Annotated in this window: 53 protein-coding genes (1 of these 53 running past the window's edge); 24 read left to right on the top strand and 29 right to left on the bottom strand. The window is 62.9% G+C overall.

The features are described 5' to 3' along the window. The 5 genes from ribD to gshB all read right to left on the bottom strand — a co-directional run. Positions 1 to 976, bottom strand: the 5' portion of a protein-coding gene (ribD, locus tag J1C48_RS11630; RefSeq protein ID WP_207258023.1) for a bifunctional diaminohydroxyphosphoribosylaminopyrimidine deaminase/5-amino-6-(5-phosphoribosylamino)uracil reductase RibD. The gene continues 167 nt to the left of window position 1, outside the view; the window shows 976 of its 1,143 coding nt (coding positions 1-976); the start codon lies at positions 974 to 976; the stop codon falls past the left edge of the window. Next, positions 969 to 1,487, bottom strand: coding sequence for a transcriptional regulator NrdR (gene nrdR, locus J1C48_RS11625; RefSeq protein ID WP_207258022.1), 519 nt, complete (start codon positions 1,485 to 1,487; stop codon positions 969 to 971). The genes ribD and nrdR overlap by 8 nt, the downstream gene beginning before the upstream one ends. A gap of 95 nt (positions 1,488 to 1,582) precedes the next feature. Continuing rightward, entirely contained in the window at positions 1,583 to 2,899 is a 1,317-nt protein-coding gene (gene glyA, locus J1C48_RS11620) for a serine hydroxymethyltransferase (protein ID WP_207258021.1), read from the bottom strand. Positions 2,900 to 3,113: 214 nt separating this feature from the next. Further along, a complete protein-coding gene (locus J1C48_RS11615) occupies positions 3,114 to 3,746 on the bottom strand; it encodes an SH3 domain-containing protein (protein WP_207258020.1) in 633 nt (210 codons plus the stop codon). A gap of 158 nt (positions 3,747 to 3,904) precedes the next feature. After that, complete coding sequence (gshB, locus tag J1C48_RS11610; RefSeq protein ID WP_207258019.1) at positions 3,905 to 4,843, bottom strand: glutathione synthase; 939 nt, start codon at positions 4,841 to 4,843, stop codon at positions 3,905 to 3,907. 257 nt (positions 4,844 to 5,100) lie between these two features. On the opposite strand from gshB, the gene sthA reads away from it, so the two are divergent. The 7 genes from sthA (at position 5,101) to arsH (ending at position 9,930) form a co-directional block, all read left to right on the top strand. Beyond that, entirely contained in the window at positions 5,101 to 6,525 is a 1,425-nt protein-coding gene (gene sthA / locus J1C48_RS11605) for a Si-specific NAD(P)(+) transhydrogenase (RefSeq protein WP_207258018.1), read from the top strand. 124 nt (positions 6,526 to 6,649) lie between these two features. Then, positions 6,650 to 7,060: a hypothetical protein gene (locus J1C48_RS11600; protein WP_207258017.1), complete on the top strand. Its 411-nt coding sequence runs from the start codon at positions 6,650 to 6,652 to the stop codon at positions 7,058 to 7,060. 22 nt (positions 7,061 to 7,082) lie between these two features. Next, a complete protein-coding gene (locus J1C48_RS11595) occupies positions 7,083 to 7,532 on the top strand; it encodes an ImmA/IrrE family metallo-endopeptidase (RefSeq protein WP_207258016.1) in 450 nt (149 codons plus the stop codon). A gap of 148 nt (positions 7,533 to 7,680) precedes the next feature. Continuing rightward, the gene (locus J1C48_RS11590) at positions 7,681 to 8,046 is read left to right on the top strand and encodes an ArsR/SmtB family transcription factor (protein WP_231081737.1); all 366 of its coding nucleotides are present in this window, start codon (positions 7,681 to 7,683) and stop codon (positions 8,044 to 8,046) included. Next, entirely contained in the window at positions 8,043 to 8,756 is a 714-nt protein-coding gene (locus tag J1C48_RS11585; protein ID WP_207258015.1) for an aquaporin, read from the top strand. The genes J1C48_RS11590 and J1C48_RS11585 overlap by 4 nt, the downstream gene beginning before the upstream one ends. Positions 8,757 to 8,785: 29 nt before the next feature. After that, positions 8,786 to 9,199: an arsenate reductase (glutaredoxin) gene (arsC, locus tag J1C48_RS11580; RefSeq protein ID WP_207258014.1), complete on the top strand. Its 414-nt coding sequence runs from the start codon at positions 8,786 to 8,788 to the stop codon at positions 9,197 to 9,199. Beyond that, on the top strand, positions 9,196 to 9,930 hold the full coding sequence (gene arsH, locus J1C48_RS11575; RefSeq protein WP_207258013.1) for an arsenical resistance protein ArsH: 735 nt from the start codon (positions 9,196 to 9,198) through the stop codon (positions 9,928 to 9,930). Before arsC ends, arsH begins: the two co-directional genes overlap by 4 nt. Before the next feature lie 83 nt (positions 9,931 to 10,013). Here the strand turns inward: arsH and panB are convergent, their stop codons facing one another. The 10 genes from panB to rpoZ all read right to left on the bottom strand — a co-directional run bounded on the left by panB (position 10,014) and on the right by rpoZ (position 19,464). Further along, positions 10,014 to 10,832, bottom strand: a complete 819-nt coding sequence (panB, locus tag J1C48_RS11570) for a 3-methyl-2-oxobutanoate hydroxymethyltransferase (protein WP_207258012.1) — start codon at positions 10,830 to 10,832, stop codon at positions 10,014 to 10,016. Beyond that, a complete protein-coding gene (gene panC / locus J1C48_RS11565; protein ID WP_231081736.1) occupies positions 10,829 to 11,698 on the bottom strand; it encodes a pantoate--beta-alanine ligase in 870 nt (289 codons plus the stop codon). The genes panB and panC overlap by 4 nt, the downstream gene beginning before the upstream one ends. 125 nt (positions 11,699 to 11,823) lie before the next feature. After that, a complete protein-coding gene (gene recO, locus J1C48_RS11560) occupies positions 11,824 to 12,579 on the bottom strand; it encodes a DNA repair protein RecO (RefSeq protein WP_207258010.1) in 756 nt (251 codons plus the stop codon). 90 nt (positions 12,580 to 12,669) lie between these two features. After that, a complete protein-coding gene (gene era, locus J1C48_RS11555) occupies positions 12,670 to 13,542 on the bottom strand; it encodes a GTPase Era (protein WP_231081748.1) in 873 nt (290 codons plus the stop codon). Positions 13,543 to 13,628: 86 nt separating this feature from the next. Next, complete coding sequence (gene rnc, locus J1C48_RS11550; RefSeq protein ID WP_207258008.1) at positions 13,629 to 14,336, bottom strand: ribonuclease III; 708 nt, start codon at positions 14,334 to 14,336, stop codon at positions 13,629 to 13,631. Next, on the bottom strand, positions 14,324 to 15,058 hold the full coding sequence (gene lepB, locus J1C48_RS11545; protein WP_207258007.1) for a signal peptidase I: 735 nt from the start codon (positions 15,056 to 15,058) through the stop codon (positions 14,324 to 14,326). Before lepB ends, rnc begins: the two co-directional genes overlap by 13 nt. 141 nt (positions 15,059 to 15,199) lie before the next feature. Further along, positions 15,200 to 15,805, bottom strand: coding sequence for a DUF2062 domain-containing protein (locus tag J1C48_RS11540; protein WP_207258006.1), 606 nt, complete (start codon positions 15,803 to 15,805; stop codon positions 15,200 to 15,202). 227 nt (positions 15,806 to 16,032) lie between these two features. Next, the gene (pyrE, locus tag J1C48_RS11535; protein ID WP_207258005.1) at positions 16,033 to 16,611 is read right to left on the bottom strand and encodes an orotate phosphoribosyltransferase; all 579 of its coding nucleotides are present in this window, start codon (positions 16,609 to 16,611) and stop codon (positions 16,033 to 16,035) included. An 87-nt stretch (positions 16,612 to 16,698) separates the two neighbouring features. Beyond that, on the bottom strand, positions 16,699 to 18,912 hold the full coding sequence (locus J1C48_RS11530) for a RelA/SpoT family protein (RefSeq protein WP_207258004.1): 2,214 nt from the start codon (positions 18,910 to 18,912) through the stop codon (positions 16,699 to 16,701). 120 nt (positions 18,913 to 19,032) lie between these two features. Beyond that, a complete protein-coding gene (gene rpoZ, locus J1C48_RS11525; RefSeq protein ID WP_207258003.1) occupies positions 19,033 to 19,464 on the bottom strand; it encodes a DNA-directed RNA polymerase subunit omega in 432 nt (143 codons plus the stop codon). Between the two features lie 385 nt (positions 19,465 to 19,849). Between rpoZ and J1C48_RS11520 the strand changes: the two genes are divergently transcribed. Both J1C48_RS11520 and J1C48_RS11515 read left to right on the top strand, forming a co-directional pair. Next, a complete protein-coding gene (locus J1C48_RS11520; protein WP_207258002.1) occupies positions 19,850 to 20,431 on the top strand; it encodes a LabA-like NYN domain-containing protein in 582 nt (193 codons plus the stop codon). Between the two features lie 12 nt (positions 20,432 to 20,443). Continuing rightward, positions 20,444 to 21,148: a uracil-DNA glycosylase gene (locus J1C48_RS11515; RefSeq protein WP_207258001.1), complete on the top strand. Its 705-nt coding sequence runs from the start codon at positions 20,444 to 20,446 to the stop codon at positions 21,146 to 21,148. Between the two features lie 2 nt (positions 21,149 to 21,150). Here J1C48_RS11515 and smpB read toward each other — a convergent pair whose 3' ends face one another. After that, a complete protein-coding gene (smpB, locus tag J1C48_RS11510; protein ID WP_207258000.1) occupies positions 21,151 to 21,621 on the bottom strand; it encodes an SsrA-binding protein SmpB in 471 nt (156 codons plus the stop codon). 112 nt (positions 21,622 to 21,733) lie between these two features. Beyond that, positions 21,734 to 22,615: a 4-hydroxy-tetrahydrodipicolinate synthase gene (gene dapA / locus J1C48_RS11505; RefSeq protein ID WP_207257999.1), complete on the bottom strand. Its 882-nt coding sequence runs from the start codon at positions 22,613 to 22,615 to the stop codon at positions 21,734 to 21,736. 312 nt (positions 22,616 to 22,927) lie between these two features. On the opposite strand from dapA, the gene J1C48_RS11500 reads away from it, so the two are divergent. Together J1C48_RS11500 and J1C48_RS11495 are read left to right on the top strand one after the other, a co-directional pair. Further along, positions 22,928 to 25,120, top strand: a complete 2,193-nt coding sequence (locus tag J1C48_RS11500; RefSeq protein WP_231081735.1) for a lytic transglycosylase domain-containing protein — start codon at positions 22,928 to 22,930, stop codon at positions 25,118 to 25,120. 103 nt (positions 25,121 to 25,223) lie between these two features. Then, on the top strand, positions 25,224 to 26,135 hold the full coding sequence (locus J1C48_RS11495) for an alpha/beta fold hydrolase (protein ID WP_207257998.1): 912 nt from the start codon (positions 25,224 to 25,226) through the stop codon (positions 26,133 to 26,135). Here J1C48_RS11495 and J1C48_RS11490 read toward each other — a convergent pair whose 3' ends face one another. Together J1C48_RS11490 and J1C48_RS11485 are read right to left on the bottom strand one after the other, a co-directional pair. Continuing rightward, a complete protein-coding gene (locus J1C48_RS11490) occupies positions 26,136 to 27,101 on the bottom strand; it encodes a prephenate dehydratase (protein WP_207257997.1) in 966 nt (321 codons plus the stop codon). Positions 27,102 to 27,105: 4 nt separating this feature from the next. After that, on the bottom strand, positions 27,106 to 27,834 hold the full coding sequence (locus tag J1C48_RS11485) for a 3-deoxy-manno-octulosonate cytidylyltransferase (protein WP_207257996.1): 729 nt from the start codon (positions 27,832 to 27,834) through the stop codon (positions 27,106 to 27,108). A 194-nt stretch (positions 27,835 to 28,028) separates the two neighbouring features. Here J1C48_RS11485 and J1C48_RS19170 point away from each other — a divergent pair, with 194 nt between their 5' ends. The 8 genes from J1C48_RS19170 (at position 28,029) to J1C48_RS11445 (ending at position 39,640) form a co-directional block, all read left to right on the top strand. Next, a complete protein-coding gene (locus J1C48_RS19170) occupies positions 28,029 to 29,657 on the top strand; it encodes a c-type cytochrome (RefSeq protein ID WP_207257995.1) in 1,629 nt (542 codons plus the stop codon). Between the two features lie 488 nt (positions 29,658 to 30,145). Continuing rightward, positions 30,146 to 31,921 carry an extracellular solute-binding protein gene (locus J1C48_RS11475; protein ID WP_246753868.1) on the top strand — a complete coding sequence of 592 codons (1,776 nt, stop codon included), beginning with the start codon at positions 30,146 to 30,148 and terminating at the stop codon, positions 31,919 to 31,921. Continuing rightward, positions 31,918 to 33,795 (top strand): extracellular solute-binding protein, encoded by a 1,878-nt coding sequence (locus J1C48_RS11470; protein ID WP_207257993.1) that lies wholly within the window; start codon positions 31,918 to 31,920, stop codon positions 33,793 to 33,795. Before J1C48_RS11475 ends, J1C48_RS11470 begins: the two co-directional genes overlap by 4 nt. Before the next feature lie 154 nt (positions 33,796 to 33,949). Beyond that, positions 33,950 to 35,074 (top strand): microcin C ABC transporter permease YejB, encoded by a 1,125-nt coding sequence (locus J1C48_RS11465; protein WP_207257992.1) that lies wholly within the window; start codon positions 33,950 to 33,952, stop codon positions 35,072 to 35,074. Between the two features lie 118 nt (positions 35,075 to 35,192). Then, on the top strand, positions 35,193 to 36,329 hold the full coding sequence (locus tag J1C48_RS11460) for an ABC transporter permease (RefSeq protein ID WP_231081746.1): 1,137 nt from the start codon (positions 35,193 to 35,195) through the stop codon (positions 36,327 to 36,329). A 52-nt stretch (positions 36,330 to 36,381) separates the two neighbouring features. After that, the gene (locus J1C48_RS11455) at positions 36,382 to 38,043 is read left to right on the top strand and encodes an ABC transporter ATP-binding protein (protein ID WP_231081733.1); all 1,662 of its coding nucleotides are present in this window, start codon (positions 36,382 to 36,384) and stop codon (positions 38,041 to 38,043) included. Beyond that, entirely contained in the window at positions 38,040 to 38,702 is a 663-nt protein-coding gene (locus tag J1C48_RS11450) for an NUDIX domain-containing protein (RefSeq protein ID WP_207257990.1), read from the top strand. The genes J1C48_RS11455 and J1C48_RS11450 overlap by 4 nt, the downstream gene beginning before the upstream one ends. Next, on the top strand, positions 38,699 to 39,640 hold the full coding sequence (locus tag J1C48_RS11445) for a 2-hydroxyacid dehydrogenase (protein ID WP_207257989.1): 942 nt from the start codon (positions 38,699 to 38,701) through the stop codon (positions 39,638 to 39,640). Before J1C48_RS11450 ends, J1C48_RS11445 begins: the two co-directional genes overlap by 4 nt. A gap of 173 nt (positions 39,641 to 39,813) precedes the next feature. Here the strand turns inward: J1C48_RS11445 and J1C48_RS11440 are convergent, their stop codons facing one another. Together J1C48_RS11440 and typA are read right to left on the bottom strand one after the other, a co-directional pair. After that, entirely contained in the window at positions 39,814 to 40,296 is a 483-nt protein-coding gene (locus tag J1C48_RS11440; RefSeq protein ID WP_207257988.1) for a MarR family winged helix-turn-helix transcriptional regulator, read from the bottom strand. A gap of 581 nt (positions 40,297 to 40,877) precedes the next feature. Continuing rightward, on the bottom strand, positions 40,878 to 42,704 hold the full coding sequence (gene typA / locus J1C48_RS11435; RefSeq protein WP_207257987.1) for a translational GTPase TypA: 1,827 nt from the start codon (positions 42,702 to 42,704) through the stop codon (positions 40,878 to 40,880). Positions 42,705 to 43,407: 703 nt separating this feature from the next. On the opposite strand from typA, the gene J1C48_RS11430 reads away from it, so the two are divergent. Both J1C48_RS11430 and J1C48_RS11425 read left to right on the top strand, forming a co-directional pair. Next, a complete protein-coding gene (locus J1C48_RS11430; RefSeq protein ID WP_207257986.1) occupies positions 43,408 to 44,982 on the top strand; it encodes an FAD-binding protein in 1,575 nt (524 codons plus the stop codon). A gap of 322 nt (positions 44,983 to 45,304) precedes the next feature. Next, a complete protein-coding gene (locus J1C48_RS11425) occupies positions 45,305 to 46,216 on the top strand; it encodes an alpha/beta fold hydrolase (RefSeq protein WP_207257985.1) in 912 nt (303 codons plus the stop codon). Between the two features lie 554 nt (positions 46,217 to 46,770). On the opposite strand, the gene J1C48_RS11420 is transcribed toward J1C48_RS11425, so the two are convergent. The 7 genes from J1C48_RS11420 to J1C48_RS11390 are packed head-to-tail and all read right to left on the bottom strand — an operon-like array spanning position 46,771 to position 52,342. Further along, positions 46,771 to 47,244, bottom strand: a complete 474-nt coding sequence (locus tag J1C48_RS11420) for a DUF3830 family protein (protein ID WP_207257984.1) — start codon at positions 47,242 to 47,244, stop codon at positions 46,771 to 46,773. Then, positions 47,241 to 47,543, bottom strand: coding sequence for a DUF4286 family protein (locus J1C48_RS11415; protein WP_207257983.1), 303 nt, complete (start codon positions 47,541 to 47,543; stop codon positions 47,241 to 47,243). The genes J1C48_RS11420 and J1C48_RS11415 overlap by 4 nt, the downstream gene beginning before the upstream one ends. A gap of 23 nt (positions 47,544 to 47,566) precedes the next feature. Continuing rightward, on the bottom strand, positions 47,567 to 47,833 hold the full coding sequence (locus J1C48_RS11410; protein ID WP_207257982.1) for a hypothetical protein: 267 nt from the start codon (positions 47,831 to 47,833) through the stop codon (positions 47,567 to 47,569). 55 nt (positions 47,834 to 47,888) lie between these two features. Continuing rightward, on the bottom strand, positions 47,889 to 48,566 hold the full coding sequence (locus J1C48_RS11405) for a DUF4286 family protein (RefSeq protein ID WP_207257981.1): 678 nt from the start codon (positions 48,564 to 48,566) through the stop codon (positions 47,889 to 47,891). A 10-nt stretch (positions 48,567 to 48,576) separates the two neighbouring features. After that, the gene (locus tag J1C48_RS11400) at positions 48,577 to 49,605 is read right to left on the bottom strand and encodes an ABC transporter permease (protein WP_207257980.1); all 1,029 of its coding nucleotides are present in this window, start codon (positions 49,603 to 49,605) and stop codon (positions 48,577 to 48,579) included. Positions 49,606 to 49,607: 2 nt separating this feature from the next. Further along, complete coding sequence (locus J1C48_RS11395; protein WP_207257979.1) at positions 49,608 to 51,152, bottom strand: sugar ABC transporter ATP-binding protein; 1,545 nt, start codon at positions 51,150 to 51,152, stop codon at positions 49,608 to 49,610. Beyond that, positions 51,152 to 52,342, bottom strand: a complete 1,191-nt coding sequence (locus J1C48_RS11390; protein WP_207257978.1) for a sugar ABC transporter substrate-binding protein — start codon at positions 52,340 to 52,342, stop codon at positions 51,152 to 51,154. Before J1C48_RS11390 ends, J1C48_RS11395 begins: the two co-directional genes overlap by 1 nt. 370 nt (positions 52,343 to 52,712) lie before the next feature. On the opposite strand from J1C48_RS11390, the gene J1C48_RS19165 reads away from it, so the two are divergent. The 3 genes from J1C48_RS19165 to J1C48_RS11375 all read left to right on the top strand — a co-directional run bounded on the left by J1C48_RS19165 (position 52,713) and on the right by J1C48_RS11375 (position 56,504). After that, positions 52,713 to 53,477 carry an IclR family transcriptional regulator gene (locus J1C48_RS19165; RefSeq protein WP_343217696.1) on the top strand — a complete coding sequence of 255 codons (765 nt, stop codon included), beginning with the start codon at positions 52,713 to 52,715 and terminating at the stop codon, positions 53,475 to 53,477. A gap of 46 nt (positions 53,478 to 53,523) precedes the next feature. Next, positions 53,524 to 54,894 (top strand): amidase family protein, encoded by a 1,371-nt coding sequence (locus J1C48_RS11380; protein WP_207257977.1) that lies wholly within the window; start codon positions 53,524 to 53,526, stop codon positions 54,892 to 54,894. A gap of 332 nt (positions 54,895 to 55,226) precedes the next feature. Beyond that, positions 55,227 to 56,504: a tyrosine-type recombinase/integrase gene (locus J1C48_RS11375; RefSeq protein ID WP_207257976.1), complete on the top strand. Its 1,278-nt coding sequence runs from the start codon at positions 55,227 to 55,229 to the stop codon at positions 56,502 to 56,504. A gap of 114 nt (positions 56,505 to 56,618) precedes the next feature. Here the strand turns inward: J1C48_RS11375 and J1C48_RS11370 are convergent. Continuing rightward, positions 56,619 to 57,263, bottom strand: a 645-nt coding sequence (locus tag J1C48_RS11370) for an IS3 family transposase (RefSeq protein ID WP_207257975.1), incomplete at its 5' end; no start/stop codon positions are given.

The following is a 57,263-nucleotide window of genomic DNA, read 5'->3' as shown; positions in this document are numbered from 1 at the left end:
CCGACAGGAAGCTCGCGGCAATCTCCGCGCCGCCTTCGACGAGAAGACTGGTGAACCCGGTGGCTGCCAGATCTTCCAGGAGTTCCGGCAGCGCCACACGGCCGCTGTCGGGATCGGCGACGCAAGCGACGAAGGCCACACCCGCGGCCGCGAGTTCGGCCCGCCGCGCCGGGTCGGCATCCTCAAAGGCAGCGACCATGGTGGGCACGGCTCGCGCGGTCTGCGCGACCGTCATCTGCGGCGAGATCCGTAAGTTCGGATCGAGGATGATGCGGGCCGGCGAGCGGTCGGCCATACCGGGCAACCGGCAATCGAGCCGCGGATCGTCTTCCAGCACGGTTCCCGCGCCAACGACAATCGCGCCATGCCGGGCGCGTACCAAATGCGTCTGGGCATTCGAGACCGGTCCGGTGATTTTCACCTGTCCGCCGCCTCTCACGCCGATTTTTCCATCCCGCGACAGCGCCATCTTCATAGTGATGCCGGGCCGGCCGCGCCGATGGCGGGTGAGATAGCCGTCGATGGTCCGCGCGGCCTCCGCTGCCAAAACCCCCGGCGTCACCGCAACGCCGCCCTCGATCAGCATGCGGTGTCCTTTGCCATCGACGCGGGGGTCGGGATCGGCGGCCGCAGAGACCACCCGCGCCACGCCGGCCCGCACCAGCGCTTCCGAGCATGGCGGCGTGCGTCCATGATGGGCACAAGGCTCGAGCGTCACATAGGCGGTCGCGCCACGCGCCAGTTCGCCTGCCTCGGCAAGCGCCACCGTCTCGGCATGCGGCCGGCCACCGAGCGCCGTGACACCGCGTCCGACGATGCGCGGCCACCGGCCATCGCCGTCGTCTCGCACGATCAGCGTCGCGACGGACGGATTGGTTCCGGTGCGCCCGACATGGCGCATGGCGTAGCGGATCGCGGCCTGCATGAAACGGCGATCCTGCGGTTCTTCGAGCGCAAAGACCAATGCATCAGGCATCGTCGCTCTCTCCACGCTGCTCCCGTGTGGCTGCGGCCATTTCGATCGTCGTGTCGTTGTGCGAGCGTGCAAGCTCGCCGATCACAGATTCGAAATCGCTCGCCTCGGCAAAATCGCGATAGACCGACGCAAAGCGCACATAAGCGACGTCGTCGAGCCCCTTCAGGGCTTCCATCACCATGGCGCCGATCGCCCCCGAGGACACGTCCGGTTCGCCGAGCTGCTCGAGCCGCCGGACGATGCCGGAGATCAAGCGCTCGACCCGTTGCGGATCGACCGGACGCTTGCGCAGGGCAATTTCGATCGAGCGCGCCAGCTTGTCGCGATCGAAGAGCACGCGCTTGCCGGATTTCTTCAGAACCTGGAGTTCGCGCAGCTGCACCCGTTCGAAGGTGGTGAAGCGGCCACTGCAATCAGGGCAGATGCGACGCCGCCGGATGGCCGTGCCATCTTCGGCCGGGCGCGAATCCTTCACCTGGCTGTCCTGGGAACCGCAATAGGGACAGCGCATTGCAACCGATCTCCAGACATCGACAACAAAAAGGCCGCGCCATCGCGGCCTTTTCCAAATAGCGACGGAATGAGCGGGCGAAAAGCCGCCGCCCGTCAGATCGCCTGGTAGATCGGAAAACGATCGGTCAGCGCGACGACCTTCTCCTTCACCGCCGCTTCGACGGCGGCGTTGCCGTCTTCGGAATTGGTCTTGCGCAGGCCGTCGAGCACTTCGATGATCAGCTTGCCGACCTCGCGGAATTCCGCAGTGCCGAAGCCCCGGCTGGTCGCCGCGGGCGTGCCGAGACGGATGCCCGAGGTGATCATCGGCTTTTGCGGATCGTTCGGCACACCGTTCTTGTTGCAGGTGATGTTGGCTCGGCCGAGCGCCTTTTCCGAATCTTTGCCGGTGAGGTTCATCGGCCGCAGATCCACCAGCATCAAATGGGTGTCGGTGCCGCCGGACACGATATCAAGGCCGCCCTCGCGAAGGGTTTCCGCCAAAACCTTGGCGTTCTCGCAGACCGCGCCGATATAGGACTTATAGGCCGGCTGCAGCGCCTCGCCGAAGGCCACCGCCTTACCGGCGATGACATGCATCAGCGGGCCGCCCTGCAGCCCCGGGAAGATCGCCGAATTGATCTTCTTGGCGATCTCCTCGTCATTGGTCAGCACGATGCCGCCGCGCGGACCGCGCAGGGTCTTGTGCGTCGTCGAGGTGGCGACATGGGCATGCGGGAACGGGCTCGGATGGTGCCCCGTCGCGACGAGACCGGCAAAGTGGGCCATGTCGACCCAGAGATAAGCACCGACCTTGTCGGCGATTTCACGGAAGCGCTTAAAGTCGATCTGGCGCGAATAGGCCGACCCCCCGGCGACGATCACCTCGGGTTTGTGGTCCATCGCGAGACTCTCGACCTGATCGTAGTCGATCAGGCCGGTGGCCGTGTCGAGACCGTATTGCACCGCGTTGAACCAGCGGCCGGAAAGATTCGGCCTGGCGCCGTGGGTCAGGTGACCGCCGGCGTCGAGGCTCATGCCAAGCAGCGTCGCGCCCGGCTTCGACAGCGCCAGAAGAACCGCCTGATTGGCCTGGCTGCCGGAATTGGCCTGAACATTGGCAAAGCTGCAGCTAAACAGCGACTTCACCCGCTCGATCGCCAGTTCCTCGACGATGTCGACATATTGGCAACCGCCGTAATAGCGCCGACCCGGATAACCCTCGGCGTATTTGTTGGTCAGGACCGAGCCCTGGGCCTCCATCACCGCGCGCGACACGATGTTTTCCGAGGCAATCAGCTCAATCTCGTGGCGCTGGCGGCCGAGCTCATGTTGCATCGCGCCGAAGACTTCCGGGTCGCGCTCGCGGACCGACGTCGTGAAGAAGCCTTCAAATTTGTTCTTTGAATCGGTGGCGGAGATCTGGCTCATGATGTCTCTCTCCCTGGGGCAAAGGCCGCTCGGCGGCAATGACCATGGCCGGATCGTTCGAAGACTTCGTTTGCCTAGCCATTTGCCGGCGGCTTAGCACAGGGCCTGAAGCGCGCCAAGCGGCGGGATGGCCGGAAGAAGCACGACGTGCATTCGCCGGCCAAGCCCAATGGGCCCAACCGGCGAAAACAAGGCGCTCAAATCATGGCTTCGCTCAATCGACCCGGTAGAGCGGCACCGGAGTCGTCACCTGCGGCTCCGGACGGGTCTCCTCGCGGATCCGCTCGCGACGCTCGCGGCGCACGTCACGCTCCAGACGGTCGATGCGATCGTCGACGCGGTCGGCCTGCTCACGGTCACGCTCACGCTCGAGGCGGGCCCGCTCCCAGTCATGCCGCTCCCGGTCACGACGGTCGAAGTCCCGATCGCGGGGGCCGCGATCCTCGCGGAAGTCGCCCCGGAACCGATCGCGATCGCGATACCAACTGCGCTGACGGTAGTGATCGCCCCAATAGCTGTCGACGGAGAAGGTGATTACCGGCGCACTATAGGGATCGAACTCGCGGCGGGCGCGATAGCTTTGGCTCGCGACGGCGATGTAGTTCGCCGACATCCAACCCCGCTGGCCGCGATAGCGCACATCGCACCAGGACCGCGTCTGCAGGCATCCAAACACCCGCAAGCCTTCGCCGGCCTCGACCATGTCGACCGCCGGATAGCTGGTCGACGGGCCGGCCCGCAGATTGACGTTGGTCGTGGCGATCGCCTTTTGCGAGGCAAAGGCCTGACCGGCGGGAATCGCGACGGTGGCGGTCAGCGCAGCGGCGGCGAGAATGGGAAGCTTCATCAGTGTCCTCCTGGCAAATGTCTCATGGTCGATCTCTCGACCGCTGACCCCAAGAAAACACGAGCCGACCAAACGGTTCCGGAACGCGGCTTTTATGTTCGGTTCATGTTGAACCGCAGATCGGCGGCTTCCGGCACGCCGCCGACGCCTTCGTCGCCTTACAAACGGGCTTCGATCGCATCCCAGATCATCGCCGCAATGTCGTTGCCGCCGAAGCGCGCGACCTCGCGGATCCCCGTCGGCGAGGTGACGTTGATTTCGGTCAAAAGGCCCCCGATCACATCGATGCCGACGAAGAGAAGATCGCGCTCCTTCAGCGCCGGGCCGATCCGCTCGCAAATCTCGTGCTCGCGCACCGTCAGCTCAGTGGCGGTGGCGACGCCGCCGACATGCATGTTGGAGCGCGCATCGGTCTCGGCCGGAACCCGGTTGATCGCGCCGGCGACCTTGCCGTCGACGAGGATGATCCGCTTGTCGCCCTGACGAACGTCCTTGAGATAGCGCTGGACGATGAACGGCTCGCGATAAAGCAGCCCGAAGGTTTCCATGAAGGAGGTGATGTTGCGGTCGTCCTTGGTGATGTGGAAGACGCCCGCGCCGCCATTGCCATAGAGCGGCTTCATGACGATCTCGCCGAACTCCTTGCGAAACGCGGCCACCTCGGCCGGATCCTTGGTGATCAACGTCTCCGGCATCAGATCGGGAAAGTCGGTGACAAAGATCTTTTCCGGCGCATTGCGCACCGAGGCCGGGTCGTTGACCACCAGCGTCTTCGGCTGGACCCGCTCCAGAATGTGGGTCGATGTGATATAGGCCATGTCGAAGGGCGGATCCTGGCGTAACAGCACGACGTCGGCAGAGGACAGATCGCGCTTTTCGCTCGCCCCGAGGGTGAAATGGTTGCCCTCTTCCTCACGCAGCTCCATCGCCTCGCCGCGCACCGTGACGACACCGTCGCGCAAAGACAGCCGGTCCGGCGTGTAGTGGAACAGGCTGTGGCCCCGGCGCTGGGCTTCGAGACAGATGGCGAAGGTCGAATCACCCTTGATCGAAATCGATGAGACATGGTCCATCTGAACGGCGACATCGAGAGCCATGGCGGCATCTCCGCTTGGAGTTGTTCGTTGGAAGAGGTGGTAGCGCCCCCCCTTAGCGCTGGCAATGGCCGCGGCGTTGCCCGGACTGCATCACCCGGCACGGCACGATCCGTGACCACCCCTGAACCTCACGCACCGACAACTGGTCTCAAGGTCCAAACAAGCGTAGGGACGTTTCGTGCTGCATCGCCGAATGCGGCATGCGTCCGACGCACGAATCAAAGCGTCATCGACAATAGCCATTTCGGAGTCCGCTCGTGGAACACTTCGACTTCATCGTCATCGGCAGCGGCCCCTCAGGGCGTCGCGCCGCCATCCAGGCCGCCAAGCTCGGGCGCAAAGTCCTGGTGGTCGAGCGCGGCCGCAAGGTCGGCGGCGTCTCGGTCCATACCGGCACGATCCCGTCGAAGACGCTGCGCGAGACGGTGCTCAACCTCTCCGGCTGGCGCGAACGTGGCTTCTACGGCCGCTCATACCGTGTGAAGCAAGACATCACCGCCGACGATCTGCGCAACCGACTGCATCTCACCCTCGGCCATGAGGTCGAGGTGCTGGAGCATCAATTCGCCCGCAATCGGGTCAACACGCTGCGGGGCGAAGCGCGGTTCGTCGATTCCCATGCGATCGAAGTGCACGGAGACGAGGGCGAGGTCCACCATCTGTCGGCCAACAGTTTTCTGATCGCCGTCGGCACCCATCCGTTCCGGCCAAACTATATTCCCTTCGACGGCAAGACCGTGCTCGACAGCGACGAGATCGTCGAGATCGAGACCCTGCCGCGCTCCCTTGCGGTGATCGGCGCCGGCGTCATCGGCGTCGAATATGCGACGATCTTCAACGCCCTCGATGTGCGGGTCACGCTGATCGAGCCACGCGATTCGATGCTCGACTTCATCGACAAGGAGATCCGCGAGGACTTCACCTATCAGCTGCGCGACAGCGCCATGGTGCTGCGCTTCGGCAACAAGGTCGAGAAGGTGGAAAAGCAGGCCGACGGCTTCTGCGACATCCATCTCGAAGGCGGCCGCAAGGTGCGGGCCCAGATGGTGTTGTTCGCCGCCGGCCGCATGGGCTCGACCCGGGCGCTCAACCTCGAAGCCTGCGGCCTCAGCACCGATCATCGCGGGCGGCTGAAAGTGGATCCCAAGACGCTGCAGACAGATGTGCCTCACATCTACGCCGCCGGCGATGTCATCGGCTTTCCAAGCCTCGCCTCGACCTCGATGGAACAGGGCCGCGTTGCCGCCTGCCACGCCCTCGGCGTCGCAGCGATCGAGCCGCCGGAATATTTCCCCTATGGGATCTACTCGGTGCCGGAAATCTCCACCGTCGGCATGACCGAAGCCGAGGTCGCTGAGCGCGGCATTCCCTACGAAGTCGGCCTCGCCCGCTTTCGCGAGACCTCGCGCGGCCACATCATGGGCCTCGACAGGGGCATGCTGAAGATGATCTTCAGCCTCAAGACCCGCCGGCTGCTCGGCTGCCATATCGTCGGCGAAGGCGCAACCGAGTTGATCCATATCGGCCAGGCGGTGCTGAACCTCAAAGGCACGCTCGACTACTTCGTCGAAAACACCTTCAACTACCCCACCCTTGCCGAAGCTTATAAGGTCGCCGCCCTCGACGCCTTCAACCGCATGGGCGGTGTCCAGATCGCCCCGCACATCACCGGCGAAGACTAAGCGAAGCGGGGAGCAAGAGCCGCAGCGCGCAGAGCATCAAAGCAAAGTCGCAGAAATTGTATCTTCTCAAATTACGCCGTTTCAGTATCGTGTCTCGCGATCGAGCTGAAACGGATTCCTCGACGTGGATGCAAGCGAAGACTTCGCCGAAATTGCAAAGCGCTTGAAACAGCTCGGTCGTAAACACGGCAACGTCGCCCTACATTGTCTTTGGGCGTTCCTGATTGGGTTGATGTGGAATCGAACTGGTAAATCCGATTCCTCGGCGATCGCGGTATCGATCACAGTTTTGCAGACATTTCTGGTCGTCGCCGCATTCGGCGGATTTTGGCTCCTAAGAAGTGAAGCCTTGGCGCGGGCGGCTCAGGAGATCCAGAAAATTGCACCGGCGATGGTTCGCGGGGAACTTTATCCTCGGGTCTTGAGGGAATTATACGAGTCCGAGGGCCTCTTCGATGGCGTCCAAGAGACCAATGACGACCAGATCAAGGAGCTGATGGATCAAATCGGACGAGATGATGATGCGAGAGACTGAGATCGAAATCGTCAGACGGCATATGAGCGAGCCGCCGGTGGATCCGGAACGGATCCTGAGCGAGCTCGGCGTGCGCTATATGACCGCCGATCTTCCGGAATCCGAGTCAGGTCAAATTCGACGAGCGAAAGACGGCAAATACGAAGTTCTCGTCAACGCCAACGAAGGCCCGCAGCGGCGCCGCTTCACAGCGGCCCACGAACTGGCGCATTTTCTGCTGCACCGTGATCTTATCGACGAGCACGGACATCTGGATCGCTTGTTCGGCGGCGCGAAGAACCCTTCGGAGCCGTTCAGCGAGGCCCATGAGGTGCAAGCCAATAAATTGGCCGCGCAGATCCTCATGCCGAAGTCTCGGATCACCGCTCTTTGGCAGAAGGACCCAGATCCCGAAGTGATGGCCCGGCAATTCTCGGTTTCGCCGGCGGCGATGAAGATCAGGCTCAAAACGCTCCGCCTTTTCGACAGCTAGAACGGCATCATCGATCACCGATCCGACGTTCGACCGTGTCGAATGTCTCGTACACGGGGCCAGACCATCGGCAAACGCGGCGGCAAGACCTCGAAGTGAGGCAAATCGGTCGATTGCATTATCCAATAATCCTTGTATAATTGCAATTATGGATGATCGGATCGCCGTTGCTGCCCTGTCTGCCCTTGCCCATGCCGACCGCCTCCGGGCGTTTCGGCTGTTGATGAAGGCTGGACCGAGCGGCCTGCCCTCCGGCGCCATCGCCGAGGCACTGTCGGTCATGCCGACGCGGATGAGCTTTCATCTCGCGGGCCTCGACCGTGGCGGCCTGACCCATTCCTGGCGCGAGGGCCGACAGGTGCGATACGCGGTGCGGTTCGAGGCGATGCGGGCGTTGCTCGCCTTCCTGGCCGAGGATTGCTGCGGCGGCCATCCAGAGATCTGCGGCGTTGGCGCAAGCGGCTGCTGCTCCATCGCCGATCCCGCTCATCGTCCAGCAAAGACACCGTCATGACCGACGTCCCCTCTTTCGATCTGCCCCGCCGCCTGACCGCCGAAGCGCTCGGCACCGGGCTTCTCGTCGCCACCGTGGTCGGCTCAGGCATCATGGCCGAGCGGCTGACGGGCGACACCGCCCTCGCCCTCCTCGGCAACACGTTGCCGACGGGCGCGATCCTCGTCGTCCTTATCACCATTCTCGGACCGATCTCGGGCGCCCATTTCAACCCGGCCGTGACCCTTGCCATGTGGCTGCGCGGCGCCATCGGCTCCGGCGAATCGTGGCGCTACGGGATGGCCCAGATCCTCGGTGGCATCGCCGGCACGATTGCTGCGCACCTGATGTTCGATTTGGCCCCGCTCGCCCTCTCCGCCCATGCCCGCACCGGCCCGGCGCAATGGTTTGCGGAGATCGTCGCGACCTTCGGCCTCGTCGGCGTCATCCTCGGCGGCCTGCGCTTCGACAACCGCGCGATTCCCTGGCTCGTCGGCCTCTACATCACCGCCGCCTATTGGTTTACCGCCTCGACGAGCTTCGCCAATCCGGCCGTGGCACTGGCGCGTGCCTTCACCGACAGCTTTTCCGGCATTCGGCCGATCGACGTTCCGGCCTTCGCGCTGGCCGAGTGCTTGGGCGCCGTCATCGCCGTCGCATTGTTCGGCTGGCTGCTCAATCCGGGCACACGGCTGACGATCCGTTCAGCCATGCGACAAGCGGCCGACTAAGCCCATTCATCGTTGAAGAGACCAACATCATGCCCGTCACCATCTATCACAATCCGCAATGCGGCACCTCGCGCAACACTTTGGCGATGATCCGCCAATCCGGCGAAGAGCCAAAAATCATCGAATATCTGAAGACGCCGCCGAGCCGCGAAACGCTGATCGAGCTGCTCGACATGATGGGCCTGAAACCCCGCGACATCATGCGCGAAAAGGGCACGCCCTATCACGAGCTCGGCCTCGACGACGACAAGCTGTCGGATGAGGAGCTGCTCCAGGCGATGATGGAACATCCGATCCTGATCAACCGGCCGATCGTCATCACCGAGAAAGGCGTCCGGCTTTGCCGGCCATCGGAAAAGGTGCTGGAAATCCTGCCCAATCCGGAGATCGGAGCCTTTGCCAAGGAAGACGGCGAGATCGTTCCGCCAAAGACACCACAATGACCGATACCCTCCCCCAAGTCCTCGCCGATTTGCCCAATATCAACGCCGAGGCCTTTCGTTTGATCGACCCGGCAGCCTTTGCGGCGCCAGACGACCCCGGTCACCCGCCGCGCATTCTGGCGCTCCATGGCTCGCTGCGCGAACGCTCCTATTCGCGTCTCGTCGCCGAAGAGGCCGGCCGGCTGCTCACCGCCTATGGCTGCGAGGTCAAGAGCTTCGATCCACGCGATCTGCCGCTGCCCGATGCGGCCGGGCCCGACCATCCGAAGGTGCGTGAGCTGCGCGATCTGGCGGCGTGGTGCGAGGGGATGGTCTGGGTCAGCCCGGAGCGCCATGGCGCGATGACCGGCATCATGAAGGCACAGATCGACTGGATTCCGTTGTCTTCCGGCGCGGTCCGGCCGACCCAGGGCAAGACGCTGGCGGTAATGCAGGTCTCCGGCGGTTCCCAAAGCTTCAACGCCGTCAACCAGCTGCGGGTGCTTGGCCGCTGGATGCGGATGGTGACGATCCCCAACCAGTCCTCGGTGCCGAAAGCCTTCACCGAATTTGATGATGCCGGTCGGATGAAACCCTCGGCCTTCTACGACCGCATCGTCGATGTCTGCGAAGAGCTGGTGAAATTCACCTATCTGACCCGCAGCCGCTCTCCGGTCCTCACCGATCGCTATTCGGAACGGGTGGAGACAGCCGAAGAGCTGTCGCGGCGGGTGAACCAGCGGTCGATTTGAGATTGACGGCGGTGCGTTTGCGGTGAACCGCCAATGCATCGCGTGCCCGCGTCGCGACCGCCAGCCGAGCCGATCGCCGCCCCTCAGCCACGCGGCTTATAGGTATGCTCTTGCCCCGGAAAACGCCGCGCCCGAACGTCGTCGGCATAGGCCGAGACCGCGTCGGTCACCGCCTGGCCGACATTGCCGAACCGCTTGACGAAGCGCGGCACGCGGTCGGTGAGGCCGAGCATGTCGTTGATCACCAGAACCTGACCGTCGCAGCCCGCTGAGGCGCCGATGCCGATGGTCGGGATCGCGATTTTGGCGGTGATCTCGTCGCCAAGCGGCGCAACGACGCCTTCGACGACGACGGCAAAGGCCCCCGCCTCGGCCACGGCGATCGCATCGCCGAGGATCTTGTCGCGGGCCACGGCGTCGTGGCCCTGGCTCTTGAACCCGCCGAGTGCGTTCACCGCCTGAGGCGTCAGGCCGATATGGGCCATCACCGGAATGCCGCGCGCGGCCAGAAAGGCGATGGTCTCGGCCATCGGGGCGCCGCCCTCCAGCTTGACGGCGCCGCAGCCGGTCTCGGCCATCAGGCGCGCGGCGGCGCGAAACGCCTCTTCCTTCGAGGCTTCGTACGAGCCGAAAGGCATGTCGACGACGATCAGCGCCTGCGACGTCGAGCGCACCACCGCCTTGCCGTGGGCGATCATCAGATCGAGGCTCACCCCGAGTGTCGAGTCCATGCCGTGCTCGACCATGGCGAGGCTGTCGCCGACGAGAATGAAGTCGACCAACGGATCGACGAAGGGCGCGAAAGCAGCGTTGTAGCAGGTGAGAGAGACGATCGGCTCGCCCCCCTTGCGGGCGAGGATGTCCGGCGCCGTCCGCCGCCTGCCGGTGTTTTGCGCGCTCATCGGCTTTCCTCCCTGCCGGCCTTCGGCCATGCTTCTTGCTGGTCGATCAACAGAACCGGGCCAACCATTGCCGTCACCAGCAACACGACCGGCCGATCGATGGTCGCGATCGCGGCCAGATCCGCTGCATCGCCAATGTCGAGCGAGCGCAGCAAGACGCCGGGTTCGGCGGCGATCATCTCCTCCAGCACCGCCAGCACCCGCTGCGGATCGCGCTCCCCCGCCGCGATCATCGCCGCGCCCTCGCGCAAAGCCGCCGACAGCACCCGCGCCGCCACACGGTCTTGCGGCGACAGACGGACATTGCGCGAGGACATGGCCAGACCATCGGCCTCTCGCACCGTCGGCACGCCGACGATCTCGACCGGGATATCGAGATCCGCCACCATCCGCCGGATGACGGCGAGCTGCTGAAAATCCTTTTCGCCGAAATAGGCTCGGGTCGGCTGGGTGATGTTGAACAGCTTGGCGACCACCGTCGCGACCCCAGTGAAATGACCGGGCCGAACCGTGCCGATCAGCATGTCGCCAAGCGGCTTCAGAGCGATCGCGGTCTGCAGCGGCGCCGGATACATCTCGGCGACAGACGGCGTAAAGACGGCGTCGACCCCTGCTTGCCGCAGAAGCGCCAGATCGCGCTCCATGTTGCGGGGATAATTGGCGAAGTCATCGTTCTCGCCGAATTGCGTCGGATTGACGAAGATTGTCACGACGACGACATCGGTCTCGGCGCGGGCGCGGCGGACAAGCTCCAGATGGCCGGCATGCAGATAGCCCATGGTCGGCACCACACCAATACTGTGCTCCGCCCGCCGAGCCGGCGCGAGCGATGCTCGAAGATCGGCAATCGTTTCGTATCGTTCCACGCGTTTCGTCCGCATTTTCGTCGTTCGGCCTTCTATCCGCTCGCAAGCGCGAGCGGAAGGGCAGACACGTCCATCAGCGGAATGCGGCCGGCCGGGCAACGTCCTGCCGACCGTGAACCACCGGTTTACTGCCGATCCGCGTCCGAAGCGCGGGGCGTCGCCGGCCCCTTGGCGAGCGCTGCGAGCAGGCCGAGACGCGACTCGGGCTCCTTGATGCCGCGCGGGTCGAAGACGTTGCGGGCGAGAAAATAGCCGGTCATTTGAAAGGCGGCCGCGATCTCGGCAGCGCTTTCCTCACCCTCGGCCTCGACCAGAAACGCCGGCAGCTTCAAAAGCTTGTCGTGCCAGGGCGCTCCCGCCTCGCGGCTGACCGCGCGGCCGGTCTTCGGCGAGACATAGACGAGATCGTGGCTCTGGCCGGTGGCCGCGCATTGGCTGAGATCCAGACCGAAGCCGAGTTCCTCCAACAGCGCGATCTCGAAACGCAGCATCAAGGCGGCGGCGGTCTGCGGCGCGGCGAGATGTTCGATGATGACGGCAAGCCCGTCGAAGAGGCGGGGATGCGGATCGCGCTCCGGCAACAGCCGCAAATGAGCCGCGGCGAGCTGGATCGCGTTCAAGGCGGCGGCGCTCTCGATCAAGGTCGCGGCCCGCAGCGTCACCGGCTCCAGGACGAAAGTACCCATATGCTCGTGCAGCCTGGCCCGCCAATGGGCGGCGACGGTATTGCCGGGCTGCAGAACCGGCTGCTGATGGCGCGAGCGCCCGCCCCGCACGATGCCGAGATGGCGGCCTCGGGCGCGGGTCATCACCTCGGCGATGACGCTCGATTCGCCATGACGCCGGACGCCGAGAACGATCGCCTCCTCACGCCACTCCATCCACCGCTCTTTCGCCGTCGCTCCCAGGCACCTTGTGCCGGAAGCAGGCTTTCATCCTTTGATTCAATGCACCAGCCTCGAGCCTGGTGCTCAGCTCGAAAAATCGAGCCCCATCTCACGATAGCGCTCGGGGTCGTCGCCCCAATTCTCGCGCACCTTCACGAACAAGAAGAGATGAACCTTCTGATCCGCGGCTTCCATGATGTCCTTGCGCGCCGCCTGGCCGATCGCCTTGATGGTCTCGCCCTTGTGGCCGAGCACGATGCGCTTCTGGCTCTCCCGCTCGACATAGATCGTCTGCTCGATCCGAGCCGAACCGTCGGGGCGGGTTTCCCATAATTCCGTTTCGACATGGGACGCATAAGGCAGCTCCTGATGGAGCCTGAGATAGAGTTTTTCGCGGGTGATCTCCGCCGAGAGCTGGCGCAGCGGCAGGTCGGAAACCTGATCCTCGGGATAATACCAGGGCCCCTCGGGCAGCGTCTCGGCCAGCCAGTCCATCAGGTCGGCGCAGCCGGACCCGTTCAGCGCGGAGATCATGAACACCTTATCGAACGCGACTTTCTCGGTGATCTCCTGGGTGAGGCCAAGCAGCTTGTCGCGCTTGATCTGGTCCACCTTGTTGAAAAGCAGCACCTTGGTGGCGCGGGCTTCCTTCAGCCGCTCGAGAACCCGCTCGACATCCTCGTTGACGCCGCGCTCGGAGTCGACGATCGCCATGACGATGTCGGCGTCCTTGGCGCCCGACCAGGCGGTGCGCACCATCGCCCGATCGAGCCGGCGCTTCGGCTTGAAGACGCCCGGCGTGTCGACGAAGACGATCTGGGCGTTGCGATGGATGGCAATTCCGCGCACCAGGGCCCGGGTCGTCTGCACCTTGTGGGTGACAATCGAAACCTTGGTGCCGACGAGCTGATTGACGAGGGTCGACTTGCCGGCGTTCGGCGCGCCGATCAGGGCCACGAAGCCGGAATGGCGCCCGTCATTGGTAACGGGACTGGTATGGTCGCCGTTCTCGGCCGCAGCCGAACCGTGATCGTCGTTATCGCTCAATCCTCGTCCTTCCAGACACCTTCCCGCCGCAACACCGCGGCGGCTGCTTCCTGTTCTGCAATTCGTTTCGAGCGCCCGTGCCCCTCGCCGGGCGCCAGACCCTCGACGGTCACGCGAATGGTGAACTGCGGCTCATGGTCCGGGCCCGAGCGGCCGATCATCTCATAGCGCGGCGGCGTCGGGCCATTGCGATGAGCCCATTCCTGCAGCGCCGTCTTCGGATCGCGCCTCGCCGTCACGTCGGCATCCAGCCGGTCGCCCCACTGGCGGATGACGAAGTCGCGCGCCGTTTCCAGCCCTTCGACCAGATAAATGGCGGCGATCAGGGATTCGACGAGATCAGCGCGAATGCTCTTGGTGCGCTCGGACTTCAGCTTCTTCAGGTCGCTGCCCTGACGAACGTAATCAAAGAGCCCGATCGCGTCGGCGATCGCCGCACAGGCCTCGGCACTGACCAGCGCATTCAGCCGCAGCGACAGCTCGCCCTCATCGGCATCGGGAAACTGCGTGAACAAGCGCTCGGCGATGATCAGGCCGAGCACGCGATCGCCGAGAAACTCCAGCCGTTCATAGCTTTTCGTCGCGCCCTCGCCCTGCAGACTGGCATGGGTCAGCGCCCGTTCGAAGCGCTCCTTGTCGCGGATCGGAACACCGATCGTCTTTTCGAGCGCATCGAGTGACTTTTCTCGCTTTACCCGAGCCATGTGAAGAAGCGGCTCGGCCGCAGGTCGCTCGGCCAATTCCAGATCTCGAGCGGCGAGACGTCGTCCTTGATCGAGAAGAAGATGATCCGCGCCTTGCCGACGAGATTTTCGAACGGCACGTACCCGACGTCGAAGCGGCTATCGAGCGAGTTGTCGCGATTGTCGCCCATCATGAAATAGTGGCCCGGCGGCACGACGAATTCGCGGGTGTTGTCGCCGGCCGAATCCGGCGTCAGATCGAGGGTGATGTAGGAGACGCCATTCGGCAGCGTTTCGCGATACTGCTTGGCCTTGGTGCCGTCCTCGAAGGTGAATTCGCCCGCCGGCTGGCGCGGCACCGGCTTGCCGTTCAGATAGAAGATGTCGTTGCGCACCTGGATGTGGTCGCCGGGCAGTCCGACCAAGCGCTTGATATAGTCGACATCGACCTCGTTCGGCTTGCGGAACACAACGACATCGCCGCGATGGGGCTGCGAGGAGAGGATGCGCCCCTCGAACAGATCCGGCGAGAACGGGAACGAATATTTCGAAAAGCCGTAGCTCCATTTCGAGACGAACAGATAGTCGCCGACGAGAAGCGTCGGCATCATCGATCCGGAAGGAATAGAGAAGGGCTGAAAGAGAAAGGTTCGAATGACGAGGGCGAGGATGAGAGCCTGAATGATGACCTTGACGGTCTCGCCGAAGCCGCCCTGATCCCGTCGTTCGGCCTGATCGACCATCGCAATCTCTTTTTCGCCTGTTCGCCTGTCGATGCGGCAGCGCCGCAAAGCGCCTTCTAACCACTCGCCGGCTTCGCCGCAACGCCGAGACGCCTAAACTTTCACAGAGGTGACGCGAGGCGTGACGATTGCGTGAGACGCCTATGGCTTACCGGGGCCGGCGAGCTTGCCGACAATGGTTTCACCGGCTTGGTCCGGCGCTCTGCGGCCGGCCAGGATCCGCCGCCGGCGATGCGCCTGAAAACTCGTCACCGCCGCGCGCACGATACCGTAGGAAATCCCCCCGGCGACGAGGCCAAGCGGGATCGAGCCGATCAGCATGGGTTTGACCACCGGTTCCCAGATGGCGAAGAGGTTCCAGGGCGACAGCGAGGATTCGAGCGCCATCGGCTGCGGCAGGCGACCGGGGCTCTTTTCGGTCAGATAGCGGCCGAGTTCATAGGTCGCGCCCCAGATAAAAGGAAAGGTGGCCGGATTGCCGACCGCAGTGCCGAGCGCGGCCGCCGCCATGTTGCCGGCGAGAATGAAGGCGATCGCAAACGCCATGATGAAATGAAAGCCGACAAACGGCGTGAAAGACGCGATGACGCCGGCGGCAAAGCCTGCCGCGACCGCGTGCGGTTCGGCATCGAGACGGATCACCCGTTTGAGGAAATAGCGATAGGAGCGCCGGAACGACCGGCGCGGCCAGAGGAAAGTAAGAAATCGCGCCCACCGGCTTTCCGGTTCGCGACGCCGAAACAACATGGCCGTCGAAGTCTCCCGAGACAGAACGAGCGGATTGAAGCCTCGTCCGGTCGAAATGCTTGCCGCAGCGAAATTGCTACGGATCTCCGGGCCATTGCCGGCGTCCGTTACGGCTGCGTCATAGATAGGACGATGCGGGCGGTGATTCGACCACGGCGCCGCATTCGGTGCGATTTTCGCGCAAGGGATGGCCGATCCGAGGCCGAAGCGCGCTCGGCCAATTCGCGCTACAGCGAACGACTGCCGGGCTTGACCGCCGGGATCGCGGCCAGTTCGGGCGGCAGAGCATCGGCCGGATAGGCCGGCACCTCGTATTCCGCCAGCGCAATCAGCGGCACGCCGACATCAGCCTTGCCGGCCGAACGATCGATAATGCACGCGGCCGCCACGACCTCGGCTCCGAGCTCTTGCAGACAGGTGACCGTCTCGCGGATCGAAAGGCCGGTGGTCACGATGTCCTCGACGATCACCACCCGCGCGCCCGGTTCGATCTCAAACCGCCGCAGCCGGAAGACGCCGTTCTCCCGCTCCACCCAGATCGCCGGCGCGCCAAGATGGCGGGACGTTTCATAGGCGGGGATCAGGCCGCCGACCGCCGGGCCGACCACGAAGTCGATCGCGCCCTCGGTCTCGGCCCGGATGCGCTCGGCCAGCGCCTGACAAAGATTTTCGGTCAGATGCGGATGCATGAACACCCGCGCCTTCTGCAGGAAGATCGGGCTGCGCAGGCCCGATGTCAGGATGAAATGGCCTTCGAGATAGGCGCCCGCCTGCCGAAAAATGTCGAGGACGTCTTCGTTCGTCATGATCTTCGCGCCGCTCCGCCCGGTTCGTCTCGCCCCTTCGGTAGAGGCAAGACGCGCGCGCTTCAAGCCGCCCCGCCGGCCTTGCCCTCAGCCATTCACCCGCCACACCTCCGAAACGCACGGCTTGGCGCGCAGCTGCCGCAATGTTTCGGTCAGATGCTGCAGGTCCCAGACCTCCAGTTCGATGACCATCTTGGTGAAGTCGTGGGCCGTCGAGACCATCGAAAGGGTGTGGATATTGGCGTCGTTGATGGCGATCGTCTCGGCGATTTCGGCGAGCGAGCCCGGCTCGTTACGCGCCGACAGCATGATGCGGGCCGGAAAACGCTCGCTCATCGCCTCGTCGATGTCCCAGCGCACGTCGATCCAGCGATCCGGCTCATCGTCATAGGCGGTGAGCGCCGGCGACTGGATCGGATAGATGATGATGCCCTTGCCGGGCTCGATGATGCCGACGATGCGATCGCCCGGGACGGCCCCATCCGGTCCGAAATGCACCGGCATATCGTCGCCGGCGCCGCGGATCGGGATCGGATTGCCATTCTTGCGCGGCTTCGCCTTGGTGCGCCCCGGCATACGAAAAATCATGCCGGCGGCGGTGCGCAGGTTGAACCAGCCCTCGTCCTCGCCCTTTTCCGGTGCCCGTGCCGCGCGGCTTTCCTGATAATCTGGGAAGGCCGCCCGCAACACGTCCGCCGGTTTCAACTCACCTCGCCCGACGGCGGCGAGCGCGTCGTCGACCTCGCGGTGTCCGAGCTTGCCGACCAGCGGCTTCAAGGCGTCGCGCGAAAAGGTCTTGCCGGCGCGGGTGAAGGTGCGATCGAGGATCTGCTGGCCGACGCCGGAATATTGCTTGCGAATCGAGGTTCGCGAGGCCCGGCGGATCGCCGCCCGCGCCTTGCCGGTCACCGCGATGTTCTCCCAGGCCTGCGGCGGCGTCTGGCCCTTGGCGGTGATGATCTCGACCTCGTCGCCATTGGCGAGTTCGGTCACCACCGGCATGATGCGGCCGTCGATCTTGCAGCCGACGCAATTGTCGCCGACCTCGCTGTGGACGGCATAGGCAAAGTCGATCGGCGTCGCGCCGCGCGGCAAGGCGATCAGCCGTCCCTTCGGCGTGAAGCAGAAGACCTGATCCTGGAAGAGTTCGAGCTTGGTGTGCTCGAGAAACTCTTCGGCACTGTCGCCAGCGGCCAGAAGCTCGATCGTGCGCCGCAGCCAACCGTAAGCGTTGGAGTCTTTCGACAGAGGCACCGGACCGCCCAGCGCGCCATCCTTGTAAAGCGTGTGGGCGGCGACACCATATTCGGCGATCTCGTGCATCTCCTGGGTGCGGATCTGCAGCTCGACGCGCTGGCGCGACGGCCCGACGATGGTGGTGTGCAGCGAGCGGTAGTCGTTCTGCTTAGGGATCGAAATGTAGTCCTTGAACCGCCCCGGCACCATCGGCCAGCTGCGGTGGACGATCCCGAGCGTCTGGTAGCAGGCCTCCTCGTCGTCGACGATCACCCGAAAGCCGAAAATGTCCGACAACTGTTCCAGCGACAGCGCCTTGCGCTGCATCTTGGAAAACACCGAATGAGCGGTCTTCTGCCGGCCGTAGACGGTGGCGTGGATGCCGTTTTCCTTGAGCTTGGCGGTCAGATCGCGTTCGATCGCCGCAATCGTTTCGGCATGGCGCTGGCGCAGTTCGGCGAGGCGCGCGGTGATGGTCTCGAAAGCATCGAGATTGATGTGCCGAAAGGCCAGCGACTCCAGCTCGTCGCGCAGATCCTGCATGCCCATGCGCCCGGCCAAAGGCGCATAGATGTCCATCGTCTCCTGGGCGATGCGAGCCCGCTTTTCCGGCGCCATCGGCCCGAGGGTGCGCATATTGTGCAGGCGATCGGCGAGCTTGACCAAAAGAACCCGGATGTCGTCGGCGATCGCAAGCAGCAACTTGCGCAGATTTTCCGCCTGCGCCGCCCTCTTGGAGACGAGGTCCAGCTTCTTCAGCTTGGTCAGACCCTCCACCAGTTGGCCGATCTTCGGACCGAACAGCTGGTCGATCTCCTTGCGCGTCGCGTCGGTGTCCTCGATCGTGTCGTGCAAAAGCGCGACGGCGATCGTCGCCTCGTCGAGATGCAGCTCGGTCAGGATTGCCGCGACTTCCAGCGGATGAGAGAAATAGGGATCGCCGCTCGCACGCTTCTGCGTGCCATGCTTCTGCATGGCGTAGACATAGGCTCGGTTGAGAAGCGCTTCGTCGAGATTGGGCTTGTAGGCCGCGACCTTCTCGACGAGTTCATATTGCCGCATCATGGGCGTCTGGCGAAAATCTCTGTCGGATGAAAGATAAAAGGGCGCCGTCTCATACGAGACGACGCCCTCCTAATATAATCTCAACGGCGCAGAATGGTGTAGTGCACGCACCCTGCCCGATCAATAATCGTCGGTTTTTTCCGGCGGAACCAAGCCTTCGATGCCCGCCAGGAGCTCGTCTTCCGACATCCGGTCGAAGGACATCGGCTCGGCATCCTCGGCGGCCGGCTCGGTGGCGGCCGGAACCTCGGCATTGGCCGCGGCGACGAGGCGCTGATTCTCGTCGCGCTGGGCTTGGTCGGGACGCGGCTCCGGCTCGTCCACCTCGACGTGCTTCTGCAGCGAATGGATGAGGTCTTCCTTGAGATCGCCCGGCGAAAGGGTCTCGTCGGCGATCTCGCGCAGCGCGACGACAGGATTCTTGTCGTTGTCGCGCTCGACGGTTATGCTTTGCCCCTGAGAGATCTGACGCGCCCTGTGGCTGGCAAGGAGAACCAGTTCGAAACGGTTCTCAACTTTGTCGACGCAATCCTCTACGGTGACGCGGGCCATGCCTGTCTCCTGAAACTGGCGAATTCTGTGGCGAAGTCCCGCACATAGACCTTTCGCAGCTGCATCACAAGGGCTTTGCGAGCGACGTCATATTTTCGGGCAATTTGATCGGCGAGACAGACAAGACGTTTCGGCGCCCCGATCGTGATGACGGGATGCGGCACATCGGTTGGCCGCATCCGCAATCAACGCAATTTGGATAGATCTTTCGTCAAATTTCGCAAGCCACAGATCGGAAATATTTATTGTCGCTTAAGTTCGGAGGCTTGCCGCCCTCCCCTCAAACCTGCTACGGCGCGCGATCAAGGCTCCATTTCAAAGAAAGCCGAAAAGATGGCGTCACAGTATACGCCATTTCTCATTCTCTCATGGAAGTTGTATCAAGATGTTTGATCAGCGTGAAAAAATTGCCCTTTTTATTGATGGCGCCAACCTCTACGCCACGTCGAAAAACCTCGGCTTCGACATCGATTATAAGAAAATGTTGAGCTGGTTTCAACGTCAGGCCTATGTTCTCAGAGCTTATTATTACACGGCATTGATTGAAGATAATGAATATTCGTCGATCCGGCCGCTGATCGATTGGCTCGATTACAACGGCTACCGAGTCGTCACCAAGCCGGCGAAAGAATTCACCGACCAGACCGGTCGCCGCAAGATCAAGGGCAACATGGATATCGAACTCGCGATCGATGCCATGGAACTGGTCGACACCGTCGATCACTTCGTGCTGTTTTCCGGCGACGGCGACTTCCGCTCGCTGGTCGAGGCGCTGCAACGCAAAGGCCGCAAGGTGTCCGTGGTCTCGACCCTCACCTCGTCGCCGCCGATGATCTCCGACGATCTGCGGCGCCAGGCCGACCACTTCATCGACATCGTGACCCTGCGCAACGATGTCGGCCGCAATCCAGCCGAACGCGAAGCCCGGGCCGGCCGCCGCACCGACAATGACGACGAGGATTATTGAGCAACGCCGTCGATGACCGCCTCGGAACGTTTGCCTGACAGCTCAGGCGGCTTTCGTCCGGCCTTTGCCGGAACGCCCGCCGAGCCGTCTCGCGATTGCCCGCTCTGCCCGCGCCTTGCGGCCTTTCGGCAGGAATGGCGCGAGCGCGAGCCCGATTGGCACAATGCGCCAGTGCCGAGCTTTCTGCCGCAAGACGGCGAAAACACGGTCCGGCTGCTGATCGTCGGCCTTGCACCGGGTGTGCGCGGCGCCAATCGAACCGGCCGGCCGTTCACCGGCGATTATGCTGGCGATCTGCTTTATACGACCCTTGCGAAGTACGGATTGGCCAACGACCGCTTCGAGGCGCGCCCTGACGACGGGCTCGCACTGCGGGGCGTGGCGATCACCAATGCGGTGCGCTGCGTGCCGCCGGAGAACAAGCCGGTCGGAGCCGAAGTCAACGCCTGCCGCGATTTCTTCAAGGCGACGGTCGCGCGGCTGCCGGGGCTCTGTGCGGTGGTGACGCTCGGCAAGATCGCCCATGATTCGACTGTACGGGCACTGGGCGGCCGCGTCGCCGCCCATCCGTTCCGCCATGGCGGAACGAGCGATCTCGCCGGCCTGCGGCTGTTTTCGAGCTATCACTGCTCACGCTACAACACCAATACCGGCCGGCTGACGACGGACATGTTCGAGGCGGTGTTCGCCAGGGCCGCGGCCTTCATCGAACGCTGATCTCAGCTTTCTTTCAACAGACGCTGCTTCTGCCGATTCCAGTCACGCTCCTTGATGGTCTCGCGCTTGTCCGGGGCATTCTTGCCCTTGGCCAAGGCAAGCTCCAGCTTGGCGACGCCGCGATCGTTGAAATAGATCTTCAGCGGAACCAGCGTCATACCGTCGCGCTGCACCGCCCCGGCGAGCTTATTGAGCTGCGTGCGGTGGACCAGGAGTTTGCGGCGGCGCTTCGGATTATGATTGAAGCGATTGGCCTGCAGATATTCCGGCAGGTTGGAATTGATCAGCCAGAGTTCGCCCTCTTCCTCGGTCGCATAGGCTTCGGCGATCGATGCCTTGCCGCCGCGCAGCGACTTCACCTCGGTGCCGGTGAGCGCAAGTCCGGCCTCGAGCGTGTCGACGATCTCGTAATTATATCGCGCCTTGCGGTTTTCAGCCGCGATGTTCGACGCGGCCTGCTTCTTCTTGGCCATGGTTCGACTGGGTGCGCGTTGCGCGCACATCCTCTCTGTCTGGCACCGGCGACAGTAACTGTCAGCTCGGGCGCTTCGAACGGTTGCGAGCCTTTCGGCCAGCCCCGTCGTGTCAGTTGATAAGACCGGCGTGGCGCAGCGCGCGATCGATGATCTCGGCGGTCCCTGCCTCAACCGAAACCAGCGGCAGCCGCACTGAATTGGTGACCTTGCCGAGCTTGTCGAGGGCATATTTCACGCCTGTCGGGCTCGGTTCGATGAACAGCGCCTTATGCAGCGGCATCAGCCGATCCTGAATTTCAACCGATGCGGCATAATCGCCCTTGGCGCAGGCCGCCTGCATATCAGCACACAAGCGTGGCGCGACATTCGCCGTAACCGAGATGCAGCCAACGCCACCATGGGCGTTGAAGCCGAGAGCCGTCGAGTCCTCGCCCGATAGCTGGATGAAGTCCGTGCCGCAGGTCGCGCGCTGCTCCGACACCCGATCGACTTTCGCCGTCGCATCCTTCACGCCGACGATGTTCTTGAAATCGGCGGCGAGCCGGCCCATCGTTTCCGGTGTCATGTCGATTAGCGAGCGGCCCGGTATGTTGTAGATCAGGATCGGCAGTGACACCGCCTTGGCGATCGCGGCGTAATGCGCATAGAGGCCGCGCTGGTTCGGCTTGTTGTAATAGGGCGTGACAACGAGAAGGGCGTCGGCGCCGGCGCTTTCGGCAAACCGGGCCAGATCGATCGCCTCGTCGGTGTTGTTCGAGCCCGCCCCGGCGATCACCGGCACGCGGCCGGCCGCGACCTTGATGCAGGCCTCGACCACCTGCTTGTGCTCGTCATGGCTGAGCGTCGGGCTTTCGCCCGTGGTGCCGACCGGCACCAGACCGCTGGAGCCTTCCGCGATCTGCCACTCGACGAATTCGGCAAAGACGTCGTCGGCAAATCCGCCATCCTCGCCGAAGGGCGTCACCAGCGCCGGAATCGAGCCCTTGAACATCTTGCACTCCCACTCAATCCGGACACCGTTCCGAATTATCGTCATTGTTCGAGCCAGTCGCCTGGCGTCTGCGCCCGCCAAAGCTTCGGCCCCGATGAGCGGCGGGCAGTAGCGAAGGGCGACAGACTGGCGCTGGAGGCGCGAACATATTGAAGCTGGAAAGCGGAAACAAGCCGGGCCCGCAAGTTGAAAGGCCGCCGAAACACCCCACGGTAACACGGCTTTAAGGGCAATCGTGAGAGATTTGAAAACCATGCCGGAACGACCGACCCGGCGCCACCTTCAAAATTTCGACACCCCATGAGGATGTCCATGCCGAGACTGCCACGCGCTTCCATGCTCCTGACAATGACGCTGTCCCTATCGGTCTCGGCCGGACCGTCCCTTGCCGAGATGCCTGCGTTGCCGACGCTCGGCCCGGTCCCGACGGCGCGTCCGGGCGGCATGGCGGCTGGCATGTCGCTCGACACCGCCCGGTTCGGGGCGCGCGTCCCGATGCCGACGCCGATGCCGATCGAGGTTCCGGTTCCTCGTCAGCCCCCCGAACAGGTCCCGGCCAGCACCACCGCCTTCACGGCGTCGATCGCGGGGATGCGCCCGAGTTTCGATCCGGTGCAGCCGGTTCAAGGCGAACTGAAAGACGGTCTGCAGGCGCTGTCCGACCGCAACGCCGTCAAGGCCCGCGCGATTCGCGAGGGCATGACGCCGGGGTCGCTCGATCGGGACATTCTGACCTGGGCGATCGCGCTCACCGGCGGCGACGATGTCCCCGCCATCGAGATTGCCAATGCCGCTCGCTCGCTCCGCGGCTGGCCGGGCATGAAAGAGCTGCGGATCAATTCCGAAAAGGCGATCTGGCGCGAGAACCGCCCGGCGCGCGAGGTGCTTGCGGCTTTTGCCAACAGCGAGCCGGAAAGCCCCGAGGGCGCGATGGCGCTCGCCCGCGCCGATCTGCAGGTCGGCGATGCCGGCCGGGCCAAACGCCTGATCGCCAAGGAGTGGCGCACCGAGGTCATGGACGACAAGACCGAGAACGCCATGCTCTCGACCTTCGGCGCCCTGCTCGGCCCCAGCGATCACAAGCGGCGGATGGACATGCTGCTCTATCGCGACCGGGTCAGCGACGCCAAGGACGTCGCCAAGCTCGCCCATGCGAGCGCGCTCTATTCCGCGCGCGCCGCCGCGATCCGAGGCCAGGACAATACCTATAAGCTGCTCGGGCTGGTGCCGCGCGCCGAACGCTCCGATCCGGGCTACCTGTTCGCGCTGGTCGAATATTACCGCAAGAACGACAAGCCGGAGAAGGCGGCCGAACTTCTCCTTCAGGCCCGCCGCGACCCGAATACGCTCGTCGATCCGGACGCCTGGTGGAACGAGCGCCGGATCATCGCCCGCGACCTCCTCGACCGCAACCAGCCGAAGCTCGCCTATCGTATCGCGGCCGAACACTCGGCGCTCAATTCAGCCGAAGCGGTGGAAGCGGAGTTCCACGCCGGCTGGATCGCGCTGCGCTTTCTTTCCGATCCGCGCACCGCGCACCGCCATTTCGCCCGCATCGTCGAGATGTCGAACAAGCCGCTGTCGCTGTCGCGCGGCTATTACTGGCTCGGCCGCTCCGCCGAGGCCGGCGGCGGCGGTAACGCCCGGTCCTATTACGAGCGCGCGGCGCATTACGCGGCGACGTTCTACGGCCAGCTCGCGGCGGCGCGCCTGGGCCGGCAGCCCCATGCGATCGAGTTTCCGAGCCCGAACCAAGCCGAGCGCCAGCATTTCGCCGCCCGCGAGGCGGTGCGCGCCATTCAGCGGCTCCAAGAGATCGGCTCGGACTGGCGCGCCGACGTGCTCTATCAGGGCCTTGCCCACGAATTACAGAGCCCGGGCGAACTTGCTCTTTTGTCGGTCATGGCAGAACGACGCGGCGATCACCACCTCGTCCTGCAGATCGGCAAGATCGCCTATTGGCGGGGCATCGACGCGCCGGCACTCGCCTTCCCGATCGGCGTGATCCCGGCGGACGCCCACATCTCGGCCGCCGGCAAGGCTCTCGCCTATGCGATCGCTCGGCAGGAAAGCGGCTTCAACCCGCAAGCCCGCTCCTCGGCAGGCGCCCTTGGCCTTCTCCAGCTGATGCCCGGCACCGCCAAGAGCATGGCGCGCAAGATCGGCGTCTCCTATTCGCCGACGCGGCTGACCAGCGACCCGGGCTATAACGCCACGCTCGGCGCGCAATTCCTCGGCGAGCAGATCGAGAATTTCGACGGCTCCTACGTTCTCACCTTTGCCGCCTACAATGCCGGCCCGCGCCGCGCCCGCGAATGGATCCAGCGCTTCGGCGACCCGCGCGGCATGTCGCTCGATCAGGTGATCGACTGGGTCGAGCGCATTCCCTACACCGAGACCCGCAACTACGTGCAGCGGATCATGGAAAACTACGAGGTCTACAAGATCCGGCTCGGTGCGCCCTTCTCGATCGAGAGCGACCTCGTCAACGGCCGCAAGGGCTGATAGCGTCTGATCCCAAGACAGAACTCAATCCCACCGCAACCTGTCTTGGGCGCCGTTTGCGCCTTACCGAAGATTGAGGCGGTCACGCACCAACGAGGCGGTCATGGCGGGCGAGAGCGGCGCAGTCTTCACCTTCCTCCATGACGGGCTGACCCTTGCCGGTCGGCTCTGGGGAGATCCCGAGACAGCCAGGCGCTCCCATCTGCTGCCGATCATCTGCCTGCCGGGGCTGACCCGCAACGCCCGCGACTTCGCGGCGCTCGCCACCGCGATCACCGCCACCGATCCGCGGCGGCTTATCCTCGCCTTCGACTATCGCGGCCGCGGGCTGTCGGATCCCGCGGCGGGTCCGGATGGCTACACGGTTGCCGCCGAGGCCGCCGACACGCTGGCCGGCCTCGATCATCTCCAAATCGATCGCGCGGTGTTCGTCGGCACCTCCCGCGGGGCGCTGATCATCCATTCGATCGCGGCCATGCGGCTCGCCGCCATCGCCGGAGTGGTGTTCAATGATGCCGGGCCGCGGCTGGAACTCGAAGGGTTACGGCACATCCGCGACACCGTCGGCATCGTCGAATCCTTTGCCGGCTGGGACGAGGCCATCGACGCCGTCGCCAAGGCCAATGCGCCACGCTTCCCGGCGCTGTCACAGGCCGATTTCGCTCGCATGGCGCGCGCCGGCTTCGTCGAGCACAACGGCCGCATCTTCGGCGATTACGATCGTCGGCTGCTCGAACCGCTGCGCACCATGGACCTCGACAACCCGCTGCCGGAACTCTGGGCCGCCTTCGATCTCCTCAAGGGCGTGCCGCTGCTCGTCATTCGCGGCGAGACCTCGAAGCTTTTCACGGCCGAGACCGTCGCCACGATGAGCACGCGCCACCCGAGCCTCGAAGCTATCGTCGTCAGAGGCCAAGGCCACGCGCCGCTTCTCGAGACCGGCCGCCTGCCTGGCGCGATCCTTGACCTCGTCACCCGCGCCGAGGCGGCGAGCGCCGGCTCGACCGAGCGCTGATCACTCGCCCGGCAAAAGCCGAGCCTGACGATCCTCCGAGGCATGATAGACGCCGAGATTGCGGTATTCGGCGGAGAAGAAGCGCAGCTCCTCGAGCGCCCGGCCGAGCGCCGGATCATGCGGATGTCCCTCCACATCGGCATAAAACAGTGTCGCCGAGAAGCTGCCGCCGAGTTGGTAGCTTTCGAGCTTAGTCATGTTGATGCCGTTGGTCGCAAAGCCACCAAGCGCCTTATAAAGGGCGGCCGGAATGTTCCTCACCCGGAAGACGAAGGTGGTCACCACGTCTCGGCTGACCATCGAGCGCCCATCCTCGCTCTTTTGCGGATCACGCGCGACCCAAAGGCTCAGGCGTTGCTCGTCGGGGTCGACGAAGGGCTGCTGCTCGGGATTGGCGAGGATGACGAAGCGAGTGACGTTGTTCGCCGAATCCTCAACGTCCTCTTCGAGAATCGACAGACCATAGTAATCCGCGGCAAGCCGCGGCGCGAGCGCGGCGCGGCTGCGATCGCCCGCCGCGGCGACTTCGCGCGCCGCCCCGGCGGTGTCGGCGGCAACCTGCGGCTTCCAGCCATTGGCCCTGAGATATTTCCGGCATTGCCCAAGCGCGTGAATGTGGCTTGACACGCTGCGGATATCGGACCGGGCGACACCCGGCAGTGCCATCAGCTGAAAGTGAATCGGCATGAAATATTCGCCGACGATCTGCAGCCCGGAATCCGGCATCAGAAGGTGAATGTCGGCGACACGGCCCGCCAGCGTATTCTCGATCGGGATCATCGCCCGCTCGACCCGCCGAAGGCGCCCCTCATATTCGACGGCGCCGTTGCGCAGAGCCGCAAAGGCGTCGTCGAAGGACGGGCATGGCAGCGCCTCATAAGCGTCGCCGAAGACGTCTCTCACCGCCATGTCGGAATTGGCCCCGGTTTCGCCCTGGAAGGCAATCATCGGGCGATCGTCGGCCATGACCTCATGCTCCTAAGATTTCGCGGGCGCGGGCCAGATCGTCGGGCCCGTCCACGCCAAGTGGCACAGTATCGACGATTTCGGCGTCGATACGCATCCCGTTTTCGAGTGCCCTGAGCTGCTCCAGCTTCTCCCGCCGCTCCAAGACCGATGGCGCGAGCCGCACGAAGCGCTCCAGACTGGCCCGGCGATAGGCGTAAAGGCCGATGTGGTGGTAATGCGGCCCCTCACCCCAAGGTGCCGTCGCGCGGGTGAAGTAGAGCGCGTGAAGACGATTCGGCCCGATCGGCGAACCGACCAGCTTGACGACGTTCGGATTGATGCGCTCGTCGTCGTGGCGAATTTCGGCGGCAAGCGTCGCAATGTCGCAGGATGGCTCCTCGAACGGCTTCAAAGCGAGGCGAATCGTTTCCGGATCGATGGTCGGAAGATCGCCCTGGACGTTGATCACAGTCTCGACGTCCCCGTTGGGATCGACGGCCAACAGCGCTTCGTGGATCCGATCCGAGCCCGACTGGTGCTCAACCGACGTCATCACGGCTTCGAAACCCGCATTCCTGACCACGTGGAGAATTTCGTCGGCATCGGTTGCGACAACGACCCGTCCAACGTCGGCGAGCGCGGCCCTTTCGGCGACACGCACCACCATGGGCTTTCCAACGATGTCGGCCAAAGCTTTTCGCGGAAGGCGTGTCGAACCAAGGCGCGCGGGAATGAGAACAAGTGTCGACATGTTACGATGGTTCAATCCTATTGGAACGGGCCGATGCTGTAACGAACCTTTGGGAAGTGACAAAAAGCGTCGGCATCATTGCTTCTACAGAGGTTGCCTTGATACGGCAAAACTCCTAGGGTCCGGGCGTTTTGAGCTTGGGCGGCTCGAAGCGACAAAGTTGCAGGACGTCATGGGGAGGATCGTTCCGGACAATGGATTCGTTTGAGGCAAACAAGATCTTCGGGGCCATTTTAGGCACGGTATTCGTGCTGTTTGGCGGCAGCCTACTCGCCGAGGGATTGTTCCATTCCGAAGCCCCCGAAAAACCCGGATACGAAATCAAGGTCGCCGAGGCAACTCAGGGCGGCTCCGGCGGGGGACAGGAGGCCGCCAAGGAAGATCCCCCGATCGCTGCTTTGCTGCAAAACGCCAGTGCCGACAAGGGGGAAGCGATCTTCAAGAAGTGCGGCGCGTGCCATTCGGGCGAAAAAGGCGGCCCGAACAAGGTCGGCCCGCATCTTTGGGACGTCGTGAACCGGCCGATCGCCTCGATTTCCGACTTTTCCTATTCCGGTGCCATGAAGGACTTTTCCAAAAATGGCGCTGAGAAATGGGACTACGATCACATCTATCACTTCATCAAAAGCCCGAAAGACGACGTCCCTGGGACGAAGATGGGCTTTGCCGGCCTGAAGAGCCCGCAGGACCGCGCCGACGTCATCGCCTATTTGCGGACCCTCTCCGACAATCCCGCGCTCTTGCCGGAAGCGCCCGCCAAGGAAGCGAGCGCTGCGGCTGGCGGCGAGAAGCCCGCCGAGGCCAAGCCGGCTGCGGAAGATCAAAAGGCCGCGGGCGAAGCGGCGAAGCCTGCGACGCCGGCGCCGAACGCGACCCAGACCGCCATGGCCGGCGATCCGGCGGCGGGCGAAAAGGTCTTCAATAAGTGCAAGGCCTGCCATGCCATCGGTGAAGGCGCCAAGAACAAGATCGGCCCGGAGCTGAACGGCATCGTCGGCGAGAAGATCGCCGTCGTGGACGGTTACAGCTTCTCCTCGGCCTTGCAGACCTATGCCAAGGACCATCCGACCTGGACAGTCGAGGAACTCCATGCCTGGCTCACCGATCCGAAGGCGGTCGCCCCCGGCACCAAAATGTCATTCCCGGGCCTTAAGGACAAAAAGGACATCGACAACGTCATCGCCTATCTCGCCAGCTTCGACGAGAACGGCCAGAAGAAGACCGCCGAGGCTGCGCCTCAGGCGACCAATCCGGCCACGACGACGGAATCGGGCGCCAATGCAGGAGCTGAAACGACCCACAAGCCGGCCGAAGCCAAACCGACCGACAATTCGAGCGGCGAGGAAGCCGCATCCGAACCGCCGAAGCCGGAAGCCAAGCCGGCCGACGAGACTTCAAAACCGGCGGAACCGCAGCAAAACGGTGCCTCCAGCGACCAGGGCGCGGCCACTCCGGCGCCGAACGCGACCCAGACCGCCATGGCCGGCGATCCGGCGGCGGGCGAAAAGGTCTTCAATAAGTGCAAGGCCTGCCACGCCATCGGCGAAGGCGCCAAGAACAAGATCGGCCCGGAGCTGAACGGCATCGTCGGTGAGAAGATCGCCGTCGTGGACGGCTACAGCTTCTCCTCGGCCTTGCAGAATTATGCCAAGGACCATCCGACCTGGACAGTCGAGGAACTCCATGCCTGGCTCACCGATCCGAAGGCGGTCGCCCCCGGCACCAAAATGTCCTTCCCGGGCCTTAAGGACAAAAAGGACATCGACAACGTCATCGCCTATCTCGCCAGCTTCGACGAGAACGGCCAGAAGAAGGGGCAATGAGGCGGATCACCGCCGTGCCGCAAGGTCAAAGAAGCCCCGAATCGCAGGGTTCGGGGCTTTTTCTTTGGCCTTTGCCGCATCGCTCGCTCAGCCGGCACGCAATGAAAACGTTGTGACTTGGCGAAAGAACCCGATGCTCGCCATAAAACGCGATGACACTGTGTTCAGCGCCGTTTTGCCCCAATGACGACACCAGACCTTCGCATGAAGGCATGGCACCCAAGACGACATTGCACGGAGACCTGCCCTTGCCGTTCCTGACACGTCTCGCCCTTTTCCCCGCAATCGCAGCTCTGGTCGCCGCGCTATCGTTTTCGGCAGCGTCTGCGCAGACCGGGGCCACCCGAGAGAGCGGAGACAGCAAGGCAGGCACGGCGACCACCGCTCCCGCAGCCCCCCAATCGGCCGCACCGGGCGGCGCCCCGGCCCAGCAGGCCGGGCCTCAGCCGAGCCAAGCGGATCCGACCGGCGGCGTGTGGCGCAGCTCAATGTCGCTGATCGGCCCGTCGAAATATGGCAGCGACTTCAAGCACTACGACTACGTCAATCCGGAAGCCCCGAAGGGCGGCACGCTGAATTCCGTGGTCATCGGCTCCTATGACAGCTTCAACCCCTACGTTGTGCGGGGCACGCCGGCGGCAGGTCTTGCCAATTTCGGCGGCGGACTGCTCTACGATACGCTGTTCGAGCAATCGACCGACGAGCCCTCGACGTCCTATGCGATGGTCGCCGAGGCGGTGCGCTATCCGAAGGACGACTCCTCCGTCACCTTCCGGCTCAATCCGAAGGCGCGCTGGCACGACGGCCAGCCGATCACCGTCGAGGACGTGATCTGGAGCTTCGAGACATTGAAGACGCTCAATCCCCAGTGGGCGTCCTATTACAAGAACGTCGTCAAGGCGGAGAAGACCGGCGATCGCCAGGTCACCTTCAGCTTCGACCAGACCGGCAACCGCGAATTGCCACAGATCATGGGCGATCTGACCGTCTTGCCGAAACATTGGTGGGAAGGCACAGGCCCCAACGGCAAGAAACGCGACATCTCGCAGCCGACTGTCGAGCCGCCGCTCGGCTCCGGCGCTTATACGATCGGGCATTTCGTCGTCGGAAAATCGATCGAATGGGACCGGGTCAAGGACTATTGGGCCGCAAATGCACCGCCGCATGTCGGCCGCAACAACTTCGACCGGATCGATTTTACGTATCTACGCGATTCCAACGCCGCGTGGGAAGCCTTCAAAAAAGGCGGCCTCGACGACTATCGTGCAGAAAATATCTCGCGCCGCTGGGCGACCGAATACGGTTTTCCGGCGTTCAAGGCCGGCAAGGTCAAGAAGATGACGGTTCCCGACCATCAGGTCGCGTCGATGCAGGCTTACGTCCTCAACAACCGCCTGCCGAAATTTCAGGATCGGAGGGTGCGCGAGGCGCTGACCTTCGCCTTCAACTTCCAGGAGATGAACCGAACTCTGTTCTACGGTCTCTATCAGCGGCAATTAAGCTATTTCGAGAACAGCGAACTCGCCGCCAAGGGCCTGCCGAGCCCGGGCGAATTGCAGTTTCTGACGCCGCTAAAGGCCAAGATCCCGCCTGAAGTGCTCACCGAGGAATTCAAGCTCCCGGTTTACACCGACGAAAAATCCACCCGCGAGAATCTGCGCAAGGCCTATGATCTTCTCAAACAGGCGGGGTATGCGCTGAAGGGAACGCGTCTCGTCGACAAGTCCGGCAAGCCCTTGGCCATCGAGATGCTCGGCAACGATCCTTCCGATACCCGCACGCTGGAGCCCTATGCCCGTAGCCTGCGCCGGCTCGGCATCGATGCGACGGTCCGGATCGTCGACAGCAATCAATATATCGAGCGCATGCAGAACTTCGATTTTGAGATGACGGCGATGAAATATTATCCGCAGTCGCTCTCTCCGGGCAACGAGCAGCGGGATTTCTGGTCGAGCGCAGCCGCCGACGCGCCGGGCAGCCGCAACTATGCCGGCATCAAGAACCCGGCCGTCGACACGCTTATCAACGATATCGTCTATGCCAAGAATCGCGAGGACCTCGTCGCCGCGACACGGGCACTCGACCGGGTGATGCTCTGGGAGTTCTATGTCGTGCCTCAGTGGTACAAGCCGGAGGACTGGATCGCCTATTGGAACAAGTTCGGCATGTCCGGCAAGCATCCCGCCTATAGCTCGGTTGATCCCTACGCCTGGTGGATCAAGGCGGCGGCCAAAGACGCGGCGACCGGATCTGCCAAACCATGAGCTGCAGCCCGAACCTCACCCGCCGCGGATTCGGCCGGCTTGCCGCCGGCCTGGCCGCCACCGCCACCCTGCCGACCCGCGGCTTCGCCCTCACCGCCACCGGGCGGCCGCTGCATGGCCTCTCGGCCTTCGGAGATCTCAAATATCCGCCGGATTTTCCGCATTTCGACTATGCGAGCCCGGAAGCACCGTCCGGCGGTCAGTTCAATTTCTCGGTGCCCAATTGGGGCTTCAATCAGTCGCCGCTGACCTTCGACACCCTCAACACCTTCGTCCTGCGCGGCAGTGCTCCGCCGCGCATGGAAAGCCTCTACGACACGCTGATGGCCAGCGCCCTCGACGAGCCCGACGCGATCTACGGGGCCCTCGCCCAAACGGTGACGCTGTCCGACGATCGCAACGCCTATGTCTTCGCGCTGCGGCCGGAGGCGACGTTCTCAACCGGCGCGCCGGTCACCCCTGTAGACGTCGTCTTCACCTACGAAACCTTCAAGGAAAAGGGCCACCCGTCGCTCCAGATCGTCCTGCAGCAGCTGGAGCGGATCGAAGTCGAAGCACCGGATCGCGTCCGGCTGGTGTTTTCCGGCCACCAAACCGATCAGGATGCCCTTGCAGCCTTTGCAGTGCCGATTATCCCGAAGGCCTTCTTCGACGACCAGCCGTTCGAATCGGTCAGCACCAAAGCCATTCCCGGCAGCGGGCGCTTCCAAATCAAGGCTTACGACTTCGGTCGCTACATCGAATATGAAAAGCGGCCGGATTACTGGGCCAAGGACATGGGCTTTGCCCGCGGCCTCGACCATTTCGACGTGATCCGCATCGACTTTTTCCGCGATCGCACCACCGCTTTCGAAGCCTTCAAGAAGGGCAACATCCATTTCCGCGAGGAGTCTGTTTCCAAGACCTGGGCGACGGAATACGTCTTCCCGGCGGTCACCGAGGGCAAGGTGATCAAACGCGAATTTCCCAAGGAAAAGACGCCGGTCTTCCAGTGCTGGGCGCTGAATCAACGCCGCAAGCGCTTTGCCGATCCGCGGATCCGCCAAGCCATCAACATGTGCTTCGACTTCAAATGGACGAACGCCAACATGTTCTATGGCCTCTACCAGCACGCCGATTCCTGCTTCGAGAGTTCCGATTTCAAGGCCGAGGGGCCGCCTTCTCCGGCGGAATTGGAGATCCTCGAGCCGCTGCGTGACAAACTGCCGGACGCGGTGTTCGGCGACGTCTGGCGGCAGCCGGTCTCCGACGGCTCCGGCCAGGATCGCAAGATGCTGCGCGAGGCTCTGCGGCTCTTCAGCGAGGCTGGCTGGCGCCAGAAGAACGGCCGCCTGGTCGATGCCAACGGGCAGGGCTTTGCGCTTGAATATCTGATCGACGATCCCGGCTTCGAGCGGGTCTACGGCAAGTTCATCCAGACACTCCGGCTGATCGGCGTCGATGCCTCCATCCGTCTCGTCGATGGGGCGCAGTATCAGGACCGCCAGAACCGCTTCGACTTCGACATGATCGGGGCCGCTTTCAGCCTCGGCGCGACGCCGAGCCGCAACAGCCTGACCGATCTGTTCGGCAGCGCCACCAGGGATCGCCAGGGGGCGAACAATCTCGTCGGCATGGCCGATCCCGGCGTCGATGCGCTGATCGAGGTCGTCAACAAGGCGTCCGACCGGCGCAGTCTGACGATGGCGATGCGCGCCCTCGACCGGGTGCTGCGGGCGCGGCTCGACTGGATCCCCAATATTTACTCCCAGTCCCATCGTGCCGCATTCTGGGACAGGTTCGGGTTCAAACCGGACAAGCCGGATTATGGCTGGCCGGTCGAAAGCCTGTGGTGGTTCGACGCGGCCAAGGCGAAAGCGATCGGCAAGGCCTGAGCAAGGGCTGGCGGAAAGGATGCGTTCAGGCAACGACCGTCCTTTTGCGCAAGACACGGCTTTTGTTTAACACCCTCGGAAGACGGCGCGCCGCTTCGGGCCCGTCGACCGATTTCGCACCGCGACACCTTGAAACCGGAGACGCTTCCCCCGCATGGGCGCTTACATCCTCCGCCGCCTGCTTTTGATGATTCCGACCATCCTCGGCATCATGGCGATCTCGTTCCTGGTCGTGCAGTTCGCCCCGGGCGGTCCGGTCGAACAGGTGATCGCGGGTCTGCGCGGCGATGCCGGCGGCGCCACCGAACGCGTGTCGGGCGGCGGCGGTGACTTCGGCGCCAGCAGCGGCGAGGACTCCGGCTACCGCGGCGCGCAGGGGCTCGATCCGCAGTTCATCGCCAAGCTGAAACAGCAATTCGGCTTCGACAAGCCGCCGCTCGAACGCTTCGGCCTGATGATCTGGAACTATGCCCGCTTCGACTTCGGCGAGAGCTATTTCCGCTCGATCTCGGTGTGGAAACTCATCCTCGAAAAAATGCCGGTCTCGATCTCGCTTGGCTTGTGGATCACCTTGCTGTCCTACGCCATCTCGATCCCGCTCGGCATCCGCAAGGCGCTGAAGGACGGCTCGACCTTCGACATCTGGACCTCCGGCGTCGTCATCGTCGCCTATGCCATTCCCGGCTTCTTGTTTGCCGTCCTTTTGATCGTGCTGTTTGCCGGCGGCTCGTTCTTCGACTGGTTCCCCCTACGCGGGCTGCTATCGGACGGCGTCAGGGGCGACTGGTGCGCGCCCTGGTCGGCGGCGTTTTCGGTGGAGCGATGCGTCGGGCAAACGATCCCGGATTATTTCTGGCATCTCACGCTGCCGTTGATCGCACTGTCGCTCTCCGCCTTCGCGACGACGACACTGCTTACCAAGAACTCCTTCCTCGACGAAATCCGCAAGCAGTACGTCACCACCGCCCGTGCCAAGGGTCTGACCGAGCGGCGGGTGCTTTACGGCCATGTCTTCCGCAATGCCATGCTGATCATCGTCGCCGGCTTTCCAGGCGCGTTCGTCTCAGCCTTCTTCACCGGCTCGCTGTTGATCGAGACGATCTTCTCCCTCGACGGCCTCGGCCTGCTCGGCTTTGAATCGATCTACAAGCGCGATTATCCCGTTGTCTTTGCGACCCTCTACATCTTCTCGCTGATCGGCCTGATCACCACCTTGATCTCCGACCTTACTTACACCTGGATCGATCCCCGGATCGATTTCGAGAAACGGGAGGTCTGACGCCATGGCCGATGACAGCCTGAAAGATCGCATCGCGACCGATCCATCCCTTCATCAGCGCACCGACGAAGACGTCGCGGCCGAACTCGCGCGCGACGAAACCGCCGGCATCGGCCAGATGATCCCCCAAGGCGCGGTCGAAGCCGCCCGCGTCAAGCGCCCCCTGCTCTCGCCGCTCAATCAGCGGCGCTGGAAGAACTTCAAGTCCAACCGGCGGGGCATGTGGTCGCTCTGGATCTTTGCGATCCTGTTCGTTTTGACGCTGTTTGCCGAACTCATCGCCAATGATCGCCCGCTGCTCGTCGATTACAAGGGCGAGTTCTACTATCCGATCCTCGTCGACTATCCCGAAGAGACCTTCGGCGGCTTCCTGCCGGTCACCAATTACCGCGATCCCTTCGTTCAGGACGAGATCACGCAGAATGGCTGGATGATCTGGCCACCGATCCGCTACTCCTACAACACGGTCAACAACGAGATCCCGACGCCGGCGCCCTCGCCGCCCTCCTGGACGTTGAGCGAAAAGGATCGCTGCGCGCGCTATCCCAAGGGCGTCGACGATCCGAACTGTACCTTCGGCAACATGAACTGGATCGGCACCGACGATCAGGGCCGCGACGTTTTGGCCCGCCTGATCTACGGTTTCCGCATTTCCGTGCTGTTCGGCCTCGTGCTGACGGCCGCCTCGGCGGTGATCGGCGTCGGCGCGGGCGCGATCCAGGGCTATTTCGGCGGCTGGGTCGACCTTTTCTTCCAGCGCTTCATCGAAATCTGGTCGTCGATCCCGGTGCTCTATCTTTTGCTGATCATCGCCGCGATCCTGCCGCCGGGTTTCTGGGTGCTGCTCGGCATCCTGCTCCTGTTCTCCTGGGTCGCCTTTGTCGGCGTGGTGCGGGCGGAGTTCCTCAGGGCCCGCAACTTCGAATATGTCAATGCCGCCCGCGCTCTCGGCGTCGGCGACTGGACGATCATGTTCCGCCATCTCCTACCGAACGCCATGGTGGCGACGCTGACCTTCCTGCCCTTCATCTTGAACGGCTCGATCACCACCTTGACGTCGCTCGATTTCCTCGGCTTCGGGCTGCCGCCCGGCTCGCCCTCGCTCGGCGAGCTGCTCGCCCAGGGCAAGAACAATCTGCAGGCGCCGTGGCTCGGATTTTCCGGCTTCATCGTCATCAGCCTGATGCTGTCGCTGCTGGTCTTCGTCGGCGAGGCGGTGCGCGACGCCTTCGATCCGCGCAAGAGCTTTGGATGATGCCACGCTCCGCCCTGCCCCTTCGTCTCCGTTTCAAAGAGGATGCCGCCGCTTGACCTTGAAGGCTGCCGAACGGTCTCCCGCCGCCGCCCGACCACTCTTGTCGGTCGACCACCTCTCCGTCGCCTTCAGTCAGGGCGGCGCGACGACGCTCGCGGTCGACCACGTGTCGTTTCAGATCGCCAAGGGCGAGACCCTCGCGCTCGTCGGCGAATCGGGGTCCGGCAAGTCGGTCTCGGCTCTCTCGATCCTGAAGCTTTTGCCCTATCCGGCGGCCAGCCATCCAAGCGGCGCAATTTATTTCGACGGTGAAAACCTCATCGATGACGATGAGCGCGACCTTCGGCGTGTGCGCGGCAACCGCATTTCGATGATCTTTCAGGAGCCGATGTCCTCGCTCAACCCCCTGCACACCATCGAGCGGCAGGTCGGCGAAGTCTTGAAGATCCATCGCGGCATGGGCGAAAAGGCGGCGCGCGCCCGCACGCTGGAGCTTCTGACCCAGGTCGGTATCCGCAATGCCGAGGAGCGGCTCGGCGCCTATCCGCATCAGCTTTCCGGCGGCCAGCGCCAACGCGTGATGATCGCGATGGCGCTCGCCAATGATCCGGACCTGCTGATCGCCGACGAACCGACCACGGCCCTCGACGTCACCGTCCAGGCGCAGATTCTCGAGCTGTTGAAGACGCTGCAGGCCGAGCATGGCATGGCGATGCTGTTCATCACCCATGATCTCGGCATCGTCCGGCGGATCGCCGACCGGGTCTGCGTGATGTATCGCGGCAAGATCGTCGAAGAAGGCCCGACCCCGCGGATCTTCGCCGACCCTCATCACGCCTATACCAGGCATCTCCTGGCAGCCGAACCGAAGGGCCGACCGCCCGCCGCCAACGCCAACGCACCGGTGGTGATGGAAGCCGAAGACCTCAAAGTCTGGTTCCCGATCCGCAAAGGGCTGTTTCGCCGCGTCGCTGGCTACGTCAAGGCGGTCGACGGCATCGATATCATGGTGCGGGCCGGCCAGACGGTCGGCGTCGTCGGCGAATCCGGTTCCGGCAAGACCACCCTCGGCCTCGCCCTGAGCCGCATGATCTCGTCGAAAGGCGGGATTCGTTTCGAGGGCGAGCGGATCGATCAGCGCTCCTTCAGGGCGATGCGCCCCTTGCGCGAGCGCATGCAGATCGTTTTCCAGGATCCCTATGGCTCGCTGTCGCCGCGCATGTCGATCGCCGACATCATCTCCGAAGGGCTGAAGATTCACGAGCGGGGGCTCAATGCCGACCAGCGCGATCAGCGGGTGGTCGGCGTCATGCGCGAGGTCGGGCTCGATCCGGCCGCCCGCTTCCGCTTTCCGCACGAATTTTCCGGCGGTCAGCGCCAGCGCGTCGCGATCGCCCGGGCGATGGTGCTCAATCCGCGTTTCGTCATGCTCGACGAGCCGACCTCGGCCCTCGACATGAGCGTCCAGGCGCAGGTGGTCGATCTTTTGCGCGACCTTCAGAAAAAGCACGACCTGGCCTATCTATTCATCAGCCACGACTTGAAAGTCGTGCGCGCCCTCGCCAACGAGGTCATCGTCATGCGCAACGGCCAGGTGGTCGAGCGTGGCCCCGCCGAAGATATCTTCGAGCGGCCGCAGACCGACTATACCAAGGCCTTGATGGCGGCGGCCTTCGACATCAAAGCCGCGCCGACAGGAGTCGTTTCCGAATGAGCGGACATTACCGCGATCAGTTGAGCGATCAGCCGCTCGACTTCGCCATCATCAAGGATGAGCTAATCCACGGCGGCTTTCGCGATTTCCGCAAGCTTGAGATCGAGCACGACCCGCTCGTCGGCGAAGGCCGGATCGGGCCGATGGATCGCGAATATCTCGCCACCGGTCCGGTTGTCGTGATTCTCCCTTATGATCCCAAGCGCGACGCGATCGTCGTCATCCGGCAGTTTCGCCTCGCCGCGGCCCTGGCGACGCCGAATCCCGCAGCGCTTGAACTGCCGGCCGGCATGGTTGATCCGGAGGAGGATACCGCGACCGCCGCGGCCCGCGAGCTCACCGAGGAGACCGGCCTTCAGGCGCTGGCGATCGAGCACTGTTTTTCGATGCTGCCCGCGCCGGGCGTGACCAACGAGCACGGCCACGTCTATCTCGCCATCGTCGACGCCGACGGGCTTGCCGAGAGCGCCGGCCTCGACGACGAGCACGAAGACATCCGGCCGATCCTCGCCCCGGTCGACGCATTGATTGCGGCGGTCGACGACGGCTGGGTGCAGAACGGCTACCTCATCGCCTGTACGCACTGGTTCGCACGCAAGGGTCGTCCGCGGGCGCAGGCGCTTCAGGGAACACTCTTTGACAGTGACGACAACGCATGACCATTCTGCTTTCCGTGACCGGTTTTGATCCGTCCCGTTGGTGGGAGGCGCTGCATCTTGCCGCGCCGGATCGCCGGATCGTTGTTGACCCGGCAGCGGCCACGGGTGAGCCGATCGACTACGCCGTCGTCTGGAAACAGCCTCCCGGGCTGCTCGCGACCCTGCCGAACCTCAAGGCGATCTTCTCGCTCGGCGCCGGCGTCGACCACATCCTTGCCGACCGCGAGTTGCCCGACGTGCCGGTCGTGCGGATCGTCGCCGACGATCTGAAGGACCGGATGAGCGAATATGTCGTCTGGCGGGTGCTCGATCATTTTCGCCGCGGCCGCGCCTATCGCCAGCAGCAGGCGCAGAAGATCTGGCATGAGCGCATGCAGCCGGCCGCCAAGGACGTCACAGTCGGCATTATGGGTCTTGGTGTTCTCGGGATCGACGCCGCGACAAAGCTCGGCGTTCTCGGCTTCAAGCTCACCGGCTGGAGCCGCAGCGCAAAACGCGTGGAGGGCGTCGAAACCTTCGCCGGCACGGCCGGGCTCGCCCCGTTCCTCGGCGCCAGCGACATCGTCGTCGTGCTGCTTCCGCTGACGTCAGAGACGCGCGGCATCATCGGCGCCGATCTGTTGTCGAAGTTGAAGCGGGAAACCCCGCTCGGCGGACCGGTTCTGATCAATGCCGGGCGCGGCGCGCTGCAGGACGAGGTTGCGATTCTCGCGGCGCTTGACGACGAGCGGCTGATGGAAGCCTCGCTCGATGTCTTCACCGTCGAGCCGCTGCCGGCTGAATCCCGGCTATGGAGCCATCCGAAGGTCTTCGTCACGCCCCATGCGGCGGCGCTGTCCGATCCGGATTCCCTCGCGCCGATCATCATGCGCCAGATCGCCGCGCATGAGCGCGGCGAGCCGCTCGAAAACGTCGCCGATCGCACTGCGGGATATTAATGGTTGACGAACATCGGGTGTGACGATCAGCGCCCGGCGCGCCTACAGCGCCATGCGTGCCTTTGGACGCAGAAGGGATGCTCCAACTCTTTGAGTCTCCACATCGTGCTTTTCGAAAATCGATTCCGGTTTTCGGGCCGATGCTGGAACGCCCGATCTCAAGGCAGAGGCGGTCAGCTCTCCGCTGTTTCGCTCACCGCGGTCCGCTTGGCTAGCGCCATCAACTCGTCGCGCAACCGATCCAATTCGTCGACATCAAGCCCGGTGCGGCACACCACCGCCTTTTGAGCTTCGGCAGCGGACCGTTCGAGGGCGATGCCGCGCTCGGTCAAGTCGATATGGACGACACGCCGGTCGGTGCGGTCGCGTTCGCGCTCGATCAGGCTGGCCTGTTCCAGACGATCGAGCAGCGGGCTGATGGCATTTGCCGTGAGCTGCAGCCGATCGGAAATGTCCCGCGAGGTCGAGCGGCCATCCTGCCATAACACCAGCATGACAAGATATTGCGGATAGGTGAGATCCAGGTCCTGCAGCAGCGGCCGATAGGCTCGAGTCACCGCATTGGTTGCCGCATAGAGGGCAAAACAAAGCTGGTCATCAAGCCGAAGCTTATCCGGCGAGGTCATACGATTGTTCCAATCGTCCTGGCGGCGCATATTACTTCCTGTACGAACAGATCACATGCGATAAAACTTGTCGATTGCCAATCGATCGAACGCGTCGCTTCACCGCAGTCAATAAACGGGCACGATCTCTTTGAGGAAAAGGCAATCTCCCGAGGCGCTTGACACGCCATGCGCGATGAAACGATCCGGCGCTAGAGCGCCCTTTGAATCAACGCATCGTGCTTTCCGAAAATCGATTCCGATTTTCAGGCCGATGCTGTAGACAATATAGCGGCGAATTTAAACCATATCGCTTCTCTAGCGTGTAAAATTTGCAGACGGAAAAAATTCGCACCACGACGTGAGGATGAATAGCAACACATGTCACGCAGCGATCCGGGAGATCCGTCGCAGCCCGATGCGTCGACGCAATCAGAGTGCGCGCCCTTTGCGCGCCCTATCGGACCCACGGTGCGTCGATTCAAAGGGTGAGAGCGCCCTTTGGGCGCCCTGTCGGACCCACGGTGCGTTAAGCCCCTGTCGGCTTGCGGCGAGCCGTCCGCCAAAACGGCGAAAAGCCGGGGAACGAAGCTGCACCCCGGCCTTTCGACGATGGCGGCGACAAGTGCCGATCAGGCGGCCTTGCGGCTCTTTTCGAAACGCTTGCGCTCATGCGGGTCGAGATAGAGCTTGCGCAGCCGGATCGTCTTCGGCGTCACCTCGACCAGCTCGTCGTCCTGGATCCAGGAGAGCGCCCGGTCGAGCGTCATCTTCACCGGCGGCGTCAGCTTCACCGCTTCGTCCTTGCCGGAGGCGCGCATGTTGGTCAGCTTCTTGCCCTTGAGAACGTTCACCTCGAGGTCGTTGTCGCGAGTGTGGATGCCGATGATCATGCCCTCATAGACCTTCACGCCGGCGTCGATGATCATCGGGCCGCGGTCTTCAAGGTTGAACATCGCATAGGCGACCGACTCGCCCGCTTCGTTGGCGATCAGGACGCCGTTGTTGCGGCCGGCAAGCTCGCCCTTATAGGGCTGGTAGGAATGGAACAGGCGGTTCATGATCGCCGTGCCGCGGGTGTCGGTCAAAAGCTCCGACTGATAACCGATGAGGCCACGGGTCGGCGCATGGAAGACCAGCCGCTGACGATCGCCGCCCGACGGCCGCAGCTCGATCATCTCGGCCTTACGCTCGCTCATCTTCTGCACGACGATGCCCGAATGCTCTTCGTCGACGTCGATCACGACCTCTTCGATCGGCTCCAGCATCTCGCCGTTCTCGCCTTCTTTCATCACCACGCGCGGACGCGAGATGCCGAGTTCGAAGCCCTCGCGGCGCATGGTCTCGATGAGGACGGCAAGCTGCAACTCGCCGCGGCCGGAGACGTAGAACGAGTCCTTGTCGGCCGCCTCTTCGATCTTCAGCGCGACGTTGCCCTCGGCCTCCTTGAGCAGGCGGTCGCGGATGACGCGGCTCGTCACCTTGTCCCCCTCGGTCCCAGCCAGAGGCGAATCGTTGACGATGAAGGACATCGTCACAGTCGGCGGATCGATCGGCTGGGCTTCCAGCGGCTCGGTGACCTGCGGGTCGCAGAAGGTGTCGGCGACGGTGCCCTTGGACAGGCCCGCGATGGCGACGATGTCACCAGCCTCGGCGCCGTCGAGCGGCACGCGCTCGAGACCGCGAAAAGCGAGAATCTTGGAGATCCGGCCGCTTTCCAGGAGCTTGCCGTCACGCGACAGCACCTTGACCGCCTGGTTCGGCTTAATCGACCCGGACTGGATGCGGCCGGTGATCAGACGGCCGAGGAACGGGTTCGCCTCGATGATCGTGCCGATCATCTTGAACGGCTCGTCCTTGCCTGCGGTATCGGGCGCCGGCACGTGGTCGAGGATCAGGTCGAACAGTGGAGTCAGGCCCTGGTCCTGCGGGCCGGTCGGCTCGCTCGCCATCCAGCCGCCGCGGCCCGAGCCGTAAAGCACAGGGAAGTCGAGCTGCTCGTCGGTGGCGTCGAGCGCCACGAACAGATCGAAGATCTCGTCCAGCACTTCCTGATGCCGCTCGTCGGAACGATCGATCTTGTTGATCGCGACGATCGGCTTCAGACCGACCTTCAGCGCCTTGCCGAGCACGAACTTGGTCTGCGGCATCGGCCCTTCGGCGGCATCCACCAGAATTACCGCACCGTCGACCATATTGAGGATACGCTCCACCTCACCGCCGAAATCGGCATGGCCAGGCGTGTCAACGATGTTGATGCGCGTGTCCTTCCACTCGACCGACGTCGCCTTGGCCAGAATGGTGATGCCGCGCTCTTTTTCGAGGTCGTTGGAATCCATCGCCCGCTCTTCCGTGCGCTGGTTGTCGCGGAAGGTGCCGGACTGGGCGAGGAGCTTGTCGACGAGCGTGGTTTTGCCATGGTCGACATGCGCGATGATCGCGATGTTGCGAAGCTTCATAGGGATATCCGGTTCGGTCGCACAGAAAACCCCTCCGAAGGAAGGGGGTGCAAAAGGGGCGACGATTGTGGCTCGGGCGAGCACATACACGATTTTTCGCAGCCGCGAAAGCGCCCCCGCGATGCGCAAGCGTTACGGCTCCCATGCCGCGGCAGGAAAATTGACCCGAAGCGAGAGTGATGTTCGCGCGATTTTATCGCTGTGCCGGGCTTGATGACAGTCTGCGCCAAAACATCCAAACCTGTGACTTGGCCAAGACCGGCGCGGAAACCCAGCCCTCGATCGCCATGCCGCCTCCCTCCTGCGCCGGGCGGAATCCAGATCATCGACGGGTTCGACCTCCACGTGTCATCGAAACCCACATGGGAGTTGAATGGCGGTCCTCGATCTATCGAGGCGATCAGAAAATGTCTGAGGCTTGAACGGCTGCCGGATCTGCAGCCGAAGATTTGTGACACCTCGAAACACCCAAATCAACGATCGAAAGGAAAGACAGCGATTGCCATAAGATAAAATTCAAATATCTAATTTTATTATGTTATTTTTGATTATCAAAATTATTCCCTGGCCGCCGCGCAGTCATTTCAGAACAATACAGCCAGAATCATATCAACCCTCGATCCCTGCCCTCCAGACTGAGCGTCGCTGACCGTCCGAACGTTGCGGCCGGCGGCTCGTTTCAATCACGACAGGATGGACAGCCATGACCGATCAATCCTTGCCCGCCGCGTCCCGGCCGGTCTGGACCAACTGGACCCGCAACATCACCCATCAGCCGCCGGCCGACGGCTCTGACTATTACTTTGCGCCCAAGAGCCTGGACGAGCTGAAGGCAGTGCTACAGAAGGCGGTGACGGACGGCGCGGTGCTCAGAGTGTCCGGCCAGCGCCATTCCCAACCGCCGCTGGTGATCGGGGCGTCCGAAACGCCGAAAACCTATCTGGTGGACCTATCCTGCTATGCCGATCTCGGGCCAAGCGGCGACCAGGCGATGGTGGTCGATGCCGCCGCCCGTACCATTACCGTCAACACCGGCGTGCGCGAGGACCAGGTCGACGCCATGCTGGCGGCGAACAACCTGATGATGCGGACCGTGACGGCGGGCGGCTTCTTCAGCGTGGGCGGCATGACCGCCGTCGACGTTAACGGGGCAACCACTGCCGCGCCGATCTTCGCCGGCACGGTCTCGGCCTTCACCATTCTTCGCGCCGACGGCAGTGTCGTCAGCATCAACGAGACGACACCGTCCGAAAACGGCTGGGCGCCGATCGAATTCGCCCGGGTCAATCTCGGCGGCCTCGGTATCGTCACGTCCGTCACGATCGATGTCGTCGAACGGCCCTACGCCACCAGCCTTGCGGGCGGCAGCGACAGCTTTTCGGCCGCCAGCAAAGCCGAATTCGTCAGCCAGTTCGAGGATCTTCTCACCCGACACGATCGGGTCGAGACCTTTTACAATCCCTACGCCGTCCCCCCGGCCAGCCAGAATTTCTTCGCCGCCTGGTGGGATGTGGTCGCCGACCCGGCCGAAAAGATCCCCAACCAGCCGCCCACAACGCAAACCGCCTGCACGCTGGCGGCCGACGGCGAATACGGCTCCCCGCTCTATCCACCGCCGGCCGTGACCACGGCAATCATGGGCCAGAGGATCAAGGCGGTGGGCACGACGACCACACTTGCCGGCATGGCGGTGGCGTCCGCTCTGGTGACGGCCGCCGACCAGACCCATTCCGATCTGTGGCTGACGATTGCCGCACGGGCCCTCTTCATGTCCTATTTCATCGAACTGCCAGCGATCGACGCCGACGGCCTCGGCAAGGTATGGGACGGCCTGCAGGCGGTCGGCGCGCGCGTTGGGCAAGACAGCCCGTTCTACACCGCCGCGCCGATGGAATTTCGCTTCGTCACGGGAAGCGGGGCAGCGATGGCCGGCACCTATACCACCCAGCCCGGCACCGTCTTCGTCAATCTCGACCTGATCGCCTTTGCCGAACCGACGCCGAGCGCGCAATATCCCGCCGCCCTGCTGCAATTCTTTGCCGACGTCGAACGCGACTGGGTGGCGTTAGGCGGCCTGCCGCACAACGGCAAAATGTACGGCTTTTATGATCCTCAAGGCCCCGCAGGCAATTTCGGCGCGGCCTTCAATCCCAACTTTCTCGCCGCCCTGCGCCAACGCCGCGGCGCCCCCCTCACCGCTTTCCGCGACTACCGCAACTCCCAAGACCCGAACGGCGTCTTCTACAACACGTTTCTGCGGGCCCTCCTGGAGGAGTAAGGAACGCGCCGAGACGATCGCGGTCGCGAAAATCCGCGATCTTGAGATCGAATGCGGCGCTGCTGTGAGCCGCCGCCGCTTCCGCCATGGAATCGGCGGCGTTCAGCTTGCGCAAATTTCGACCGAAATGGCGGCGCCACCTCACACCGGTTTGGTCGGACACGGCAACCGTTCCAAATGATGATGACGTCATGACCAAATATCGCGTGCGCATCGGGGTCGCGCAGCTCAGATTTTTACCTGTGATCGGCTCTTTTCAAGGCCGGCTGCTGCGGCGCACACAGCGTTCGTCCATGCGATCCGAGGTCAATCGAGGTATAGGATGTTCAAAATCAATCTTCTTGCCGGAGCCATCGCTGTTTTTATGGCGGTCGCATCCATGTGTACGGCAAAGGCCGAGATCGTCGACGGCTATGCCAAGATTTCGGACGATCTGACGATCCATTACCAGTCCACCGGCTCCGGTCCCGTCGCGGTCATCTTCGTTCCCGGCTGGACGATGACGACCAAGGTCTTCGAGCATCAGATGACGCATCTCGAAGATTCGAAAGCGGTGAGAGCGGTCACCTACGACCCGAGAGCGCAAGGGCTGAGCAGCCTGACGATCGAGGGGCATTACTACGCGCAGCATGCCCGCGACCTCAATGCGCTCATGGCCAAACTCAAGATCAACAAGGCAGTTCTCGTCGGATGGTCAGCCGGTGGCGGCGACGTTCTGGAATATCTCCGCCTGTTCGGCTCCTCGAAGGTTGCCGGCCTCATACTTCTGGACACGAGCCCGAAGTCACGGACGACGGATTACACGAAGGATTGGGCTTGGTTCGGGACAAAGGACGAGGGGGACCAAGACGGGTTCTTGAAGACCTTTTCCTACGACGTCATGATCGATCGACAGAAGCTCGATCGTGAATTCGCTGAGTGGATGCTGGACGATCCCAGCCCAGCCAACATTCGCTTCGTCGAAGACATGAGTAATCACACGCCGAATTCGATCGCCGCTTTGCTGAACACAAGCTACTGGTTTCTCGACGACGCCAAGACGGTGAAGGCATTGGATGGGAATATCCCGCTCCTTTACTTCACCCGCCAAGAGTGGAACAAACTGGCGACGCAATGGGCGAAGAAAAACACGCCGCATGCAGAAGTGATCTCGTTCGGCAAGCACCTGAGCTTCTGGGAGCATCCGGAGAAATTCAACGCGGCGCTCGACGATTTCCTTCGGAAGGTCAAGTGACATTCGGACCTAATCGCGGGCGAAGGCACTGACAAACACGCCGGGAGCTGCCCTTAAAGGTCTTTACGAAGGCCTCCGAAGTCCCGCTCGATTCCGGGCTGCGGACGGGCCTACAGCATGATGGGATCCGAAACGTTGCATGACGTTTCGGATGCCATCAGGACACCTCTGAAAACCCTGCTTGTTCTCATTCTGGCGATGTTAACCCGTTGAGATCACTGAGGGCGAAATTGCGGATCTTCAGGTTTTTGGAGGTGTCCATCATGCTGCAAAACAATGACCGGGAGCACAATGGCGATTCCAGTTCATCGCATTCCGCTGTAGAGCATGGCGTCAGATTGAGAGGCGCAAATTCAGGGGAAGGCAACGTCCCGCGCCGCCTTAACGATATCGGCACTGCCATCATCGCCGAGGAAGCCGACTAGGACCGGCGCCGGACAAAAGCTGGTCGAGCCGGGCGTCTGGAATGCGGGGGTCATGGCGGCGGGCGGGCCATGGGTGATCGCCTTCAGCCCATTTCTGCCCGGCCCGCGCAGGAAATTTTGAACCCTGTCTTACAGGGCCGAGATCTTGATCTCACCGACACCTTCGAAGCGCCGCCGCCGGCCGAATTCGGCGAAAGCATCGACGAAGGCCGTCTCGATCGAACCGTAGACGACAAGCGTGTTCGGACCAGACGGCAAACGACACTCGGCCGTGCCGTAGGTGAACGCCAGCTCACCGAATTTCGGATCCCAGGTCAGGTCGCCCGGTCGCACCAGACGGACCTCGTTTTCGAGGTCACGCGACGGGAGATCATAGTCCCGGGTGCTCATCAGCATGTCTCCACTCCAGGCCACATGGACCACCGGGACGATGAGCGGCAAGGCCGCAAGAATAGCCGCCGAGGTGTTCGGAACGCCAGCGTCGTAGATAAGAGCCGTGGCTTCGCCGCCATTCCATTCGAGCTTGAGTTTCTTCGTGCCGCGACGAAAACTCGTCCATCGCTGTTCCCAATACCAGGAGTCCGGCTTGTCGCTGTCGGTCACTCGGCTGTCCTCCTGACAAGACGCTCATAGAGATTGACCTGCGGGCGCACATGCGAGGCAAATTCGCGCCAGCCCCGTCGGCTCAGGAATTCGTCGCTCTTCAGAGCTTCCGGCCCCGAAACCTCGTAGACGGTCAGATAACGCGGTGTCTCGCCATCCGACACCTTGTAGCGCGAGCCACTTTTGAAGCCCGGGCAGGCGACGATTTCGGGCAAGTGCTCATTGTCGTACCAGTCGTTCCAGGCCCGTTCCACATCTTTGTCGACGGAAACGTCCACGACCAGAAGCCATTCAGTCATTTTCTATCTCTTCACTGGGTTGTTCAAAGATCCGCCGGCCCGTCAAAGCCCTTGATCGGAATCTCGCGATAGACGTTGCGGGTGAAGCGGACATGGGCTTCCATTTCGCCAAACCGCCCGACCGCCTTGTAGGCAGCGCTGTCGAAGACGCTCACGTCATCGACCTCATAGAGCGCCATGAATCGCATCTCGCCCTCGATGGACTCGAAGCGTCGCGCAAGACGAACGCCCGGCACGCTCAAGAGCTTGGCGATGTGATCCTCGTACCAGGCATGATAATCACCAAGCATGCGATCGTCCGTCGGTTCGGAACGAACGACCAAGAAACATTTCTGCGACATGACACTACCTCCCCGCGGGCAACCGATGGTCGGCGATGCGTTCGTAGGCAACGGCCTGAGGCCGCGCCGTCGCCTGCGCCGCAAGTGCATCCAGGAGGTCTGCCGCCGGCCCGGTCCGAAGCGCGATCTCGCGCGCGGAACGACTGCCTGCGCATTCGACGATCAGAAGCGCGTTCGGGGTCGTGCCGAGCCAGGCCATCGCAGGATCGCTTGCCGCCTGCAGCAGTCTCACGCCAAGCACGTCCAGCTCGGTCGAGACGAAGGCGTTGAGAGCGGCGCCGATCGCCGCGAGCGCCGCCGGGCCGTCTCGGCAATCCATCCTGACCGTCACGATGGCGGGAGCACTGCGCAGCAATGGCAGGCTCAGATCGTTCGGCGCCTGATAAAGATTGGTGCGGCAATGCGACATGTGCGGAACGAGGTCTTTTTCCCACCGCGACCATTCCGACAAGGTCAAGGGTTGACGCAGCGACGGATCGTCTCCGAGCAGCGACGGCAGATAGCTCTCGTCGCGGATCTCATAGAGCGCGAGGTAACGCGGCCCTGGCGTCAGCGAGGCATAACGCCGTCCGCTCTCGTAGCCCGGAAGGGAAACAAGCCGGGGCACATGCGCATAGTACCACTCATTGAGAATGTCTTCTTTGGCAGGATCGATATCGACTTGGACGTCAAGAAGCAGCATGGCGAAGACCTCACTTCATGATCGAGAACTTGGACCGGTCGAGACTGAACGACACCGCCACGATGACGACGACGCCCTGAATGACGGATTGCACGTAGGGCCCGACGCCGCAGAGGTTGAGGCCGTTTGCCAGGACGCCGATGACCAGCACGCCGAGCAGCGTTCGACCGATCCCGCCATGGCCGCCATTCAAGGGAATGCCGCCCATCACGACGGCCGCGATCGCGCTCAGCATGTAGCCGTCCGCACCGTTCGGCGATCCCGATTGCAGCCAGCTGGCGAGAAGCCCGCCGCCCAGCGCCGACAAGCAGCCGCAGAGCATGAAGGCGTAGAATTTGTAGCGCTGGACCGGCAGGCCCGAGACCGCCGCGACACGCTCGCCGCCGCCGATGGCGTAGATATACCGACCGACGCGGGTCAGCGAGGCCAGCAGCACGCAGATGACAAACGCTGCGGCCGCCCAAAGCACCAGCGCCGGGATGTTGTAAAGAAACCGGAAACTGGCGAGCTCGATAAAGCGATCGTCGTTGATTCCGACCGGCACACCGTCCGTCACAATCAGCGAAAGGCCGGACAGGACACTCATCGTGCCCAAGGTGGCAAGGAAGGAGGGAATGCGCACAACCGTCAGCAAGAGCCCATTGACGATGCCGACGCCGGCGCCGACCAGGACCGCGAGGCAGAGGGCCCAAGGGCCGAGGGACGGCACCGCGGTTGCGGTCAGAACGCCGGCAAGACTCGCCGTGGCGCCGACCGAAAGATCGATGCTGCCCATCAGGATGACCAGCGCACTGCCGAGCGCGATCAACAGCAGGATGGACGATTGGCTGGCGATATTGACCGCATTGCCGAAGGACAGAAATCGCGGCGCGGCAATGGCAAAGATGATGATGATGCCGAGCAGCGAGAAATAGGGAAAAAGGGTCTGCCACCCGGTCCTGGCGCGTCTATTCAGGCCGCTTGTCCACCGCGAAAGGGACGACAAGGCGGTCATGTCTGCCGGAGCGGCATCGCTGCGCTGCCGTTTCACGTCGCTCATGGTCACACCATGTTTCCTACAATTTGATGTTCCAGGTCCTCACTCCGACGATTGGCCGGCGCGCATAAAATTTCGGCGCTCAGCTTACCGGCGCGCATTACCAAGACGCGATCGCACATGCCGATCAGCTCCTCCAATTCGTCGCTCGCCAACAGCACGCCGGCATTGTCCGCAGCGGCTCGTCGGATGGCGAAGTAGATTTCGCCGCGCGCTCCGACGTCGACACCGCGGGTGGGATTGTCGAGGATCCAAAGGCGCGGCTTGTTCACCAGCCAGCGGCCGAGCGCGACCTTTTGCTGATTGCCGCCCGACAGCGACGACAGCGGCGCGCCGATCGATCGGGCCTTGACCCGGAAATGATCGACGATGCTCAGAGCGGCGCGCTCCTCGCCCTTGAAATCGATGAAGAAGCGATCGTGAAGCATTTGCAGGCCGACGGTTTCGCGGATCGACGCCGATTCGATGATACCCGAGGCGAGCCGTTCCTTCGGCAAAAACGCCATTCCGAGCGCAACGCGGGAATGGACCGGACGATGCGCGACATCCACGTCGCGGAAAATCACCGTCCCGGCATCGACCGGTCGCAGCCCGTGCAGGGCTTCACAGAGTTCCGATTTTCCCGACGTCGCAAGACCGGCGAGACCGACGATCTCGCCCGACCGGACCTGCAAATCGATATCCTGGAAGCCCTCGCCCGACAGGCCGCTCGCGCTGATGACCGGAAGCGGACCCACCGTGGCCCGAAGACTGCCATGATAATAGTCGTCGGCGCGCTCGCGGCCGACCATCAACTTGTGAAGCTCGTCCTCGCCGACGCCGACAGCGTCGCATTCCCCCACCAGCTTTCCGTCCCGAAGCACCACCAGGCGGTCAACGAGCGCCAGGTTTTCCTCGAGCCGGTGACTGACGAAGATGACACCCGCCCCCGAATCCCGGACCGAGCGAAGCATTTGCATGAGCCGCTCGACACCCTCGTAACTCAATGCCGTGGTCGGCTCGTCGAGCAACAGGATATTACAAGTCGCACCGAGAATCCGGGGTAGTTCGACCGCTCGGACGATCTCGAGCATCTGCCGCTCGTCGAACGGCAGGTTGGCGACATATTCATAGGGATCGCATTCGAACCCGTGCCGCTGGCACGCCTGGCGACACTCCTCCGGCAAGGACTTCAGCCGCAAAAGGCCATATTTGAAGTTGATCTCCGGGGCGAGCAGGAAGAAATTCTCGTAGACGCGGAGATTGGGGATCAGCGCGAGTTCCTGAAAGACAACGCCGATGCCAAGCCGCACGCCCCCCGTCAGCCCGGTTCCCGAAAGCGGCTTGCCCTGGAGCACGACCGAACCGGTGTCGGGGCGTTCCACCCCCCCCAACAGCCTGAGCAAAGTCGACTTCCCCGAGCCGTTCTCGCCGATAAGACCGACGATCTCACCGGCGAAAAGGGACAAGGTGACGTCGGCAAGAGCGTTGGTCGCGCCATAGCGTTTCGAAACGCCCCCAGCTTGAACAAGGGGCGTTCCAGGCTGCGCGATTGCCGGAGCCGCCGGCATCAGATCGGCGTCCGCCCGATATGCGACTTGTACTCACTGAGTAGCTTTTCGAACTCGCCGGCGTCGACGGCCGCCTTCACATCGGCCGGCAGCCAGTCCGCCGGTTCCGGCTTGCCGAGATTGTGGGCCTTCCAGAAATCGACCGGATTGATCGGATACCAACGTCCCTGGCTCTCCCAGTTGTCGGGATTGAGCGTGCGCGACATCTTCTTCCAGTCGTAGGGCGAAGGCTTGGACTTGGCGAGCGACAGATATTTGTCGACATTCGACTGATCGACGATATCGGACTCGAGCCAGAACATCCGTTCCAAAACGCTCGGCTTCCAGCCGTTCATCAGGTCGAACAGCCTGACGGTCCGCCAGCCGCCGATCAGGAACGGGTTGAGGAAGACGGTCGTCGTGATCTTGCCGTCCTTGACCGCCTGAAGGCCCTCGATCTGGCCATTGATGCTAGCGATCTTGATGTTCGTGCGCCCGGCCTGCTGCATCGCGGTGTAAGCGCCGAGCGACTGGGTGTCGGCATAGGACAGCAGCGCGTCGATCTGCGGAAACTGGACCAGCCAGTCCGACATCAGCTTCTGCGCCGGCTCGCGGGAATATTTGCCGGGCGCCTTGGCCAGCACCTTGATGCCGGGAAATTCATCGAGGGCCTGTTTGAAGCCGATCTCGCCGCCCTCATTGTGCTGTCCGCCCGGGAAGGCGCTCATCACAACGACATTACCCTTGCCGCCCATCGATTCAAACAGCCGCTTGGCGCTCGCATAGGCGCTGGGCGCGATCCGGTCGTTCACATAAAACCCATAGGCCGGCCCGTAGGTCGACGGATAAGTCCAGGGTGGAATGTCGTATTCGAAAGCGAGATGGCCGGAGTCCCCGACAAACCGGACCATCTGTGTGAGGCCCTGCCCGAGCGGTGCGTAGACCGCAAACATCTGGATGCCACGCGTGACGCCATCCTGCACCTGCGAAAGCTGCGAGGCCGGATTGTTGCCGAAGGTCATGTTCTCGGTCGTGAGCCCCAAGGCCGCAGCGGCCTCCGCCGCGCCGGCGACCTCGTCGATGAACCATTCGTCGGCCAGACTGTCGAACAGGTTGGCGACGGTCTTGGTGCTGTCGGCATAACTCGGCCGGACGAAGTCCAAGGCCTGCAGCGACGGCACGCCCACCGCGCCAATGACGCCCAGCTTCATGGCTGATGTCAGCAATGAGCGCCGATTCACGTCGAAAACTTGAATTCCACCATGCTTCGTCTCAGCCATTTCATGCTCCTCTCTTGTTTCACCATCGGAAAGCGCAGTGCCCCGGACGGAGTTGACGTCTTTGCGATCTCCTGATATTCCATTTTTCGGAATATAATTCTGTTTATTGGAATGAGTTTAACTGGGACATTTGGTTTGTCAACGGCATAGGCAAGCGTACGAGACAGACCGGCTCCGCCCGGCCGAGAGCTTGGTCAGCCCCTTGTTTAGGCAGGCGCCCGCGGCCGCCTCAAACGGGCCAAGCCCTGCGGGAACAGAACGCCGGGAAATGCTCAGGGCTTAACAGACGGGGAAGATCGCGGTGAAACAGTTACCGATTGAACGATACTTCAACATGCTGGAGATGATCGCCAGCATTGAGACGGCGCGGCTCTCCGACTTGGCCGCGGCCTGCGGCTTGCCGCAGTCTTCGACACATCGGGTGGTCAACACCCTGGTCGGGGCCGGCCTCGTCATCGCCCCGGGCAAGGGCAATCGCTTTTACGCCTTGGGGCCGCGGCTGTTGCGGCTCGTCCACGCCGGCAGCGACGAAGCCTGGATCAAGATCATCGTCCAACGGAAGCTCAACGAGCTTGCAGAACATCTCGGCGAGACTTGCTACATGACGAAGCTCATCGGCGACGAAGTCATATCCGTCGCCTGGGCGACGCCCGCGAACGGCCTGAAGGCGTATGTCTTTCCCGGCCTCAGCCAACCGCTCCATGCCTCGGCGTCCGCGAAAACGATCCTCGCCTTCCAGTCGCCGGACCTGGTCCGGAAGCTGCTCGTCGAACCGTTGCCGAAACTGTCGCCCAACACCAAGACCGACCTCGACGCGGTGATCGCCGAACTGGCCGAGGTTCACGATCGTGGGTACGGGACATGCATCAACGAGAACGAAGCCGGTATTGCCGCGGTGGCGTGCCCGATCTTCCTTGCCGGCGATGAGGTGATCTACGCCATCGGCACCATGGCGGTGATGGAGCATCTCGCCGAATCTCGAATCGACGACTGTGCTCTGGAATTGCGAAAAGTCGCCGCAGATCTCAGCCGGACGATCATGACCTCTTCGAACCCCATCGTCTGACGCGGTCGAGAGCTCCGATCACCTTCGCTCGCGAAAGAAAGTCTCCATGATACCAATCGAAAAGCTGTCGGCTGCGGCGATGGGGCGGCATTTTTCGTCCGGCACTCTGGATCCGGTCGAAGTCACGGAATTCTTCCTCACCCGCATCGCTGAAGACAGCAATCCGATCTTCATCACTCTCACCGCAGAGCGGGCCCGCATGGAGGCCGCCGCCAGTCGCAAGCGCTATCGCGAGGGATGCGCCCTCGGTCCGATCGACGGCGTGCCGGTGGCGTGGAAAGACATCGTCGATTTTGCCGGGATAACGACCACCGCCGGTTCCTCGATCTTGGCGCAACGCGGTCCCTGCCGAAACGATGCTCCGATCGTCGCGAATTTGGCCGCAGCCGGAGCGGTTGCGATCGGCAAGACCAACCTGTCCGAATTCGCCTTCACCGGCCTCGGGCTGAATCCGCATTTCGGCAGCCCCTACAACCCGCACGACAGGACGTCGCGGCGCATCGTCGGCGGATCATCGTCCGGCTCTGCTGCCGCCGTGGCCGCCGGACTGGCGCCTTGCGCCATCGGCAGCGACACGGGCGGCTCGATCCGGGGTCCGTCGGCGTTCTGCGGGATCGTCGGTTACAAGTCGAGCGAGGGCCGCATCGACAAGCGCGGCGTCTTTCCTCTGTCGCGAACTCTCGACACGATCGGACCAATGGCGCGCACCGTGGAGGATTGCGTCCTTCTGGACGCGGCACTGAGGGGACAGATCACAGCCGAGGCGAGACGGCGGCCTTTGGGAGAACTTGTCCTCGTCGTTCCCGGACGCAACGGGATCGACGACGCCGATCCGATCGTCGCGGTGAACATGGCGGCTGCCCTTCACCGTCTCGAAGCCGCCGGCGGGCGCATCGTTCACCGCGAACTCACACTGCTCAAAGAGATGCGAGACGTGACGTCCGGACTGGGAGCGTTGATCACGATCGAGGCCTATGCCGAACACGCTGGTCTTTTCGAGTCCGAGCGATCGAAGGAGATGGACCCGAACGTCGTTTCCCGCGCGATGCTCGGGCGAGACGTGCGCAGCCGCGAATTGATCTTGCTGCAGCGCGAGCGCGCGCGGCTGAGCGCAGAGCTGAACAATGAACTCGACGGCGCGCTGTTGATGGTTCCGGGCACGCCGATGACGGCGCCGAGAATGGAGCCCATCGAGGACGACGACGAGATCTTTCGCACGGCAAACCTTCGCGCGATCTACTTCTCCGTGATCGGGAACTTCTTCGCGATGTGCGGCCTCAGCCTGCCGACCGGCACCGACGCCGCCGGACTGCCGACGGGGATCCAACTTCTGGCGCCCGGCGGCCACGACGACCGGCTCCTGTCTTTCGGTCTGGAGGTGGAGCGGGCCATTCGATCCCACGATGAGCCAGTTTAGCGGACAAACCGCGCCAAGCTTGAAGACAAGGCGGTTCAAGCTGATTCCTGCGTCTTCGATCCGCAAGTTCCGGCCGATCCTCCGCCCCTGTTTCATCGGTGGAAAAATGGCGCACCCGACAGGATTCGAACCTGTGACCTCTGCCTTCGGAGCAATTTAACCTGCGCTTCGACGCTTTTCGATGGGTTTCGCTCCGATGCGCTATGCTACTGTAATCACTAAACAAATTGAAATTCCAGCTCGTCTGGCGTACTCTCGGACACGCTCCGACTTGCGTCCGGCTGCTTACGTGGTGCTTACGCGAGAATGGGAGTTTGGACGGGAGAATTCCCATGGCTAAGCTTACAAAGCGCCTCGTTGACGCTGCCGAGTCCCGCGAGAAAGACTACGTCATCTGGGATGACGAGCTACCAGGTTTCGGGCTGCGCGTCTTCGCTTCTGGCAAGCGCAGCTATGTCCTTCAATACCGGGCATTGGGTCGCTCGCGCCGCTACACCATCGGCTTGCATGGTGTCTGGACCGCCGAGAGCGCGCGACAGGAGGCGAAGGTTCAGTTGGGCCGTGTTGCCCAGGGCGACAACCCTGCCGAGGAACGCCAGCTCGATCACAAGGCGATCACAGTCAAGGAGCTCTGCACGCTTTATGTCAACGACCTGAACGCAGGCCTCATCCTTGGGAAAGGCGGCCGGCCCAAGAAGCCGACAACCGTCGTCACGGATACCGGACGCATCGAGCGGCACATCATCCCGCTCCTAGGTACGCGCCGCGTGAAGGACCTGACCAAGGCCGACATCAACAAGGTCCTGAAGGACATCATGGCCGGTAAGACGCGAGTGTCGGTCAAGACAAAGAAGCTGCGCGGCAAGGCCATCGTCCGTGGCGGCGCCGGAACGGCGACGCGCACGGTCGGGCTCCTTGGCGGCATTCTCACCTACGCAGTCGAGGCTGGCATCATAGCGATCAATCCTGCCCATGGCCTGCGGAAGCCGAAGGATAACGTCCGCACCCGCCGCCTCACCGAAGCGGAGTACCGGACGTTGGGTGAGATGCTTCGCACAGCCGAGAAAGCGGAGAAGTACGCGACGACGGTGGAGATCATTCGCCAAATCGCACTGACCGGCTGCCGCCGCAGCGAGATGATCGGCTTGATGTGGACCGAAGCGGATACCGATGGAAGCTGCCTACGGCTGATCGACAGTAAGGAGGGGACGTCGGTCCGTCCTGTCGGTCTGCCCGTTGTCGAGTTCCTCGAGGCACGTCGGCAGACGGCCTCCGGCTCATATGTCTTCCCCGGCTACGGCGACGACAATGCGTTCGGCAGTTTCCCGAACCATTGGGAGCAGATCTTCAAGGGCTCGCCGCTCTCGGATGTCACGCCCCACGTCCTGCGACATAGCTTTGCGAGCGTCGGCAACGATCTCGGCTTCACCGAAGTGACGATCGCCGCCCTGGTCGGCCATGCCAAAGGCTCCGTCACCAGCAAATACATCCACACGCTCGACACGGCCCTCATCATGGCCGCTGACACGATCTCGGGCTATATCCAGGGATTGCTGGATGGCATTGAGTTCAAACAGACGGCCTATGCACTGGACCGAGATTCACTGTGATTTTTCATGGAATAGGGCCCCTGTTTGAGGGGTAATTTTCGTCCAAACGGGACCCCTTAACGTGGGGTCATCAAGATGCCTCCGTGAGCTGCTGCCGGTTTTTCGGACACGCAGTTAAGCTAACATAGCTTTCTCCTCGAACTCGACGGGGCTCATATAGCCCAATGTCGAGTGCCGTCGCTGGGGATTGTAGAAGCGCTCGATGTAATCGAACACGTCGGCCCTGGCGTCATCCCTCGTCCTATAGACCTTGCGGGCTGTCCGCTCGGTTTTCAGCGACGAGAAGAAGCTCTCCATCGCAGCATTGTCCCAGACGTTGCCCGACCGGCTCATCGAGCAGGTGATGCCGTGATCGGCCATCAGGCGCTGGAACTGTTCGCTCGTATATTGGCTGCCCTGATCGCTGTGGTGCAGCAAGCTATCCGGCTTGTCGCGGCGCCAGATCGCCATGATGAGAGCGTCGGTGACGAGTTGCGCCGTCATCTCGGCCTTCATCGCCCAGCCGACGACACGCCTGGAGAACAGGTCGACGACGGCGGCAACGTAGAGCCAACCTTCGTCGGTCCAGATGTAAGTGAAGTCGGCGATCCACTTCTGGTTCGGTGCCGATGCCTCGAAGGCGCGATCGAGGAGGTTGTCCGACACGGCGGCTCGCTCCCCGGCATCCTTCGGCAGACCACGACGCCGCGGCCGGGCACGCAGCCCATTCTGACGCATGAGCCTCTCAATACGATGCAGGCCGCAGGACAGCCCTTCGGC

This window comes from Jiella flava, assembly GCF_017349315.1.
GTDB classification, from domain to species: Bacteria; Pseudomonadota; Alphaproteobacteria; order Rhizobiales; family Rhizobiaceae; genus Jiella; species Jiella flava.
This window is presented reverse-complemented; position numbering and strand designations above follow the sequence as displayed.

What these genes read in the sequence shown, in the direction of transcription:
- dapA (WP_207257999.1), bottom strand. Translation starts at nt 22,615, where the DNA reads ATGTTCAAGGGCTCGATTCCGGCGCTGGTGACGCCCTTCGGCGAGGAT.
- J1C48_RS11590 (WP_231081737.1), top strand. Translation starts at nt 7,681, where the DNA reads ATGGATGATCGGATCGCCGTTGCTGCCCTGTCTGCCCTTGCCCATGCC.
- J1C48_RS11500 (WP_231081735.1), top strand. Translation starts at nt 22,928, where the DNA reads ATGCCGAGACTGCCACGCGCTTCCATGCTCCTGACAATGACGCTGTCC.
- J1C48_RS11440 (WP_207257988.1), bottom strand. Translation starts at nt 40,296, where the DNA reads ATGCGCCGCCAGGACGATTGGAACAATCGTATGACCTCGCCGGATAAG.
- rnc (WP_207258008.1), bottom strand. Translation starts at nt 14,336, where the DNA reads ATGGCTCGGGTAAAGCGAGAAAAGTCACTCGATGCGCTCGAAAAGACG.
- J1C48_RS11520 (WP_207258002.1), top strand. Translation starts at nt 19,850, where the DNA reads ATGTTTGATCAGCGTGAAAAAATTGCCCTTTTTATTGATGGCGCCAAC.
- gshB (WP_207258019.1), bottom strand. Translation starts at nt 4,843, where the DNA reads ATGGCTCTCGATGTCGCCGTTCAGATGGACCATGTCTCATCGATTTCG.
- recO (WP_207258010.1), bottom strand. Translation starts at nt 12,579, where the DNA reads ATGGAGTGGCGTGAGGAGGCGATCGTTCTCGGCGTCCGGCGTCATGGC.
- rpoZ (WP_207258003.1), bottom strand. Translation starts at nt 19,464, where the DNA reads ATGGCCCGCGTCACCGTAGAGGATTGCGTCGACAAAGTTGAGAACCGT.
- typA (WP_207257987.1), bottom strand. Translation starts at nt 42,704, where the DNA reads ATGAAGCTTCGCAACATCGCGATCATCGCGCATGTCGACCATGGCAAA.
- arsC (WP_207258014.1), top strand. Translation starts at nt 8,786, where the DNA reads ATGCCCGTCACCATCTATCACAATCCGCAATGCGGCACCTCGCGCAAC.
- J1C48_RS11395 (WP_207257979.1), bottom strand. Translation starts at nt 51,152, where the DNA reads ATGCCGGCGGCTCCGGCAATCGCGCAGCCTGGAACGCCCCTTGTTCAA.
- J1C48_RS11485 (WP_207257996.1), bottom strand. Translation starts at nt 27,834, where the DNA reads ATGTCGACACTTGTTCTCATTCCCGCGCGCCTTGGTTCGACACGCCTT.
- glyA (WP_207258021.1), bottom strand. Translation starts at nt 2,899, where the DNA reads ATGAGCCAGATCTCCGCCACCGATTCAAAGAACAAATTTGAAGGCTTC.
- J1C48_RS11405 (WP_207257981.1), bottom strand. Translation starts at nt 48,566, where the DNA reads ATGCTGCTTCTTGACGTCCAAGTCGATATCGATCCTGCCAAAGAAGAC.
- J1C48_RS11515 (WP_207258001.1), top strand. Translation starts at nt 20,444, where the DNA reads ATGACCGCCTCGGAACGTTTGCCTGACAGCTCAGGCGGCTTTCGTCCG.
- lepB (WP_207258007.1), bottom strand. Translation starts at nt 15,058, where the DNA reads ATGGTCGATCAGGCCGAACGACGGGATCAGGGCGGCTTCGGCGAGACC.
- panB (WP_207258012.1), bottom strand. Translation starts at nt 10,832, where the DNA reads ATGAGCGCGCAAAACACCGGCAGGCGGCGGACGGCGCCGGACATCCTC.
- J1C48_RS11375 (WP_207257976.1), top strand. Translation starts at nt 55,227, where the DNA reads ATGGCTAAGCTTACAAAGCGCCTCGTTGACGCTGCCGAGTCCCGCGAG.
- J1C48_RS11450 (WP_207257990.1), top strand. Translation starts at nt 38,040, where the DNA reads ATGAGCGGACATTACCGCGATCAGTTGAGCGATCAGCCGCTCGACTTC.
- J1C48_RS11380 (WP_207257977.1), top strand. Translation starts at nt 53,524, where the DNA reads ATGATACCAATCGAAAAGCTGTCGGCTGCGGCGATGGGGCGGCATTTT.
- J1C48_RS11425 (WP_207257985.1), top strand. Translation starts at nt 45,305, where the DNA reads ATGTTCAAAATCAATCTTCTTGCCGGAGCCATCGCTGTTTTTATGGCG.
- smpB (WP_207258000.1), bottom strand. Translation starts at nt 21,621, where the DNA reads ATGGCCAAGAAGAAGCAGGCCGCGTCGAACATCGCGGCTGAAAACCGC.
- J1C48_RS11430 (WP_207257986.1), top strand. Translation starts at nt 43,408, where the DNA reads ATGACCGATCAATCCTTGCCCGCCGCGTCCCGGCCGGTCTGGACCAAC.
- J1C48_RS11585 (WP_207258015.1), top strand. Translation starts at nt 8,043, where the DNA reads ATGACCGACGTCCCCTCTTTCGATCTGCCCCGCCGCCTGACCGCCGAA.
- J1C48_RS11465 (WP_207257992.1), top strand. Translation starts at nt 33,950, where the DNA reads ATGGGCGCTTACATCCTCCGCCGCCTGCTTTTGATGATTCCGACCATC.
- J1C48_RS11595 (WP_207258016.1), top strand. Translation starts at nt 7,083, where the DNA reads ATGAGCGAGCCGCCGGTGGATCCGGAACGGATCCTGAGCGAGCTCGGC.
- J1C48_RS11615 (WP_207258020.1), bottom strand. Translation starts at nt 3,746, where the DNA reads ATGAAGCTTCCCATTCTCGCCGCCGCTGCGCTGACCGCCACCGTCGCG.
- J1C48_RS11475 (WP_246753868.1), top strand. Translation starts at nt 30,146, where the DNA reads ATGTCGCTGATCGGCCCGTCGAAATATGGCAGCGACTTCAAGCACTAC.
- J1C48_RS11400 (WP_207257980.1), bottom strand. Translation starts at nt 49,605, where the DNA reads ATGAGCGACGTGAAACGGCAGCGCAGCGATGCCGCTCCGGCAGACATG.
- J1C48_RS11415 (WP_207257983.1), bottom strand. Translation starts at nt 47,543, where the DNA reads ATGACTGAATGGCTTCTGGTCGTGGACGTTTCCGTCGACAAAGATGTG.
- J1C48_RS11490 (WP_207257997.1), bottom strand. Translation starts at nt 27,101, where the DNA reads ATGGCCGACGATCGCCCGATGATTGCCTTCCAGGGCGAAACCGGGGCC.
- J1C48_RS11540 (WP_207258006.1), bottom strand. Translation starts at nt 15,805, where the DNA reads ATGTTGTTTCGGCGTCGCGAACCGGAAAGCCGGTGGGCGCGATTTCTT.
- J1C48_RS11495 (WP_207257998.1), top strand. Translation starts at nt 25,224, where the DNA reads ATGGCGGGCGAGAGCGGCGCAGTCTTCACCTTCCTCCATGACGGGCTG.
- J1C48_RS11530 (WP_207258004.1), bottom strand. Translation starts at nt 18,912, where the DNA reads ATGATGCGGCAATATGAACTCGTCGAGAAGGTCGCGGCCTACAAGCCC.
- J1C48_RS11470 (WP_207257993.1), top strand. Translation starts at nt 31,918, where the DNA reads ATGAGCTGCAGCCCGAACCTCACCCGCCGCGGATTCGGCCGGCTTGCC.
- arsH (WP_207258013.1), top strand. Translation starts at nt 9,196, where the DNA reads ATGACCGATACCCTCCCCCAAGTCCTCGCCGATTTGCCCAATATCAAC.
- J1C48_RS11390 (WP_207257978.1), bottom strand. Translation starts at nt 52,342, where the DNA reads ATGAAGCTGGGCGTCATTGGCGCGGTGGGCGTGCCGTCGCTGCAGGCC.
- J1C48_RS19170 (WP_207257995.1), top strand. Translation starts at nt 28,029, where the DNA reads ATGGATTCGTTTGAGGCAAACAAGATCTTCGGGGCCATTTTAGGCACG.
- J1C48_RS11460 (WP_231081746.1), top strand. Translation starts at nt 35,193, where the DNA reads ATGATCCCCCAAGGCGCGGTCGAAGCCGCCCGCGTCAAGCGCCCCCTG.
- nrdR (WP_207258022.1), bottom strand. Translation starts at nt 1,487, where the DNA reads ATGCGCTGTCCCTATTGCGGTTCCCAGGACAGCCAGGTGAAGGATTCG.
- J1C48_RS11445 (WP_207257989.1), top strand. Translation starts at nt 38,699, where the DNA reads ATGACCATTCTGCTTTCCGTGACCGGTTTTGATCCGTCCCGTTGGTGG.
- pyrE (WP_207258005.1), bottom strand. Translation starts at nt 16,611, where the DNA reads ATGACGAACGAAGACGTCCTCGACATTTTTCGGCAGGCGGGCGCCTAT.
- J1C48_RS11410 (WP_207257982.1), bottom strand. Translation starts at nt 47,833, where the DNA reads ATGCTTGGTGATTATCATGCCTGGTACGAGGATCACATCGCCAAGCTC.